The organism is Schaalia sp. lx-260, from assembly GCF_021083645.1.
Classification (GTDB): Bacteria; Actinomycetota; Actinomycetes; order Actinomycetales; family Actinomycetaceae; genus Pauljensenia.
Genome location: NZ_JAJNRQ010000005.1, coordinates 1 through 57,671, shown reverse-complemented (window position 1 = coordinate 57,671; position 57,671 = coordinate 1). Strand labels below are relative to the sequence as shown.

The 57,671-nt window shown below is 48.2% G+C and carries 47 protein-coding genes and 1 tRNA gene (1 of these 48 running past the window's edge); 42 read left to right on the top strand and 6 right to left on the bottom strand.

Features of this window, described 5'->3' with window-relative positions:
- From LRP57_RS07150 to LRP57_RS07130, 5 genes are all read left to right on the top strand, one after another.
- Positions 1 to 356: the 3' end of a DUF349 domain-containing protein gene (locus LRP57_RS07150; RefSeq protein WP_231205850.1), read on the top strand. Its footprint begins 1,003 nt before the window's first position; 356 of the gene's 1,359 nt are visible here — the last part of the coding sequence; the start codon falls outside the window, past its left edge; its stop codon occupies positions 354 to 356.
- Position 357: 1 nt separating this feature from the next.
- On the top strand, positions 358 to 1,092 hold the full coding sequence (locus LRP57_RS07145; protein ID WP_231205849.1) for an MBL fold metallo-hydrolase: 735 nt from the start codon (positions 358 to 360) through the stop codon (positions 1,090 to 1,092).
- A gap of 82 nt (positions 1,093 to 1,174) precedes the next feature.
- Positions 1,175 to 2,527 (top strand): histidine--tRNA ligase, encoded by a 1,353-nt coding sequence (hisS, locus tag LRP57_RS07140; RefSeq protein WP_231205848.1) that lies wholly within the window; start codon positions 1,175 to 1,177, stop codon positions 2,525 to 2,527.
- 132 nt (positions 2,528 to 2,659) lie between these two features.
- Positions 2,660 to 3,988, top strand: a complete 1,329-nt coding sequence (locus LRP57_RS07135; RefSeq protein WP_231205847.1) for an MFS transporter — start codon at positions 2,660 to 2,662, stop codon at positions 3,986 to 3,988.
- 335 nt (positions 3,989 to 4,323) lie between these two features.
- On the top strand, positions 4,324 to 6,450 hold the full coding sequence (locus LRP57_RS07130) for a DEAD/DEAH box helicase (protein WP_442984717.1): 2,127 nt from the start codon (positions 4,324 to 4,326) through the stop codon (positions 6,448 to 6,450).
- 123 nt (positions 6,451 to 6,573) lie between these two features.
- On the opposite strand, the gene LRP57_RS07125 is transcribed toward LRP57_RS07130, so the two are convergent.
- On the bottom strand, positions 6,574 to 8,064 hold the full coding sequence (locus tag LRP57_RS07125; protein WP_231205846.1) for an MFS transporter: 1,491 nt from the start codon (positions 8,062 to 8,064) through the stop codon (positions 6,574 to 6,576).
- A 259-nt stretch (positions 8,065 to 8,323) separates the two neighbouring features.
- On the opposite strand from LRP57_RS07125, the gene aspS reads away from it, so the two are divergent.
- The 17 genes from aspS to LRP57_RS07040 all read left to right on the top strand — a co-directional run bounded on the left by aspS (position 8,324) and on the right by LRP57_RS07040 (position 27,635).
- Positions 8,324 to 10,147 carry an aspartate--tRNA ligase gene (gene aspS / locus LRP57_RS07120; RefSeq protein WP_231205845.1) on the top strand — a complete coding sequence of 608 codons (1,824 nt, stop codon included), beginning with the start codon at positions 8,324 to 8,326 and terminating at the stop codon, positions 10,145 to 10,147.
- A gap of 306 nt (positions 10,148 to 10,453) precedes the next feature.
- Positions 10,454 to 11,071, top strand: a complete 618-nt coding sequence (locus tag LRP57_RS07115) for an L-threonylcarbamoyladenylate synthase (RefSeq protein ID WP_231205844.1) — start codon at positions 10,454 to 10,456, stop codon at positions 11,069 to 11,071.
- A gap of 428 nt (positions 11,072 to 11,499) precedes the next feature.
- On the top strand, positions 11,500 to 12,843 hold the full coding sequence (locus tag LRP57_RS07110; RefSeq protein ID WP_231205843.1) for a replication-associated recombination protein A: 1,344 nt from the start codon (positions 11,500 to 11,502) through the stop codon (positions 12,841 to 12,843).
- Between the two features lie 145 nt (positions 12,844 to 12,988).
- A complete protein-coding gene (gene rpsD, locus LRP57_RS07105) occupies positions 12,989 to 13,612 on the top strand; it encodes a 30S ribosomal protein S4 (protein WP_231205842.1) in 624 nt (207 codons plus the stop codon).
- 115 nt (positions 13,613 to 13,727) lie between these two features.
- The gene (alaS, locus tag LRP57_RS07100; protein ID WP_231205841.1) at positions 13,728 to 16,430 is read left to right on the top strand and encodes an alanine--tRNA ligase; all 2,703 of its coding nucleotides are present in this window, start codon (positions 13,728 to 13,730) and stop codon (positions 16,428 to 16,430) included.
- The gene (ruvX, locus tag LRP57_RS07095) at positions 16,430 to 16,921 is read left to right on the top strand and encodes a Holliday junction resolvase RuvX (RefSeq protein WP_231205840.1); all 492 of its coding nucleotides are present in this window, start codon (positions 16,430 to 16,432) and stop codon (positions 16,919 to 16,921) included. The genes alaS and ruvX overlap by 1 nt, the downstream gene beginning before the upstream one ends.
- Positions 16,918 to 18,168: an endolytic transglycosylase MltG gene (gene mltG, locus LRP57_RS07090; protein ID WP_231205839.1), complete on the top strand. Its 1,251-nt coding sequence runs from the start codon at positions 16,918 to 16,920 to the stop codon at positions 18,166 to 18,168. The genes ruvX and mltG overlap by 4 nt, the downstream gene beginning before the upstream one ends.
- The gene (locus LRP57_RS07085; RefSeq protein ID WP_231205889.1) at positions 18,168 to 19,019 is read left to right on the top strand and encodes a shikimate dehydrogenase; all 852 of its coding nucleotides are present in this window, start codon (positions 18,168 to 18,170) and stop codon (positions 19,017 to 19,019) included. The genes mltG and LRP57_RS07085 overlap by 1 nt, the downstream gene beginning before the upstream one ends.
- Positions 19,009 to 19,704, top strand: coding sequence for a prepilin peptidase (locus LRP57_RS07080; protein ID WP_231205838.1), 696 nt, complete (start codon positions 19,009 to 19,011; stop codon positions 19,702 to 19,704). Before LRP57_RS07085 ends, LRP57_RS07080 begins: the two co-directional genes overlap by 11 nt.
- Positions 19,705 to 19,812: 108 nt before the next feature.
- Positions 19,813 to 20,172: a phosphoribosyl-AMP cyclohydrolase gene (gene hisI, locus LRP57_RS07075; RefSeq protein ID WP_231205837.1), complete on the top strand. Its 360-nt coding sequence runs from the start codon at positions 19,813 to 19,815 to the stop codon at positions 20,170 to 20,172.
- Complete coding sequence (locus tag LRP57_RS07070) at positions 20,169 to 21,770, top strand: chorismate-binding protein (RefSeq protein WP_231205836.1); 1,602 nt, start codon at positions 20,169 to 20,171, stop codon at positions 21,768 to 21,770. The genes hisI and LRP57_RS07070 overlap by 4 nt, the downstream gene beginning before the upstream one ends.
- A 56-nt stretch (positions 21,771 to 21,826) precedes the next feature.
- Positions 21,827 to 22,678, top strand: coding sequence for an indole-3-glycerol phosphate synthase TrpC (trpC, locus tag LRP57_RS07065; protein ID WP_231205835.1), 852 nt, complete (start codon positions 21,827 to 21,829; stop codon positions 22,676 to 22,678).
- A complete protein-coding gene (trpB, locus tag LRP57_RS07060; protein ID WP_442984715.1) occupies positions 22,675 to 23,952 on the top strand; it encodes a tryptophan synthase subunit beta in 1,278 nt (425 codons plus the stop codon). The genes trpC and trpB overlap by 4 nt, the downstream gene beginning before the upstream one ends.
- A complete protein-coding gene (gene trpA / locus LRP57_RS07055; RefSeq protein WP_231205834.1) occupies positions 23,952 to 24,761 on the top strand; it encodes a tryptophan synthase subunit alpha in 810 nt (269 codons plus the stop codon). Before trpB ends, trpA begins: the two co-directional genes overlap by 1 nt.
- Positions 24,758 to 25,615, top strand: coding sequence for a prolipoprotein diacylglyceryl transferase (gene lgt, locus LRP57_RS07050; protein WP_231205833.1), 858 nt, complete (start codon positions 24,758 to 24,760; stop codon positions 25,613 to 25,615). The genes trpA and lgt overlap by 4 nt, the downstream gene beginning before the upstream one ends.
- Before the next feature lie 105 nt (positions 25,616 to 25,720).
- Entirely contained in the window at positions 25,721 to 27,169 is a 1,449-nt protein-coding gene (gene pyk, locus LRP57_RS07045) for a pyruvate kinase (RefSeq protein ID WP_231205832.1), read from the top strand.
- 259 nt (positions 27,170 to 27,428) lie between these two features.
- Positions 27,429 to 27,635: a hypothetical protein gene (locus tag LRP57_RS07040; protein WP_331274749.1), complete on the top strand. Its 207-nt coding sequence runs from the start codon at positions 27,429 to 27,431 to the stop codon at positions 27,633 to 27,635.
- Positions 27,636 to 27,752: 117 nt separating this feature from the next.
- Here LRP57_RS07040 and LRP57_RS07035 read toward each other — a convergent pair whose 3' ends face one another.
- On the bottom strand, positions 27,753 to 28,346 hold the full coding sequence (locus LRP57_RS07035; protein ID WP_231205831.1) for an ANTAR domain-containing response regulator: 594 nt from the start codon (positions 28,344 to 28,346) through the stop codon (positions 27,753 to 27,755).
- Positions 28,347 to 28,416: 70 nt separating this feature from the next.
- Between LRP57_RS07035 and LRP57_RS07030 the strand changes: the two genes are divergently transcribed.
- A tRNA-Leu gene (locus tag LRP57_RS07030) sits at positions 28,417 to 28,490 on the top strand.
- 196 nt (positions 28,491 to 28,686) lie between these two features.
- Here LRP57_RS07030 and LRP57_RS07025 read toward each other — a convergent pair.
- On the bottom strand, positions 28,687 to 29,172 hold the full coding sequence (locus LRP57_RS07025; protein WP_231205830.1) for a PaaI family thioesterase: 486 nt from the start codon (positions 29,170 to 29,172) through the stop codon (positions 28,687 to 28,689).
- Positions 29,173 to 29,191: 19 nt separating this feature from the next.
- Here LRP57_RS07025 and polA point away from each other — a divergent pair, with 19 nt between their 5' ends.
- Together polA and rpsA are read left to right on the top strand one after the other, a co-directional pair.
- Positions 29,192 to 31,936 carry a DNA polymerase I gene (gene polA / locus LRP57_RS07020; RefSeq protein ID WP_231205829.1) on the top strand — a complete coding sequence of 915 codons (2,745 nt, stop codon included), beginning with the start codon at positions 29,192 to 29,194 and terminating at the stop codon, positions 31,934 to 31,936.
- 201 nt (positions 31,937 to 32,137) lie between these two features.
- Positions 32,138 to 33,574, top strand: a complete 1,437-nt coding sequence (gene rpsA / locus LRP57_RS07015; RefSeq protein WP_231205886.1) for a 30S ribosomal protein S1 — start codon at positions 32,138 to 32,140, stop codon at positions 33,572 to 33,574.
- A gap of 73 nt (positions 33,575 to 33,647) precedes the next feature.
- On the opposite strand, the gene LRP57_RS07010 is transcribed toward rpsA, so the two are convergent.
- Complete coding sequence (locus LRP57_RS07010) at positions 33,648 to 34,817, bottom strand: ROK family transcriptional regulator (protein ID WP_231205828.1); 1,170 nt, start codon at positions 34,815 to 34,817, stop codon at positions 33,648 to 33,650.
- Between the two features lie 203 nt (positions 34,818 to 35,020).
- Between LRP57_RS07010 and LRP57_RS07005 the strand changes: the two genes are divergently transcribed.
- The 8 genes from LRP57_RS07005 to coaE all read left to right on the top strand — a co-directional run bounded on the left by LRP57_RS07005 (position 35,021) and on the right by coaE (position 43,348).
- Complete coding sequence (locus tag LRP57_RS07005) at positions 35,021 to 36,322, top strand: alpha-L-fucosidase (RefSeq protein WP_231205827.1); 1,302 nt, start codon at positions 35,021 to 35,023, stop codon at positions 36,320 to 36,322.
- 47 nt (positions 36,323 to 36,369) lie between these two features.
- Positions 36,370 to 37,659: an ABC transporter substrate-binding protein gene (locus LRP57_RS07000; protein WP_231205826.1), complete on the top strand. Its 1,290-nt coding sequence runs from the start codon at positions 36,370 to 36,372 to the stop codon at positions 37,657 to 37,659.
- A gap of 29 nt (positions 37,660 to 37,688) precedes the next feature.
- Entirely contained in the window at positions 37,689 to 38,597 is a 909-nt protein-coding gene (locus tag LRP57_RS06995) for a carbohydrate ABC transporter permease (RefSeq protein WP_231205825.1), read from the top strand.
- On the top strand, positions 38,587 to 39,522 hold the full coding sequence (locus tag LRP57_RS06990; RefSeq protein ID WP_231205824.1) for a carbohydrate ABC transporter permease: 936 nt from the start codon (positions 38,587 to 38,589) through the stop codon (positions 39,520 to 39,522). The genes LRP57_RS06995 and LRP57_RS06990 overlap by 11 nt, the downstream gene beginning before the upstream one ends.
- 80 nt (positions 39,523 to 39,602) lie before the next feature.
- Entirely contained in the window at positions 39,603 to 41,060 is a 1,458-nt protein-coding gene (locus tag LRP57_RS06985) for a M81 family metallopeptidase (RefSeq protein ID WP_231205823.1), read from the top strand.
- Positions 41,057 to 41,989, top strand: coding sequence for an ROK family protein (locus tag LRP57_RS06980; protein WP_231205822.1), 933 nt, complete (start codon positions 41,057 to 41,059; stop codon positions 41,987 to 41,989). The genes LRP57_RS06985 and LRP57_RS06980 overlap by 4 nt, the downstream gene beginning before the upstream one ends.
- Positions 41,964 to 42,662, top strand: a complete 699-nt coding sequence (locus LRP57_RS06975; protein ID WP_231205821.1) for a copper homeostasis protein CutC — start codon at positions 41,964 to 41,966, stop codon at positions 42,660 to 42,662. The genes LRP57_RS06980 and LRP57_RS06975 overlap by 26 nt, the downstream gene beginning before the upstream one ends.
- Positions 42,663 to 42,685: 23 nt before the next feature.
- The gene (coaE, locus tag LRP57_RS06970; RefSeq protein ID WP_231205820.1) at positions 42,686 to 43,348 is read left to right on the top strand and encodes a dephospho-CoA kinase; all 663 of its coding nucleotides are present in this window, start codon (positions 42,686 to 42,688) and stop codon (positions 43,346 to 43,348) included.
- Positions 43,349 to 43,416: 68 nt separating this feature from the next.
- Here the strand turns inward: coaE and ppgK are convergent, their stop codons facing one another.
- Complete coding sequence (ppgK, locus tag LRP57_RS06965; RefSeq protein WP_231205819.1) at positions 43,417 to 44,172, bottom strand: polyphosphate--glucose phosphotransferase; 756 nt, start codon at positions 44,170 to 44,172, stop codon at positions 43,417 to 43,419.
- Positions 44,173 to 44,424: 252 nt separating this feature from the next.
- On the bottom strand, positions 44,425 to 45,318 hold the full coding sequence (map, locus tag LRP57_RS06960) for a type I methionyl aminopeptidase (protein WP_442984716.1): 894 nt from the start codon (positions 45,316 to 45,318) through the stop codon (positions 44,425 to 44,427).
- 223 nt (positions 45,319 to 45,541) lie between these two features.
- Between map and panB the strand changes: the two genes are divergently transcribed.
- The 9 genes from panB (at position 45,542) to tyrS (ending at position 57,427) form a co-directional block, all read left to right on the top strand.
- Positions 45,542 to 46,369 carry a 3-methyl-2-oxobutanoate hydroxymethyltransferase gene (gene panB / locus LRP57_RS06955; protein WP_231205817.1) on the top strand — a complete coding sequence of 276 codons (828 nt, stop codon included), beginning with the start codon at positions 45,542 to 45,544 and terminating at the stop codon, positions 46,367 to 46,369.
- A 218-nt stretch (positions 46,370 to 46,587) separates the two neighbouring features.
- Entirely contained in the window at positions 46,588 to 47,673 is a 1,086-nt protein-coding gene (gene pheS / locus LRP57_RS06950; protein ID WP_231205816.1) for a phenylalanine--tRNA ligase subunit alpha, read from the top strand.
- 2 nt (positions 47,674 to 47,675) lie between these two features.
- Complete coding sequence (gene pheT, locus LRP57_RS06945) at positions 47,676 to 50,312, top strand: phenylalanine--tRNA ligase subunit beta (protein ID WP_231205815.1); 2,637 nt, start codon at positions 47,676 to 47,678, stop codon at positions 50,310 to 50,312.
- 102 nt (positions 50,313 to 50,414) lie between these two features.
- A complete protein-coding gene (locus LRP57_RS06940) occupies positions 50,415 to 50,912 on the top strand; it encodes a flavodoxin domain-containing protein (protein WP_231205814.1) in 498 nt (165 codons plus the stop codon).
- A 151-nt stretch (positions 50,913 to 51,063) separates the two neighbouring features.
- Entirely contained in the window at positions 51,064 to 51,576 is a 513-nt protein-coding gene (argR, locus tag LRP57_RS06935) for an arginine repressor (protein WP_231205813.1), read from the top strand.
- A 13-nt stretch (positions 51,577 to 51,589) separates the two neighbouring features.
- Positions 51,590 to 52,837: an argininosuccinate synthase gene (locus tag LRP57_RS06930; RefSeq protein WP_231205812.1), complete on the top strand. Its 1,248-nt coding sequence runs from the start codon at positions 51,590 to 51,592 to the stop codon at positions 52,835 to 52,837.
- Between the two features lie 157 nt (positions 52,838 to 52,994).
- On the top strand, positions 52,995 to 54,428 hold the full coding sequence (locus tag LRP57_RS06925; RefSeq protein WP_231205811.1) for an O-antigen ligase family protein: 1,434 nt from the start codon (positions 52,995 to 52,997) through the stop codon (positions 54,426 to 54,428).
- Between the two features lie 205 nt (positions 54,429 to 54,633).
- Positions 54,634 to 56,031, top strand: a complete 1,398-nt coding sequence (argH, locus tag LRP57_RS06920) for an argininosuccinate lyase (protein ID WP_231205885.1) — start codon at positions 54,634 to 54,636, stop codon at positions 56,029 to 56,031.
- A 133-nt stretch (positions 56,032 to 56,164) separates the two neighbouring features.
- Positions 56,165 to 57,427 carry a tyrosine--tRNA ligase gene (gene tyrS / locus LRP57_RS06915; RefSeq protein WP_231205810.1) on the top strand — a complete coding sequence of 421 codons (1,263 nt, stop codon included), beginning with the start codon at positions 56,165 to 56,167 and terminating at the stop codon, positions 57,425 to 57,427.
- The last annotated feature ends 244 nt before the right edge of the window (positions 57,428 to 57,671 follow it).

Sequence of the window (57,671 nt, the reverse complement as noted above, 5' to 3'; positions counted from 1 at the left end):
CACTACTACCTATCAATGATCTTGAAAAGACAAAAGAACAGCTTCGTCAAATTCAAGAACGGTGGGATAGTGTGGGCCGTGTTCCTGCAGCCGATCACTCACGTATTGACCATCGTTTACGTGCAGTCGAAGATGCTGTGCGCGCTGCTGAAGAACACGAATGGCGTCGAACAAATCCTGAAACACGTGCGCGTGCAGAAGGTATGCTCGGACAGCTAGAAGAACAAATTGCTCGTCTGGAAAAAGATTGCGAAGCCGCGCGCGTTGCAGGTAATTCCTCAAAAGAAAAAGAATTATCTGAAGCTTTAGCTACGAAGAAAGCGTGGCTTGACCAGATTCGTTCATCAATGGACTGACATGCGTCTGCATATCATCACTTCGCCGTACTATGCGGCAAACTCGTTGGTGATTATTCCGCAGCCATTAGAGGGAACAGCCCCTCATGCTGTTGTTGTGGACCCATCAGCAGGAATTCTTCCTCAACTGAAAGCCACACTGGAGCGTGAGGGTGCTGTTCTGGCGGCTGTTTTACTGACGCATGGGCATCCCGATCATGTGTGGGATTGTGCGCGTGTTGCTTCCTGGGGGCCCGCAGAAAAACAAGTTCCTGTATGGATTCCAGGGCCTGATCGTTATCGTCTGGTTGACCCGGCAGCATATGTGAACAATATGCCTGCGGGAATTGAATTAGATGAGTGGGCTTGTCCTGATGACCTGCGTGATTTCCCCGCAGGGTCATGTGAACTGATTCCAAGTTTATGGATGAAAATGTTACCTGCTCCAGGGCATACCGAAGGATCGGCACTATTCCTCGCGCACAGTGATCTGGACGTATATGCTGACGGGCAGCTCATAGCTTCCAGTGAATTGCCTATTCCGTGGGCTTTAAGCGGCGACGTGATTTTCTCGGGTTCTGTGGGTCGTACTGATTTACCTGGTGGTGACGAAACTCAGATGCGACATTCACTGCGTACAATTTCCCATGCTGTTGATCCTCGAACCCTTTTATTCCCCGGACATGGACCTGCAACAACCTTGCAAGCCGAAATTGACACGAACCCATATGTAACGCGCGCCCGACGTATCGGGTAAATATTTATTCGTCGTGCTTTTCTGTGTGTTGATATGCGCATTGGAATGGAAAAGCACCTGTATCCCGTGAAACAATAGGAAAATGGCACGTACTTCTCTTTCAGGTTTTCCCGAATGGCTCCCCGAAGGACGCATCGTTGAACAATACGTCCTCGATCACCTTCGCCGCGTTTTTGAACTACATGGTTTTGCGGGGATTGAAACTCGTGCCGTTGAAACCCTTGAGCAACTGGAAGCAAAAGGCGAAACCTCAAAAGAAATTTATGTTTTAGAGCGACTGCAAGCTCTGAAAGCTGCTGAAAACGGTGAACGGGTCTCCTCACGTGAGCGACGTATGGGATTGCACTTTGACTTGACAGTTCCTTTTGCTCGGTATGTCGTTGAAAATGCTAATGAATTAGATTTCCCTTTTAAGCGGTACCAAATTCAGAAAGTGTGGCGAGGCGAACGCCCTCAAGAAGGACGATTCCGTGAGTTCACGCAAGCAGATATAGATATCGTGGGACTAGGGGAGCTGCCTTTTCATTTTGAGGTGGAAGCGCCACTGATAATGGGTCAGGCGCTTTCTTCACTGCCAATTCCGCCTGTTCGCATGATGGTGAATAATCGTAAAATCGTTCAAGGCGTATGTGAATCTTTAGGCGTGACAGATATTGAAGCTGCCTTACGTGGCCTCGATAAATTAGACAAAATTGGTCCTGAAGGAGTGCGTGAGGAACTCGTCAAAGTTGGTATCACTTCCGAGCAGACTGATGTTTTATTGCGCATGGCTTCTATTACAGGAGAAGATCCTCAATCTGTACGTCAGCAAGTCAATGAATTGTGTCTTTCCAATGATTTACTTGACGAAGGTTTAACACAGCTGTGTGAACTACTGGAAATTGCTGGGCAGCGTTTACCTGGGGTCATTGAAGCGAATCTGAAAATTGCACGCGGTTTGGATTATTACACGGGTAGTGTTTATGAAACCGTTGTGGTTGGGCACGAAGATTTAGGTTCAATTTGTTCAGGCGGTCGCTACGATTCCTTGGCTAAAGATGGGAAACGCGTGTACCCGGGCGTGGGAATGTCAGTTGGAGTGTCGCGTTTAGTCTCGCGTATGCTGTCAGCTCCGATGGTCCGTGCAACACGTCGAGTGCCTACTGTTGTTCTTGTTGCAGTCAATGATGAAACTGATCGTTTCCGTAGTGACGCTATTGCATCTGGCTTGCGTGAACGAGGAATCAGCGCGGATGTTGCACCGCAGGCAGCAAAATTTGGTAAGCAAATTAAGTATGCTGATAAACGGGGGATACCATTTGTATGGTTCCCAGGTAACGACGGTGAACCTGATACGGTGAAAGATATTCGTACGGGCGAACAAAGTGCTGCTGACATTGAACAGTGGGAGCCGCAGCCTTGCGACCTCCACCCTCGCGTATTACCAGTGAACTGACAGGTGCGTGAGACAAACGGAGCATATGTATCTGCAGATATTTTGCGATGTAAAGCTCAAATCAGTGGGAAAAAGAGTGCATGTGAGGTCGGGCGTGCACTCCGCCAGCGGCATATATGAAAGGCGTAGCCAATGCCCGAAAAATCCCACACACGTTCATCTGGTCTTGCTATTCTCATACGCGCGAGCGGTCCATCTTTTCTCTTGAGCGCCGCTATCGGCCGTTTACCTGCAGCGATGATTCAACTGGGAATCTTACTGGTCGTAACAACAGCGGTACACAATTTAGGGTTAGCTGGAATGACCGTTGCAATGATCGGTATTGGTACAGCTTGCGGAGCTCCAATTATTGGGCGACTTGCGGATCAGAAAGGCCCTTTACGAGTCATATCGGCTGCTTTAATCATTCAACTTCTGGCTTTAATGCTTCTATGGTGTGCTATTGGCTGGCATATGTCAGATGTTCTTCTTTTATGTGCAGCCGCTCTTGTCGGCATGGCGAATCCGCAAATCGGTTCTATTGCTCGCGCATTATGGTCTGATCTTGCACATACACGCGCTGAAACGGTTGAGCATCCTCGTTTAATCCGCACAGCAATGGGATATGAAACAGCTATTGACGAGTTATCTTTCGTTTTTGGCCCCACAGTATCGGGCCTGCTTGTAACCTTATGCGGTCCGCTACACACAGTTGCCATCCTCGCAGTGATGACACTAATTGGTGAAGGTTTTTTCATTTTCTGGCTTGCAATCCATCGATCAATGTGGGCTCCTAATGGATACTCAACAAAACATGCGAATAAAACCACGGGAAATCCTCAATATGATTCGCAAAGTACCAGCATCACTTCCGCTGACCTTCCTGTAACCAATGGATTAAAAGCACCTATGCCATGGCTGCAACTTACCCCTTATTTTGCCAGCATCATATGCGTCGGCATGGTTTTCGGTAGCACACAAACAGCTTTGACAGCGATTCATACCGCACGTGATACACAGATTCTTACTGGACCTATCTACGGTGCTATGGGACTGACATCAGCATGTGCAGGTTTTTTAATTCCAGCCCTGGGAATACGCTCACGCACAAAATTTATTGCAGGAGGCCTCATAATCGCTCTGGGAGAGGCCTCTATAGCGTTCCTTCCTGCAGACAGCATTATCCTGTTGCTCATTTTATGTATCGGTATGGGAGTCGGTACAGTTCTTGTCAGCGCATATGCCAGTGTTGAACGCTTATCAACACGCGGGTGGGTCACAAGTGCAATGACTATAGGAGCAACGTGTGTGGTCCTTGGAGTATCTGCAGGAAGCGCCGCAACAGGATATATCGCCAAAACCTTATACCGTGCCCCCGCAATTGCATGCGCAGCAGGTCTTTTCATCGTGGCACTGCATATAACGCTAGCCCTCACATCACGACAAGGGAAAACACAGGAAAAAGACTTCCCGCATACGTGATAAGTCAACTTCATGCAGATAATTTTTCACCCGTAAAAACGGGAAAATATGAGCTATATCAATGACGGTGAGGCAATTCACCGCATTTTGTGACAGCTTTGCGGTAAGCAGAGGCTAGGCTTATATGGCGATGAGGCGCAGCCTTTTGTGATGGTATCTGGCAAAGCCAGTGTTGTTGTGCAAGAAGTGAAGGCCGCGCTGAAGGTCACCTATTGACCCGGTCTTGCTTTTGCTGGACTTCGAAAAAACACTGACACATACAGAGGATATTTGTGCCTACTACAGATCAAGATCTGGAACTATTCGACGAAAAAAATACTGTCGATATGGATGAAATGATGGAATCCGCTGACGAGGAACACCTCGAAAATACTGAATTCCACGAGTATGAAAATGACGATACAGTCATTGATGAAGAACTTTTCGATGAAGATGAGGACGAAAACGACCTCACAGAAGATGAAACACAAAATCAAGCAGGCCCTGCTTTTGCTGATCTCGGATTACCGGATGAACTCCTTTCAGCAATTACACGTATGGGATATGTGACCCCGACACCAATCCAGGCTGAAGCTATTCCAGCCCTTATGCGTATGCGCGATGTTGTTGGAATCGCGCAAACCGGTACGGGAAAAACTGCTGCCTTCGGTTTGCCTTTACTTTCAGTAGTAGACGCTGATGAGAAAGCTGTTCAAGCACTTGTCCTTGCGCCGACACGTGAACTTGCCATGCAATCAGCGCAAGCCATTGAATCCTTTGCTTCAATGACACGTGGTTTAGATATTGTTCCCGTGTACGGCGGATCTGCTTATGGGCCACAAATTGGCGCATTAAAACGCGGTGCGCAAGTTGTTGTGGGCACTCCGGGACGTGTCATTGATCTGATTGAAAAAGGTGCTTTAGACCTATCTTTCGTTCGTATGCTCGTGCTTGACGAAGCTGATGAAATGCTGCGCATGGGTTTTGCAGAAGATGTAGAAACCATCGCGGAATCTGTTCCCGACGAACGATTAACAGCCTTATTTTCCGCCACAATGCCCGCAGCTATTGAGCGAGTCGCACAGACGCACCTCAATAATCCTTTGCGTATCGCTGTGTCAGAAGAATCATCCACAGTGGACACCATTGAACAGACCTACGCGGTCGTTCCCTACAAACATAAGATCGGCGCATTGGCTCGTGTTCTTGCGACCCGCACACAGAATATGGCTCATGAAGACGCCGATGCTGCCATTGTATTTGTGCGTACTCGTATGGACGTAGAAGAAATCTCTTTAGAGCTTTCTGGACGCGGTTTCCGTGCAGCAGGGATTAGCGGCGATGTAGCGCAAACTGAGCGTGAACGCATGGTTGAACGATTAAAAAATGGTTCCCTTGACGTTCTTGTTGCCACCGATGTTGCTGCACGTGGCCTCGATGTGGAACGTATCGGACTCGTGGTGAACTTTGATGTGCCACGTGAACCTGAGGCCTATGTGCACCGTATTGGTCGTACAGGTCGAGCAGGGCGTGAAGGTCGTTCCCTGACATTTTTTACTCCGCGTGAGCACGGGCGTTTGCGTCGTATTGAACGGCTAACAGGGACCCCGATGCAAGAAGTGCAGATACCTTCGCCAGTGGCTGTATCAGAATTTCGTGCCCGCCGTATCCTCGATACCGTGAATACACGTATTGAACGTGGACGTTTAGATTTGTACTACTCCTTACTGAATGAAATACATGACGCTACTGAATTGGATGTCTCTGATATTGCAGCTGTTTTGTTAGCTCAAGCAGTAGGCGATGAAGGGCCAGAACCTCGTGTGCGTAAAGACCGTCGCGGTGATGGTCGTATTCGCCGTGAAGAAGAAGTAGATGAGGCCGGCGAATTTGTTGGAGCTGTTTTTGAAGTGGGACGCGATAAAGATCGTCCCCTTAAAGGTGGTAAAGATGGAGCACGCCGTCGCGGTGGCGCTCGTGCGCTATCTGGGACAGGGCGACGCTACCGTGTAGAAGTAGGCAAAAAAGACCGCGTAAAACCAGGCGCTATTGTGGGTGCTATTACAGGTGAAGGCGGTTTAGCAGGTTCCGATATCGGTAACATTGAAATCTACCCGACTTTCTCTTTGGTTGAGATTGCTGGCGACGTTTCATCATCCGCCTTGGGGCGAATCGCAAAAGCCCGTGTGTCAGGTCGTGCTTTACGTATCCGTGAGGATGAAGGTCCGCAATCTGCTCGTCATTTTGATACAGAACGTCATTCTTCACGAGGCGAACGTGGGCGCCGCGGTGAAAGTCGAGAGTACTCAGAGCGTGGTCGCCATGATAGGTCTGAGCGTGGGTACCGTGGTGAAAAAGGATCCAATTTTGATCGGCGTGATGGGCGCTACGACAGGTCTGAGCGGCGTGATCGCTTAGCGGGCGAGAAGTATTCATCTCGTGGAGATCGTCGTTTTGGTTCTTCGCGCGGTCGTTCACGCTGACAGATATACCTCTCTACCTTAAAAATCATCTCTCGCCTTTGTGAGGATGGGAACGGAAGTGTCGCTTCGCGTATCAGCGCTATGCGGCACTTTCGTGTTGAGGGTGAGGGTAGGGATACGCCGCTATGCGCGGTGGAGAGCAGAAACGGTATCTGCTCGGAAACGGTACGCTACGCATGTGGCACTGACACTGACAACGAACAGTAAAACGCATGCCGGTAAATACTCAGGTCCACCTACGGGAATATGGGTGCCCCATAGTGCCAGAATTAATGACGCAATTGCCATGAAAACGGCTGCGCCAGCAGAATCAGCAACTTGAAGCCATGATGAGACTTTTCCGTGTTTTTCAGGTGGAGTGACAGCAAGAGCAAGGACAGAAATAGTTGAATGCATCAGGCCAACACCTGCCCCTGCAAAAAGCCAACTCACTAGCGCTGGCCAGATTGGAGCGCCTGGCCACGCTAAAACAAGGAAAGGGATAACTCCGATACTGAGTAAAAGAGTACCGACGAAAGGTAAACGAGCACGCCAACGCGGGTTTCGGATACGTGACTGAATGGTGGATCCTGCTGCCCAGGAGACTGCGCCAATAGTAACAGCGATGGAAGCGGCATCAGCTGACCAAGCGTGAACATGCTGGAGCAAGAGCGGCAGGAAAGCTGTTGCCCCCATTTCAGCTCCCATAGCGAGCAGACGGGTCAAAATTAAAGAAGGAAGTCCTGAGCGTGCGCGACATGTGCCGCGGGGAAGCAAACGAGGGAGAACACCGATTGTGAGCGCTAAACCGAATACGGTAAGCAAGTAAGAAAGTAAACCAGAGGTGGCCCCCGAAAGTTGTAAGGCGAGAACACCTATCCCGCATCCACAAGACATGAGGGTGAGAGAAAAAAGCAGAGGGTTTTTCTGTTTTTCACCTGTGTTCAGGTGACGAAGAACCTGAATAAGAGGAAAAAGAGCGAGCAAACACAAGAAAGGAACTGCGCCAAATACAGGCCGCCATCCGATATGTCCTGTTACCCATCCGGCAATTCCTGGCCCGATAAGGGAAGGTAAAACCCAAGCTAAGGAAAAACCTGCAAATACGGTAGGTCGATGCACGTCCTGAACGAGAGCGCCGATAAGGACGTAAAGGGGGACAATAACGAAACCTCCACCGCAGCCCTGAATAATCCGCCCGATGACAAAAAGCAGAATATGCCCAGATAATGCGCATAAGGTAAGACCGAGGACGAATAAGCCCATACCGAGTATGAGAACAAAACGAGGACCACGAGAGTCACTCAGCGCGCCGGCGAGGACAGTTGCTGACAGCTGCGCAGCTAAAGCAGAACCTGTCGCAACAGAAAACCATGTGTGTGCTCCAAGCTCTTGAACAACTGTTGGCATAGCGGTGGTTGTTGCTAATGCTTCGAAAGCATTCAAAGTAATGAGGATGACAGAGCCAACGAGCAGCATGATTTCTAGGCGATTCCATGCAACTTTCTGTGTTTGATGCTCAGAAGTATGTATTTCTGTATTTTTGAGGTTTTTTTGCCTGTTTTCTGTTTGTGAGGAGTCATTGTGCCGAGGGTTTAATGGGCGCGCTGAATCATCATGTGAAGAAAAAGGCATGAGTTGATTGTTTCATTTACTGTAAAAAAATGCATATTCTGCTGAGAAACGTGAAAAAGATCCTCATGTGAAGGCGGACGGGTAAAAAGATTTCCTTGATGCTGTGCACAAAAAATGGAAGATACGTGCAGGCAAAGTAGAGGATAGGCGCATGTGAAAGTTCATAGATACTGTCCTCCTAGCGATATGAGCCTGAAGCAACGTAATATATGTGCTGCCGCCGCCTGTCTCGCGGATGGTAATGAAGAAAGGAAAAACTGTGCTACGTACACATGAGATCGGTTCACTTGGACTGGAATCTGTTGGACAGACCGTCACCCTTACTGGTTGGGTTGATCGTCGTCGCGATCACGGAGGAGTTGCTTTCGTTGATTTGCGTGATGCATCAGGTATTGTTCAAGTTGTTGTTCGTGATGAGTCAGTTGCACACGAATTGCGTACAGAATTTGTTCTGAAAGTAACTGGCGAAGTAATGGCCCGTCCTGAGGGAAATGAGAATACAAAAATCTCAACGGGTGCCATTGAAATCATGGGTGATGACATTGAAATCCTCAATACATGCGCACCGTTACCTTTCCAAATTTCTGCACATGCAGAAGATACGAATGTTGGTGAAGAAACACGTTTACGTTACCGCTATCTTGATTTGCGCCGTGAAAGCGCGCAGCGTGCCATACGTTTACGTTCACAGGTATCACGAGCTGCCCGAGATACTCTTTATGAGCATAAATTTATTGAAATTGAGACTCCTACACTGACTCGTTCTACTCCTGAAGGTGCTCGTGACTTTATTGTTCCTGCGCGACTATCTCCAGGTTCTTGGTACGCTTTGCCGCAGTCCCCGCAGTTGTTCAAACAAATGCTGATGGTGGCCGGTATGGAACGCTACTTCCAAATCGCCCGTTGTTATCGTGATGAGGATTTTCGTGCAGATCGTCAGCCGGAATTTACCCAGCTAGACATTGAAATGAGTTTCGTTGACCAAGATGATGTCATTGCTGTTGCTGAAGATGTCCTGAAGAATGTGTGGGCACTGATTGGTTATGATTTACCGACACCATTGCCGCGTATAACCTACGCAGAGGCTATGGAAAAATATGGCTCAGATAAACCTGATTTGCGTTTTGGTTATGAGCTTGTAGAACTGACCGAGTATTTCCGCGACACGTCTTTCCGTGTATTCCAAGCCCCATATGTCGGTGCAGTTGTCATGCCAGGAGGCGGCTCGCAGCCTCGTCGTACTTTCGATAAGTGGCAGGAATGGGCGAAAGCTCGTGGCGCTAAAGGACTGGCATATGTCACTGTGGCCGAAGATGGTACTCTTGGTGGTCCTGTTGCGAAGAACATTACAGAAAACGAACGTGAAGGTCTGGCAGCTGCGACAGGCGCGCAGCCAGGAGACTGTATTTTCTTTGCTGCGGGAGCACCTACACCTGCACGGGAACTTTTAGGTGCTGCTCGACTTGAAATCGGTAAGCGATGCCACCTGATTGACCCGGATGCTTGGGCTTTCACATGGGTTGTTGATGCACCGCTCTTTAAGCCCACAGGTGATGCTGAAGCCGAAGGTGATGTTGCCTTGGGACACTCTGCATGGACAGCAGTACACCATGCTTTCACATCACCGAAACCTGAATGGTTGGATACTTTCGATCAAGACCCCGGTAATGCCTTGGCTTACGCTTACGACATTGTGTGTAATGGCAATGAAATTGGTGGCGGTTCTATCCGTATCCATCGTCGTGATGTGCAAGAACGTGTCTTTGATGTGATGGGTATTGGAACTGAGGAAGCGCAAGAACAATTCGGCTTCCTTTTGAATGCTTTCAAGTATGGCGCACCGCCTCATGGTGGCATTGCTTTTGGTTGGGATCGTATTGTTTCCTTGCTGACAAAGTCAGATTCAATTCGTGATGTGATCGCATTCCCCAAGTCTGGTGGTGGCTATGACCCATTGACAGAGGCACCGGCCCCTATTACGCCTCAACAGCGTAAAGAAGCAGGTGTGGATGCAAAACCAAAGAAACGCGGTGAGGAAAGCGAAAAGAATCAGGAAAACTCACCTAACGAATCTGCCGAGTAACGGTGCAGATATATGACAGACACATTTTTCATCTGCCCGGCATCACGTAGCCGTAACAGATGAATATGGGAGGGTTTCACGGTTCTAGGCGTTCCCTTAGAATGTGGACGCTGTTACTCATATCTGTGTTTTAGGCTGTGAGGGCGTGATTTCGACAGTGGATCGGGGTCATGCCCTCAAGTCCTTCGTGGATGCGATTGCTGACGCGCCAGTGAAGGTGTTTTTGAACGCCCTTATTGATAGCTGAAACAGATATGTGTATGCGAAAAACAGACAAAACGAAGAGAGCTGAGGCACACTGGATATATGTCGTACGTTGAGATGCATCCAGTAAATCCTCAGACTCGTTTTATCTCTCAAACCGTGGAAATACTCAAAAATTCTGGGACAATCGCTTTACCCACAGATTCGGGATATGCGATTGCCTGTGCTTTGGGAAATAAAAGCGGTATGGATCTGATTCGTCAGATTCGTCGTCTTGACGATAAACATAATTTTTCACTTTTGTGTCATTCATTTGCTCAGATTGGTGAACTTGTCATCCTTGATAATTCTGAATTTCGAACAATTAAGGCATTAACACCAGGACCATATACTTTTATTGTTCGTGGCACTAAAGAAGTTCCTCGTATGACCCTCAATAAAAAGAAACACACAGTCGGGATACGTTTACCTGAGCATGTGATTACGCAAGAAATTCTTCGCGCATATGGGGCGCCACTGGTAAGCTCAACCCTCATTATGCCTGAAGAAACAGAGCCGCTGTGTGATGGCTATGAGGTGGAAGATCGTATTGGGCATCAGGTGGATCTTGTGATTTCTGCGCCTGTCGGAAGTAGCGAGCCGACAACAGTGGTGGATTTTACTTCGGGGAGCGTTGAAATTGTCCGTGTTGGTGCGGGAGATATTTCTTTATTTTCGTAAAAAGGAATCAGGTGTGGGAGGGAAGTATCTTTCTTGCATATGAGGTGTTTTACGTACTCGCTGCGCCCGTAGGGGAGGAATTTCACCTGATAGAGCATGTTCCCCCTCGGGAGAATACTCAGTGATGAAATCTACGACATTATTGTAAATTCACGTAACGAAAATCTTGGTCGAAAAGTAGCGTCTGATGTGGGTGTTCAGATCCAGGAGCCTCACATGGTTGCGTGAATGTGTTAGAAAAACATGCGAAATAGCTTTACTGATGGAGCGATGACGATACTTCAGTGGTGACACATTATTAAAGGTCTGCAACGCAGATAACGTAGATACTGCATAAATAGCATCAAGCAATATATGGTGAAGTGGCATGGGGATGTTCCATTGATAGATGGAAATAGTTTGTGAGTACAGCGCGAGTAGGAGATTAAGTGGATCTTTTTGAAAGCCAGGGAGTAAATGAATCTGGTATTCCTGCTTTTTCTTCGCAGGCTCCCTTAGCGGTGCGTATGCGGCCACGGACAGTAGATGAAGTTGAGGGGCAACAGCATCTTTTGGAACAAGGAGCACCTTTACGTCGCCTTTTACAACCTCAAGGAACAAGTAGTGCAGCGCTTTCATCCGTGATTTTGTGGGGTCCTCCAGGGACAGGAAAAACAACGCTTGCCTATTTGGTGGCCCGTGCAGGGCAACGTTTCTTTGTGGAGCTGTCGGCAGTCAGTGCAGGGGTTAAAGATATACGCGACGTAGTTGCTGCGGCGAAACGTCGTATCGCCGCGACAGGACAAGAAACTGTCCTTTTCGTTGATGAAGTACATCGTTTCTCTAAGTCACAACAGGATGCTTTACTGCCGTCGGTAGAAAACAGGTGGATAACACTCATCGCAGCTACAACGGAAAACCCCTCATTTTCCGTTATTTCACCTTTGCTTTCACGTTCTTTATTGCTCACACTCCACCCTTTAGGTGCGCATGATATTGAAGTGCTTTTAGAACGTGCTTTAGTTGATGAGCGTGGTTTGCAAGGAAAATGGTCTTTAACTGAAATGGCACGTGAAGCACTTATTCGTCTTTCAGGAGCTGATGGGCGTAAATCGCTGACTTTGTTGGAAGCTGCTGTCGCTGCTGCCAGTGAAATGGATGCAACAACAGTTGATGTGGAACATGTGGAAGCTGCAGCTAATCATGCGCTTGTACGGTGGGATAAAGACCAGCACTACGATGTGGCATCGGCTTTTATTAAATCAATGCGTGGTTCTGATGTGGATGCGGCTGTACATTATTTAGCGCGGATGATTGAAGCAGGGGAGGATCCGCGTTTTATTGCTCGACGCGTGATGATTTGTGCGGCAGAGGATGTGGGGATGGCGGCTCCCGAGGTTTTATCGCTGACTGTTGCTGCGGCTCAAGCGGTCGCTATGATCGGTATGCCGGAGGCTCGGATTTTACTTTCTGAGGCAGTTATTGCTGTTGCTACTGCACCTAAATCAAATGCCGCCTACCAAGCGATTGATCGTGCGCTCGCAGATATTCGTGAAGGAAAAGGCGGTCCAGTTCCTTTACATTTACGTGATGCCCATTACAGTGGTGCCCGTCAATTGGGTCATGGTCAAGAATACGTGTATGCGCATGATGCTCCTCATCACGTGGCGGCACAACAGTATTTACCTGATGACCTCTTAGGGCGCAGGTATTACGAACCTACAGCAAATGGTAATGAGGCAATGCTCACTAAGCGTGTGCAGATGCTGAGAGACTTACTTGATATGCGTTAGACTACTCGGGTTGCAATGTACATAGTGTCGCTATGTGTGTTGCCTTCCCTGGGGCCGTAGCCGAAAGAGAAATCTGGGAGTTGGCTCCGTGCCAGTGGCACAAGGCTGCTGACATGACATAAGGAACAGGAAAGGTGCCATTACTATGGCTAATCAGCGTTCTCGCAAGCAAGTGCGTGAATCCCGCGCTCTGGGTATTGCTCTTACTCCGAAGGCCGTTCGCTATTTTGAAAAGCGTCCCTACGGTCCCGGTGAACATGGTCGTAGCCGCCGTCGTCAAGAATCCGATTACGCGGTTCGTCTGAAGGAAAAGCAGCGTCTGCGCGCTCAGTATGGTATTCGTGAAGCTCAGATGCGTCATCTTTTCGAAGAAGCACGTCGTACCACTGGTCTGACCGGTGAAAACCTTGTTGAGCTGCTTGAAATGCGTTTGGATGCACTGGTATTGCGCTCTGGCTTTGCACGCACCATTCAGCAAGCTCGTCAGGTCGTTGTTCACCGTCACATCCTTGTTGATGGCAAGATCGTTGACCGTCCTTCTTTCCGCGTAAAGCCAGGTCAGGTCATTCAGGTAAAGCCGAAGTCACAAACCACGGTTCCTTTTGAGATTGCTGCTCAAGGTATCCACCGTGATGTTTTGCCTGCTGTTCCTGAATATCTGAATGTGGAACTTGAACGCCTCAAAGCAGTTCTCGTTCGCCGTCCCAAGCGTGCTGAAGTTCCGGTCACCTGTGATGTGCAGATGGTCGTCGAACACTACTCACGCTGACATATCACGTGTAGCCCCGGGAGTCTATGGCTTCCGGGGTTTCGTCCTTACAGTTTTCCTTACACAGGCCCTTTCACCTATTCACAGGCCTTTTATCCAACTACGATGAGGACTTATGCGCACCTCTGAAATTCGCAGCCGCTGGCTGGACTACTTTGCTTCCAAAGATCATCACATTGCTCCGTCGGTTCCGTTGATTTCGCCTGACCCGTCAATTCTTTTCACAATTGCCGGTATGGTGCCTTTTATTCCCTACATTGTGGGAACTGAGCCAGCGCCATGGCCGCGGGCTGCCTCTGTTCAAAAATGTATTCGCACGAATGACATTGATAACGTAGGTAAAACTACGCGCCACGGCACGTTCTTCCAGATGAATGGCAATTTTTCTTTCGGCGATTATTTCAAAGAAGGTGCCATTGATTTCGCGTGGGAGCTTTTAACTGGCAGTGTGGATGAGGGGCGCTACGGACTTGACGGGGATCGTTTTTGGGTAACGATCTGGGACCAAGATGACGTGTCCTACGATCACCTTACCCGCGTGATCGGTATGGATCCGCACCATATTGTGCGCCTCCCTCGTCATGATATCTTCTGGGATACAGGACAGCCTGGTCCTGCTGGTCCATGCGCAGAATGGCACTACGATCGTGGTCCTGCTTATGGTCCAGAGGCCGTTGGTGGAACCGTTGACCCAGGTGGCGACCGTTACCTTGAAGTGTGGAACCTCGTATTCGATCAGTTCTTACGTGGTGAAGGCCAAGGTAAAGACTACCCGTTGCTGGGTGAACTGGAATCGAAAGCAATCGATACAGGTGCAGGTTTGGAACGTTTGTCTTTTGTTCTTCAAGACAAACCGAATATGTACGAAATTGATGAAGTTTTCCCCGTGATTGTGGCGGCGCAAGAAATGACAGGGAAAACCTACGGGCGTGGAGCTGCTGGCCCACAAGCTGGCGCCGCATACGAAGATGATGTACGGATGCGTGTAGTTGCTGACCATGTGCGTTCCGCTTTAATGCTGATTAGTGATGGTGTGCGTCCAGGTAATGATGGGCGTGGCTATGTTCTGCGTCGTCTTATTCGTCGTGCGGTACGGTCTATGCGTCTGCTTGGCATAGATGAAGCAACTTTGCCGACCCTGCTGACAGCTTCAAAAGAAGCAATGAAAGCCTCGTATCCTGAACTGGAAACACAATGGCAGACAATTCAAGATGTAGCATACGCTGAAGAAGATGCTTTCCGCCGGACTTTAAGCGCAGGAACAACGATCCTTGATACGGCTGTGAGTCAAGCGAAAGCTGCTGGCTCAACTGTACTGTCAGGCGATAGCGCTTTCTCTTTGCATGATACATACGGTTTCCCCATTGACTTGACTCTTGAAATGGCTGCGGAGCAAGGGCTCAGCGTTGATGAAGAGGGTTTCCGTAGCCTCATGCAGGAACAGAAAGAACGTGCTCGTGCTGATGCTCGCGCTAAAAAGAGTGGTCACACAGATGTGCGAGTGTTCCATGATATTGAAAAAGCTATGGGCGGCGGATCGCAGTTCCTTGGCTACACGGAAACAGCCGCGTCAGCGCGTGTGGAAGCTGTTCTTGTTGAGGGAGTGCCGACATCTGCTGTGGAAGCACCGGCAGAAGTTGAAATAGTTTTGGATCGCACACCTTTCTGGGCAGAAATGGGTGGTCAGCTTGCCGACCAAGGGACAATTCGCTTAGAAAACGGCGCGGTCATTGAAGTGCATGATGTACAAGCCCCCCTCAAAGGCTTATCAGTTCACCGTGGTACTGTCACCGAGGGAACTGTGGTGCAGGGGATGAATGCGTGGGCTGAAATTGATACTGAACGTCGTATGGCTATTGCTCGGGCGCATACTGCGACACATATGGTGCACAAGGCATTGCATGAGGTAGTTTCTGCAGATGCGAATCAGGCAGGTTCAGAAAATTCACCCTCACGCTTGCGTTTTGACTTCCGTCATTCTGCCGCACTGACGTCTTCACAGATGTCGGATATTGAGTCCTTACTTAATGAAAAACTTACTGAAAATATGCTGGTGACAGATGAAGTCATGCCTATTGAACAGGCGCGTGCTATGGGTGCGATGGCATTATTTGGTGAAAAATACGGTTCTCATGTTCGTGTGGTTTCTATCGGCGGTGACTGGTCAAAGGAATTATGTGCAGGTACGCACGTGTCTGCCACCGGTCTTATTGGCCGTGTTGCCGTGGTAGGTGAAGGTTCCATCGGTTCAGGTGTGCGTCGTATTGATGCTTTAGTTGCTGATGGCGCATATAAGTACCAAGCGAAAGAACATGCCTTAGTTTCCCAGATCAGCAGCATTTTAGGTGGGAAAGCTGAAGATTTACCGGCTCGTGTGGAATCTTTGGTTGCGAAACTGCGTGAGGCAGAAAAAGAACTGGATCGTGTACGCACCGCACAGGCTTTAGCTCGGGGTGCTGAATTGGCAGCGAGCGCGGTTTCTTTAGGGCAGGTGAATTTTGTTCGAGCGACCGTTGGTGAAATGCCTTCGGCTGATGTGTTACGTAGTCTGGCGCTAGACGTACGTGACCGTTTAGGGGAACAGCGTGCAGCTGTTGTGATTCTTATTGGTATTGTGTCGGGCAAACCATCTGTGATTGCAGTGACAAATACGCTTGCCCGTGATCGTGCACTGAAAGCTGGTTCGCTTGTGCGCCTTGCTTCTAAGATTCTTGGCGGCGGCGGCGGTGGTCGTGATGATATCGCTCAAGGTGGGGGACAGGATATCTCCGCTATTGATACTGCGTTATCAGCTGTGGAAGCGGAGTTGTTAGCGTAGTGGCTTTTCGACGAGGAACACGTCTAGGGGTTGATGTGGGGACAGTCCGTATTGGGCTGGCCCGCACAGACCCTGAAGCTATCATGACTTTTCCTCTGGAAACATTGCATAGAGTTGATGATGGAAGTGAATTTGAGCGCCTGATTTCCCTCGTTGAAGAATACGATGTTATGGAAATTATTGTGGGACTTCCTCGGCATTTAGCAGGTGGTGAAGGGATTTCAGCTAAAGGTGCACGCCGTTACGCGCGGCGCATTAAAAAAAGTCTCCCTCATATTCGTGTTGCTTTTGTTGATGAACGTCTCACATCACATCAGGCTCATCAGCGTTTACGTGCGGCTGGTCGTTGTGAACGTAGCCACCGTGAAATAGTCGATCAAGTTGCGGCACAAATTATTCTTGAACACGCACTTGAAATAGAACGTATGAGTGGAAATCCACCCGGTGACGTACTTGAAAGTCCCGAACAGAAGGGAAAAGGAACCCCGTGACTGATAACGAACCTTTACGTAGGCCGCCAATGCGTTCTCGTCGAGATATGAGTCCAGCAGAACGAGGATATACCTCTGAATCTTCTGTGCCTACTCCTATGAGCGCTCCTCCTGTGAGTATTGAAACGACAGGTATGCGTTCTCGTCGTCTTGAACATGAACGCCGTCGGGCACGTAGGCGTCGCCGTAATCGTCGTATCAGGTCTTTCATTGTGCTTGTATGTGTTTTAGCTCTTATCGGTGTGGCTTTGAACTATGCGTGGTATGCGCTTACAAACGATGCCCAAAAATTAACAGTTGCTGATGATTACCCTGGTCCAGGAACGGGAAGCGTCGAAGTTGTCGTTGAATCCGGTGAAACAGGTACAGATATCGGAAATAAACTCGTCCAAGCCGATGTGGTGAAATCTCTTGCTGCTTTTATTCGGGCATGGGAATCAAATAAAGCAGCGTCTTCTATTAGGCCGGGAACTTACACATTGAAGCAAAAGATGAATGCTTCTCAAGCGGTTGCTGACTTATTAGATAGTGCGAATCGTACAGATAACACAGTGACTGTAAATTCTGGTGAAACTCTGAAACAAATTGTTGATCGTTTTACTTCAGTGAGTAAATTCTCCGTTGAGGAAGTAAATGCAGCTTTACAAGATACAGCCGCTTTGGGCTTGCCTGTTGAAGCAAAAGGAAATGTTGAAGGATGGTTAGCACCAGGAGCATATGAGCTGGCAACAAGTGATACTCCTGCCACGATTTTCGCAAAGATGATTTCTGCAACCATTACACAGCTAGATTCTTTATCTGTCCCGCCTGCTGACAGAGAAACTGTTCTTATCAAGGCATCTATTCTTGAAAGAGAAGTGAATCTAAAAGAATACATGTCAAAAGTGGCACGTGTGATTGAAAACCGCCTGAATAATCCAGAAGCCGAAACTCGCGGGAGACTGCAGATGGATTCAACTGTGCTGTACGGTGTCGGAAAGACCGGTGGTGTTCCCACCTCTGAGGACCTCAATAATGACAATCCGTACAATACGTATTTGCATGCAGGATTGCCTCCGACTCCAATTTCCCAACCATCATTAACAACGATAAAAGCTGTTTTGTCACCGGCTGCAGGTAACTGGCTTTACTTTACGACTGTGAATCTTGAAACCGGGGAAACGCTTTTTGCTGAAACCTTGGCTGAACAGAATCAAAACGTCGATATATTCAAAGAATACTGCCGTACACACCGCGGTAAATGCTGATGCCGTGGGCTGCTGTTATTGGCTCGCCTATTGAGCACAGTTTGTCGCCGGTGCTTCATCGTGCTGCTTGGGAACATACTCCTATCGGCTCACAAGGATGGGACTACCGGCGTATCGAATGTGATGCTCAGGGGCTTGCTTCGCTGATTACTGGATTAGATGAACACTGCCGTGGATTGTCTGTGACAATGCCGTGTAAGCAGGCGATTATTCCATTCTTGGATGTCATTGATCCGCTTGCTCAGGCCGTTGGTTCTGTGAATACGCTGATTCCTTCAGGCGGTGTTTTGACCGGTTTTAATACAGATGTTTTTGGTATTGAAAGAGCATTGCACAGCGTGATCCCAGTGGGAACGCATCCTCGAACAGCAGTTATTTTAGGCTCTGGTGCAACAGCATGTTCTGCTTTAGCGGCAGTGGGCACTATGGGAATACGCGATATTTATGTGGTGGCGCGGCGTTTTGCAGGCCCCAATTCTGTAGTTGTTGCCGCTTCACGTTTAGGTATCACTATTCATCAGATCTTATGGAATGATGATCTTCAGGTGATTCGAGCCCTTTCAATGGCCGATATCGTTGTATCAACTGTCCCCGCGCATGTATGCGATTCATTAGCTCCTCATCTGGCAGACACGCATGGGCGCATACTTTTAGATGTGGTGTACGCGCCAATGACAACTGATCTTGTGGCTGCATGGCGGCATGGGGGTGGCCTGATTGCTCATGGTCTGGATATGCTGATATTCCAAGCGATTCAGCAAGTACGCCTAATGACTGGCTATGACGTTCACTATGAAGTGATGCGCCACGCTCTTGAACGTCACCGAGAAGCAGCCACACATGCTGAATGACATTCGTGATTTCATTGCTTCCCACGTGGAGACTCCGCTTGTGTCGGGTTTTATGACGTGGGTGCTGATTGCCGCATGGATGTGGTTCAAAGGCTGGAAAGTGCAACGTCGTTATTTTATTGCTTCGCTTTTAACACCTCTCCGACGAATTCCTCTTTGGTGGATGTGTGCAATCATTGGTGCTGTGATGGTGGTTGCCGCTGAGCAAAGACCTGCTTCGCCTGCTTTGGTTGCAGTCGCCATGGTGGGGGTCGTGTCATCAGTTGTTGATGCTCGAACTCATCAGCTCCCTGATACCTACACCGCAGTGATGGCATGTGGTGTGATCTCAGGTATTTTTTTAGCTGGCCTCACTGCGGCTCAACCATTTGTTTTACTGGGGAAAGTGATGACAGGAGCACTTTTGTGGTTGGTGCCATTGTGGTGTGCTTCCCGTATTCCTCATGGTATGGGTAAAGGTGATGTGAAACTTGCTCCAGTTTTGGGTGCGATGCTGGGTATCCTTGGAATACAAGCAGCTTTAACAGCCTTAATTTTGTCCTTTGTTGCAGCAGGCTTGGCGGCTCTCACTCATATAGTCACAGGTCAAGCGGGAACGGATACGCGGATTCCTATGGGACCGTGGCTTATAGGTTCTGCACTGTTATCCTATCTTCTGTGGGGTGTTATTCCCGATTGGTTGTAGGCGCGTATCACATAAGATTTTCTTTTACGTGTCTTTGACCGAGGGGACCTGCGCCAGATCGTGCGGACACATTGCCCCATAGACGCTGCGAAGTGACAGGATAGGACCGTGACTTTAGATGCAAGTGTGGCTTCTCGCCTCAAACGAAATGAAGATGGTCTTGTTGCTGCGATTATTCAGCATGACGATACGAAAAAAGTTTTGATGCTGGGGTGGATGGATGACGAGGCTCTCTCTCGTACATTAACCGAGGGCAGGGTCACGTTTTGGTCACGCTCCCGCCAGGAGTATTGGCGTAAAGGTGATACATCAGGTCATTATCAATGGGTGAAATCTGTTGAGATTGATTGTGATGGTGATGCTCTTTTGATTGCTGTCGATCAGGTAGGAGCAGCCTGCCATACAGGAAAAACGTCATGTTTTGATGAGGGTGGACCCTTGCAATGTATTTCACGGGAGAACAGATGAGCCAGAAAAATCATGAGTCAGTGACTGTACAGTGGGGACAAACATGGCCTTCCCGCGAGGAATTTCACGAGCTTGCAACGCAGCGACGCGTGATTCCTGTGGTACGTCGTTTCCTTGCGGATGAGTTAAGTGCTGTCGGGGTTTATCGTCAGCTCGCTGCTCACCGTGAGGGAACTTTTATCCTTGAATCTGCTGAACATGATGGCGCGTGGGGACGCTGGTCTTTTATTGGTGCCGGTAGTGGATCGTCCATTATTGCTGAGGGTGGGCGTGCTCGCTGGACGGGGACTGTGCCAGCGGGCGCTGTGCCTGAAGGGACTTTTCTTGAGGTTGTTCATTCAGCTTTACGCACCTTAAAAGCTGAACAGATACCGGGTTTGCCGCCTCTCACTGGAGCATTAGTTGGTGCTCTTGGATGGGGAATTATTCCCGAGTGGGAACCGACATTAGTTCCTGTTGCTCCTTGTGAGCGGCAAGTTCCTGACGCAGTACTGTGTCTTGCAACGGAGGTTGTTGCTCTGGATCATCATGATGGTTCTGTATGGCTTATCGCAAATGCGTGGAATTTGAACGGTTCTGATGAGGGAGCAGATGAAGCTTATACGCAGGCTGTGGAACGTCTCGATACGATGTGTCGTGACCTGACTACTCCTTTAACACCAGCTGTTTTTGCTTTACCTGTGAATGGGAATGAAGAAAATATCCCAGTGGTGGCACATCGCACAAGTCAGGTGGATTTTGAATCAACAGTGATTGCAGCAAAAGAAGCGATTCGTGAAGGTGAAGTATTCCAGCTTGTTTTGTCTCAGCGAGCAGATGTACACACTGATGTTGATGGTGTGAATGTGTACAGGGTTTTACGCACGGTGAATCCGTCGCCGTATATGTATTATCTTCGTTTACCGGATGGGCGCGGTGATTCTTTTGAAGTTGTGGGGTCTTCACCGGAAACTCTGATGAAAACTCGCAAAGGGCGTGTGTGGACTTATCCGATTGCTGGTTCTCGTCCTCGTGGGGCTACTTTTAGTGAAGATCAGAAGTTAGCAGAAGAACTTTTACATGATCCGAAAGAACTTTCAGAACATGTCATGCTTGTGGACTTAGCGCGTAATGACTTATCTAAGGTGTGTGATCCTGCGACAGTTGAAGTTGAAACGTTGATGGAAATTAAACGTTTTTCGCATATTCAACATATTTCCTCAACTGTCACAGGGTGTTTGCGCTCGGATGTGGATGCTTTGGATGCTTTGGTGGCTACTTTTCCTGCGGGGACTTTATCAGGTGCGCCTAAACCACGTGCGATACGTTTGATTGACATGCTGGAACCGGCTGCTCGCGGTGTCTATGGGGGAGTGGTGGGCTACTTTGATTTAAGTGGGGAAGCTGATCTTGCGATTGCAATTCGGACTGCTCATCTTTATCAGGGAGTTGCTTCCGTACAGGCAGGTGCCGGTATTGTGGCAGATTCTGTTCCTGAAACGGAGTATCAGGAAACACGGAATAAGGCTGCGGCTGCTGTGAGTGCTGTGATGACTGCTTCACGTATGCATCCTGTGTCATATGAAAATGTTGGACGCTCAGATGACGGTCGTCACTGAAAGAAGTCAGAACGCAGCGATACCATGCACACGAGGCCACGAGAGGAGGCTCAGCAATGACTGTTCTTGATGACATCATCGTTGGAGTTTTGGAAGATCTGAAAGAACGCGAGTCTCGTGTCCCTATGGACGTTATTAAGGAACGTGCTCAGCGTGCGCCGGATGCGCGTGATGCTTTGGCGGCTTTCCACGCTCGTCCGGGTGCTGTTTCTTTGATTGCAGAGGTGAAACGTTCCTCACCGTCCAAAGGCGAGTTAGCTGATATTCCTGATCCTGCTGCTCTTGCAGCGTTGTATGAACAAGGTGGGGCTACTGCCATTTCTGTGTTAACAGAGCAACGGCGTTTTCGTGGGTCTTTAGCAGATCTGGACGCGGTACGTGCCCGAGTGGATATTCCTATTTTACGAAAAGACTTTATTGTGACCCCGTATCAAGTGCATGAAGCACGTGCGCATGGGGCTGATATTGTCCTTCTCATTGTCGCTGCCCTTGAACAGCCCGCGTTGGTGTCTTTGCTGGATCGTGTACATTCGCTTGGAATGGTTGCTCTGGTAGAAACTCATTCACGTTTAGAGGCTTTACGTGCTTTAGATGCAGGGGCGCGTGTTATTGGTGTGAATGCGCGTAATTTAAAGACTTTAGAGGTTGATCGTGACACTGTTGAACAGGTCATTGATGTGATTCCTCAGGATGTGATTGCGGTGGCTGAATCGGGTGTTCGCGGGACGAAAGATCTTTTAGAGTACGCGAATGTGGGTGCTGATGCGGTGCTTGTTGGTGAAGCACTTGTTAAGTCCGGTAATCCTTTGGAAAGTGTCGCTGATATGGTGAGCGCGGGACAACATCCTGCGTTACGTGCGGATAGGAAAGCACGGATTCGTGCTGCGCGACAGGAGAACCTGAAATGAGTATGGCATTGAATCCTTATTTTGGTCGTTTCGGCGGTCGTTTTGTTGCCGAGTCATTAATGGGGCCGCTAGAAGAAATCGAAGCCGCGTGGAGGCGAGTGTGGGCTGATCCTGCTTTTCGTGGGCGTTTAGATGCTTTGCTACGTGATTATGCGGGTCGTCCTTCGTTATTGACAGAAATTCCGCGTTTTGCTGAGGATTTGGGTGGCGTCCGAGTCTTTATTAAACGTGAAGATCTCAATCACACGGGTTCTCATAAGATTAATAATGTTTTGGGTCAAGCTTTGTTGACAAAAGAGCTTGGCAAAACTCGTGTGATTGCTGAAACTGGTGCCGGTCAGCATGGAGTTGCTACGGCAACAGCTGCTGCGCTTTTGGGTTTGGATTGCACAATATATATGGGGCGTGAGGATACGCAGAGGCAAGCGTTGAACGTGGCTCGAATGCAGATGCTGGGTGCAGAGGTTGTTGCGGTGACGCAGGGATCGCAGACATTAAAAGATGCGATTAATGAGGCTTTCCGCGACTGGGTTACTCATGTGGAAAATACGAACTATATTTTTGGGACTGCTGCCGGCCCTCATCCTTTCCCGACAATTGTGCGTGATATTCAGCGTGTGATTAGTGATGAAGCACGTGCGCAAATCTTGGAATGTACAGGTCGTCTTCCTGATGTGGTATGCGCTTGTGTGGGTGGTGGCTCTAATGCGATAGGGAGTTTTGCTGCTTTTATTGATGATGAAGGTGTGGAACTTCTTGGTTGTGAGGCTGCTGGTGATGGTGTAGAAACTGGTCGTCATGCTGCTTCTATTACGGCTGATGAAGTGGGTGTACTTCATGGGGCGCGCACGTATGTTTTACAGGAACGCGATGGGCAAACAAAGGCTTCTCATTCGATTTCAGCGGGTTTAGATTATCCGGGGGTTGGGCCTGAACATGCGTGGCTGGCTTCAACGGGACGTGCGCAGTATATTCCGGTGACTGATGAGGCAGCTATGGATGCTTTCTTGCGTTTGTGTCGTACAGAAGGCATTATTCCAGCTATTGAATCTTCTCATGCTTTAGCAGGTGTACGTCAGTGGGCGATGCAACGTAGGCACGATGCTCCGTGGTCTGCCGGTCAGGAGCCTATTGCTGTGGTGACTTTGTCTGGTCGTGGTGATAAAGATGTGGATACTGCTTCGTCCTGGTTTGGCCTGGGTCAGGCTGATGAACGGGTAATTGATCCTGCTCAGCAAAGCAACGAAAGTCGCAATGAGGAAAGAGGCGCTTAATGGGAACACAGCTATTGAGCGGGACAGCTATTGATGCTGCCGTGGAACGCGCAGATGCTGCTTTGATTGGCTATATTCCTGTGGGTTTCCCAACGGTTGATCTTTCAATTTGCGCGGGGAAAGTCCTTGCAGATTGTGGTTTTGATGTGATCGAGTTGGGTTTTCCTTATTCTGATCCGGCTATGGATGGTCCTGTAATCCAGCATGCGACTTCTGTTGCTTTGGAACGTGGTACGCATTTAGAAGATCTTTTTCATGCTGTTGATGAGCTTACGTCTTACGGGATTGCTACTTTGTCGATGACTTACTGGAATCCTGTGGAATGGTATGGGGTGGAACGTTTTGCTGCGGATTTTGCTGCAGCAGGTGGAGCTGGTCTTATCACGCCTGATTTACCTCCCGAAGAAGGCGCTGAATGGGAAGCTGCGTCAGATCTTCATGGTTTAGAGCGGGTGTATTTGACGGCTCCGTCCTCTCCGCAGCATCGCTTGCGTTTAATCGCTGAGCATTCCCGAGGGTGGGTTTATGCTGCTTCATCTATGGGGGTAACAGGGGAGCGTTCCAGTGTGGGACTGCAGGTACAACCTTTGGTGGAGCGTACTCGTCAGGCAGGGGCTCAGCGTGTATGTGTGGGCTTAGGAGTTTCTTCAGCTATGCAGGCGCGTGAGATTGGCACATATGCTGATGGGGTGATTGTAGGGTCTGCTCTTGTGAGGGCGTTATGTGAAGTGGATCAGGGGCGTGCTTTACGTCACTTGAAAGATGTGGCTTCTGATTTGGCTTCTGGTGTGCGAGGAGCGCGTCGATGATTCCTACATATATTCCTTCGCCTGCGTATGGTGTGCTGTGGTTGGGACCTGTTCCTTTACGTGCTTACGGTATTCTCATTGCCTGCGGCATGATTTTTGCAGTGTGGTGGTCTTCTCGGCGGTATGCACGACGGGGAGGAGATCCTGATGTGCTCTTTGACGCAGCTTTATGGGCAATCCCGTGTGGCATTGTTGGTGCACGTTTGTATCATGTGATTACTTCGCCAGAGAACTATTTTGGTTCTCAAGGGAGCCTTGTGCGTATTCTCTACATTTGGGAAGGCGGGTTAGGTATTTGGGGCGGTGTGATTTTTGGTGCGGCTGGCGCATGGTTTGCTTTGAGGCGTTCAGGTGCCCGTTTAGGTCCGGTTGCTGATTCGATTGCGCCTGCTTTGTTGGTTGCTCAGGCAATTGGTCGTTGGGGAAATTGGTTTAATCAGGAACTTTTTGGTGCGCCGACGACTGTTCCGTGGGGTTTGCGCATTGATGCTCAGCATATGCCTGCTGGTTATGCGGTGGATACGCTTTTTCATCCGACTTTTTTGTATGAAAGCCTGTGGAACCTTGCTGCTGCGGGGGTTGTGATTGTGCTTGAGAGGCGTTTATGTGATCGTCTTCAAGGTGGTCAGGTATTTGGTATGTATTTAATTGCCTACCCATTAGGACGTATGTGGGTGGAGTATTTGCGTATAGATCCTGCACATGTTTTTTGGGGTTTACGCCTCAATATTTGGGCTTCACTTTGTGGGCTTGTCATTGGTGTTCTTGCCATTGTGCTGGCTGGTCGTCATGCGGCTGATCGTTTAGTTCATGCGGAAGAATTGCCTGTGAAGCCAGTCGAAGGTGATAAATAAGATAGCCGTTGCCGTGGGCTGCATGAGGTCTGTTGAATTCATGTGAATCATCCGTGGCGGCATGGAATGAAGCGGAAGAAGCAGTATCCCCTGTAGAATGGTTTTATGCGCCGAGCAAAGATCGTATGCACCATTGGCCCAGCCACCGCTTCTTCTGAACAGATTCAAGCACTCGTTGACGCGGGGATGGATGTTGCCCGTATTAATCGTTCTCATGGTAGCCCTGAGGAACACGAAGCCACGATTGAACGTGTTCGTCGAGCTTCTGCGACATCAGGTCGTGCAGTTGCCATTCTGGTTGATTTGCAGGGACCTAAGATTCGTTTAGAGTGTTTTGAGCAGGGGCCTCAGCTTCTTGAAGTGGGTGATACTTTCACTATCACTACACGGGATGTTCCGGGGACGAAAGAGCTGGTAGGAACAACTTTCAAGGGTTTGCCTGGTGACTGTGCGCCCGGTGATCGTTTGCTTATTGATGATGGGAATGTGGCTGTTCGTGTTGTTGAAGTTAATGACACGGATGTAGTGACCCGCGTTGAGGTTGGCGGCATGGTGTCGGACCATAAGGGTTTGAATCTGCCGGGTGTTGCGGTTTCTGTTCCTGCTTTATCTGAGAAAGACCGTGAAGATCTGCGATGGGCATTGAAGATCGGTGCAGATTTTATTGCTTTGTCTTTTGTTCGTAATGCCCGTGATATTGAAGATGTGCACGCGATTATGGATGAGGCGGGTCGCCGTGTTCCTGTGATTGCGAAGATCGAAAAGCCTCAGGCCGTGGACTCTTTGCCAGAAATCGTTGATGCTTTTGATGGCATCATGGTGGCACGCGGCGATTTGGGTGTGGAAATGCCTTTAGAAGAGGTGCCGTTGGTTCAGAAACGTGCTATTGAATTGGCGCGTCTGGCAGCTAAACCTGTGATTGTGGCGACGCAGGTGATGGATTCGATGATTAAGAATCCTCGTCCAACACGTGCTGAGGCTTCGGATTGCGCGAATGCGATTCTTGATGGCGCGGATGCGGTTATGCTTTCAGGGGAGACGTCTGTAGGTGCGTATCCTATTGAGGCTCTGCGAACGATGGCTCGTATTATTGAGTCAACTGAGGAGTTGGGCGGTGAACGTATTGCACGTTTAGGTGCTTTCGCTGTGGATCGTCCGGCGGTGATTTGTCAGGCTGCTGCTTCTTTAGCTGAACGTTTAGATGCGCGTTATGTGGTGACTTTTACTCAGACTGGTTCTTCTGCTCGTCGTATGTCACGATTGCGTACACCAATTCCGATGCTTGCTTTTACTCCTTTGGAATCGACACGTCGTGCTTTGGCGTTGACTTGGGGTGTTCAAACGTATCGTGTGCCTGAGGTTCGTCATACTGACGATATGGTGTGGCAGGTAGATCAGGTTGTTCAGTCAAGTCAGCTTGCTGATTTTGGTGATGAGCTGGTCATTATTGCCGGTATGCCGCCGGGGACTGCTGGTTCTTCTAATTCTATTCGTGTACACAAGGTGGGCGATGAATTGGATTACACGATTGGCGGGGGTGTGAACGCTTTATAAGGCGTGGTGCTTTTGCTGATGTGGGGTGGGTCTGGATGTAGACCTACCCCGTTTAATGTGATATGCATGATAAAAAAGTTTTATACGTGCTTTTTCGTGTAGAATCGTATCTTCAGTTCTTTTTGACTGAATATAGCGCACGGCACCATGGTGGCGCTGTGTCGCGGAAATAGTTCGCCTAATTAGAGGCTGCCTGCACACCCCATGTGCATACCTCGGCGAAGATGAAGAGAGAAAAATGGTAATGAAAATGAATATCATGACAACCGTGTCTGTTCACGATCGACTATCGCATCGACAGGCTCATAATCTGCCGGTTGAAGTTCTGTCAGAGGCGGTTCGCCCCTGGTTTGGTCAGTGGCAAGAATCTGTGCATGTGCGTCATGCAATTGAAGATTTACGTTATGAAGAAACTCGTGAGGCTGCAGCCCGTTTTCTGGGGCTTGAATTGATTGCAGTGGCCTAGTGCCTATTCACATGATGCAAAGCATAATGTGTGTGCCCGCAACTTTTGTTGCGGGCACACACATATGTATGAAGTAAAGGTGTAGCTCATATGAGCATATACGTACGCGGGAGGCGTTTAGTGATCTTCAACCTGCTGGATTACCGCGTCAGCAACTTCACGCATTGATAAGCGACGATCCATTGAGGTTTTTTGGATCCAGCGGAATGCCTCAGGCTCTGTCATCCCCATATTCTTTTGTAGGAGTCCCTTGGCGCGGTCAACACGCTTACGCACCTCGAAACGATCTTGAAGATCAGCAATTTCTTCCTCAAGAGATTCAATTTCTTGATGGCGTGAAATAGCGATTTCAACAGCAGGGATCAGATCAGCTGGGCTGAATGGTTTAACCACATAAGCCATGGCTCCCGCGTCGCGTGCGCGTTCGACGAGTTCTGTTTGACTGAAAGCTGTCAGCATAACGATTGCGCAGGAAAGCTCTGAAAGAATTTTTTCTGCAGCTGTGATGCCGTCCATTTTTGGCATTTTGACATCCATCACACATAGATCAGGTTCATGCTCTAGTGCAAGCTGGAGTGCCTCTTCGCCATCGGACGCCTCAGCAACTACCTCAAATCCTGCTGCGGTAAGGGTTTCAACGATGTCGAGGCGGATTAAGCCTTCGTCTTCGGCGACGAGAACCCTACGTGATTCTGTCTGTTGAGTAGTCATCTTTTCCTGTCCTCGGTTTGTCGACTCACTGCATTTTATTCTATTCTTGTTTCTGACGCTTTTGAGCGTTGCCCCGATAGCCCAATTGGCAGAGGCGGTCGGCTCAAACCCGGCTTGTTGTGAGTTCGAATCTCACTCGGGGTACCGTAGGTACTTTTTTGCAGTGCATGAGCAGTGTTGCTCCATTGATTTTATCCTGATTTTTCCGGTAGTTTTACCTTTTGCTTTCAGAGATCAATGTGAAATATTTACTAAACTGGTTGGGAAGTTTCCTCGGAAGATCCGGATTGTTACCATGAGGTAGTTCATAGGGAACTTACGAAAAGTCCATATAATGAGACTATTGGCCGCCTATTTTCTTGTCAGCGTGAATACGTCGTTCCAATAGTCGATTTGTTACCCTCCCCGTCGCAATAAGGTGACCTGTATCGTCATGAACATCAACAATATGAACGGTTTGTGACTTTCCTAAATGCACTGCCCGTGCGGTGGCTGTGACCATTCCATGAGTAGTTACACGCAAGTGTGAGACTGAAATCTCAATTCCTACGGCATAGCCTTGATCTGCCCCATATACGGCTCGTGCATGTATTTGCGCAGCAAAAGAAGCCGCTGATTCGACTAAAGCAGCCGTGCCTCCACCATGCAAAATTCCAGCACTTTGACGATTTCCTTCCACGGGCATTGTGATAATCGTGCATAAAGCACTGTGTTCTAATACCTCCATTGACATGCGTTCCATCAAAGATCCAGGCCAATGTGCGCCAACGAAACCTCCCTCACGAGATGGATCCGGCTGTGTGTTCAAAGTGTTCTTTTGCTCCATGCCCTCTAGGGTGTCATGTGTGAACAACACTTTGCTCGTTATAGATGGTCATTCAATGGCATTTCGTGCCTTCTATGCACTTCCTGCTGAAAATTTCCGAGCTGACTCAGGACAACATACGAACGCGGTTTACGGATTTTTCTCCATGCTGGTTCGTTTACTTGAAAGTCGTCAACCTACGCATATTGCTGTGGCCTTTGACGTATCCCGTCATAGTTTCCGAACAGAGGAATACCCACAGTACAAAGGAACACGAGAATCCACCCCTGAAGAATTCAAAGGGCAAGTTGAAATTATTCAACAGGTGCTCGCAGCTATGGGCATGACCGCTTTAACAAAAGAAGGCTATGAAGCAGACGATATTCTTGCCACCCTCGCTTCACGTGCAGCTGCAAAAGAAATGCGAGTGTATCTTGTATCAGGCGACCGTGATACCTTCCAGACAATTAACGAGCATGTGACAGTACTTTATCCTGGGGCTAGCCCAGGAGAATTACAAGAAATGACACCGCAGGCTGTCGAAAAAAAGTACGGTGTACCACCTTATCGCTACCCAGAAATTGCAGCAATCGTCGGTGAAACATCCGATAATCTGCCCGGAGTACCTGGGGTAGGACCAAAAACCGCAGCGCAGTGGATTAACGCATATGACGGGCTCGATAATCTCCTCGCGCGTATGGAATCTGTCAGCGGCAAACGCGGTGAAGCCTTACGGGAACATGCTGATGATGTGCGCCGTAATCGCAAACTTAACCACTTACTTACAGATTTAGATATCGGTGTTGACATAGACGATTTACGTGTAGGCGCAGCCGATTCTTCAGCCTTACAGTCTCTTTTTGACATGCTTCGCATAGGGGGGCTGCGTAAACGTATATATGCTGCTTTGAATATGTTGCCTCGTGATGCTGAGGAACTTCACGCAAACAACGCTCTGTCATTAGATGAGCCTGTTCGCAGCCAAGAGGCCTCAGATATATTCGATGATCTCACAATCACTGTGCTGCATGCGGGTATGGAAACTACCCCTGTGAAAAAGTGGTTGATGTCAGCGCGTGAACAGGTTCTGTCCTTGTGGGTCAGCGGAATAAAAGAGCCAGCACGTGGTCGAGCTGACCGACTTGTTTTAGCCTACGCAAATCATGTGCTCATCCTTGAATATCCAGCTGATATTGATAAAGACGTATGGGAAGCGCTCAATGACACAATTAATGCAGCCCCTCAGCTGATCGTCTCAGACTGGAAAGGAACATGGCACGCCCTCCATAGCATCGGCATGGATTTACGTAGTGACGTATTCGATACGGGGCTTGCTGCCTATATTGTGCGGCCACAACAACGAAGCTACACAGCGGTTGATGTCATTGAACGCGCATTGGGTGTGACGATTGAGGTCCCGGAAAGTCCTGAAGACGCGCTTTTCAGTATGGCTTCATCTCCTGAAGAACCTTCTGAACATCAGTTAAGTGATGCTCGTATCTGCTTGGCATTACTGAAAGTATGGACGGTTCTTGAAAAAGAACTGAAAGACACTCAATCAACGGACTTGCTGTATTCCATGGAACAGCCCTTGTCTGTTGTACTTGCACATATGGAGAATTTAGGTATTCGTGCTGATAGTGCTGAATTGGATTCTCAGTCACGTATGCTTAAAAATGAAGAAGAACGCGCACGTGATGCGGCCTTTGCGGTGATCGGACATGAAGTGAATTTGTCCAGTCCGAAACAGCTTCAAGAAGTACTTTTTGAAGAACTGGGACTACCAAAAACGAAACGAACAAAACGCGGGTACACAACCAATGCGGAAGCCCTTCAGGATCTGCTTGCGCGGACAGGAAATGAATTCCTCAGGCATCTTTTAGCTCACAGGGACCGTATTAAGCTGCGCCAGATGGTTGATACATTACGTGCAACTGTTGATGATGACTCACGTATTCACACATCTTTTTCGCAAGTTGTTGCGGCTACTGGCCGCTTAGCTTCTTCAGAACCTAATTTGCAAAATATTCCTGTCCGTAGCGCAGATGGTATGCGTATTCGTGATGCCTTTATCGCTGGTGAAGGTTTTGATGCGCTGATGAGTGTTGATTACAGCCAAATTGAAATGCGAATTATGGCTCACTTATCTGAAGATGCGGGCCTTATTGAAGCATTTAATTCAGGTGAGGATCTTCATCGCACAATGGCGGCTATGGTTTTCGGTGTGTCGCTGCAAGAAGTCACTTCTGAACAGCGTTCACGGATTAAAGCAACTTCTTATGGTTTGGCTTATGGTCTTTCTTCCTATGGTTTATCCGCTCAGCTGCATATTTCGGTTCCTGAAGCATCAGAGCTCAAGGATAAATATTTTGAGCGTTTTGGGGGGGTTCGAGATTATCTTGCGTGCGTTGTTGAACGCGCACGTCAAGATGGGTGGACACAAACAATGTTTGGACGTCGCCGCTATTTACCTGATCTGATGTCGCAACAGCGTCAGCGTCGTGAAATGGCTGAACGTGCGGCTCTCAACGCGCCAATCCAAGGTAGTGCTGCTGACATTATTAAGATTGCGATGATCGAGGTAGAACGGAAACTAGCTGAAAAACACTTGCGCTCGCGTATGCTTTTGCAGATTCATGACGAATTATTACTTGAAATCGTTGCTGAGGAACGAGCAGAAGTTGAAGCATTAGTGCGGGAAGCTATGGCTTCACCCGTTCAGATGTCTGTTCCACTTGAAGTGGCCGTTGGGGTAGGGAAAACGTGGCGTAGCGCTGCTCATTAATGAGGGGGAGTGGGCGTGTGTGCTGCTGTGCACTTAGCTATGTGAAATGTGACAGGTCTACCAGTGCCGGAATATCACATTTTCCCTTCTCCCTGCTAGGATAATGAAGGCGCATTGGGCGACTACTTCTTTATGAGGTTTTTGTGTGATGCGTCGGACATGTCCGCTTACTATCCATTCCGTTTCGGAGAACACAACTACATGACCACCAATACACCGCAGGTTGCGGTCAACGACATCGGTTCCACAGAGGACCTGCTCGCCGCTATTGACGAGACCATCAAATATTTCAACGATGGTGACATCGTCGAAGGCACTGTCGTCAAGGTTGACCACGATGAGGTCCTCCTCGACATTGGCTACAAGACTGAGGGCGTTATCCTCTCTCGCGAGCTTTCGATCAAGCATGACGTTAATCCTGATGACGTTGTTGCAGTCGGCGATCACATTGAGGCTCTTGTTCTTCAGAAAGAAGACAAAGAAGGTCGCCTGCTCCTGTCGAAGAAGCGTGCACAGTACGAGCGCGCATGGGGCCAGATCGAAAAAGTCAAGGAAGAAGAAGGTGTTGTTACCGGCACCGTTATCGAGGTTGTTAAGGGCGGCCTGATTATTGACATCGGTCTGCGTGGCTTCTTGCCTGCTTCCTTGGTTGAAATGCGTCGCGTACGCGATTTGCAGCCCTACATTGGCCGTGAGCTTGAAGCGAAAATCATTGAGCTCGATAAGAACCGCAACAATGTTGTCCTCTCACGCCGCGCATGGCTTGAGCAGACCCAGTCTGAGGTTCGCACGAACTTCCTGCATACCTTGGGTAAGGGCCAGGTTCGTAAGGGTAATGTGTCCTCCATCGTTAACTTCGGTGCTTTCGTTGACTTGGGTGGCGTTGACGGCCTCGTTCATGTTTCTGAACTCTCATGGAAGCATATTGATCACCCCTCAGAAGTTGTTGAGGTTGGTCAGGAAGTTACCGTCGAGGTTCTCGATGTTGACATGGATCGTGAACGTGTCTCTTTGTCTTTGAAGGCGACTCAAGAAGATCCATGGCAAACATTTGCACGTACACATGCTATCGGTCAGGTTGTGCCCGGTAAGGTCACCAAGCTTGTTCCATTCGGTGCTTTCGTGCGCGTAGAAGATGGCATTGAGGGTCTGGTTCACATTTCTGAGCTTGCTCAGCGTCATGTGGAACTGCCTGACCAGGTTGTGAAGGTCGGTGATGACGTATTCGTTAAGGTCATCGACATTGATCTGGAACGTCGCCGTATTTCTTTGTCTCTCAAGCAAGCGAATGAGGGTGTTGACCCTGTTGCTGATGACTTTGATCCGTCTTTGTACGGCATGGCTGCTGAGTACGATGAAGAAGGTAACTACAAGTACCCCGAGGGCTTCGATCCTGAGACTCAGGAATGGATGGAAGGCTTCGAGGCTCAGCGCGAGGCATGGGAAACTCAGTACGCTGAAGCCCAAGCTCGTTGGGAAGCTCATAAGGCTCAGGTAGTGCGCGCGCAGGAAGAAGATTCTGAGGCTGCGGTTTCTGTTGAAGAACAGGCATCCTACTCTACTCCTGTTGATAACAGCGGTACTTTGGCTTCAGATGAGGCTCTTGCTGCTTTGCGTGAGAAGCTTACTTCTAACTGATACTGGTGGATTGCGTATGATAATGCGCTAATCCGTGGTTTTTGGGGCTCGACTACGATCGTAGTCGAGCCCTTCAGTATGTCAGATGAGAGCTGAGGTAGGGTGTGTGGTTGAACATTGTGCAGGCGAGTGCTGCTGCGCCACGGATGCCGGCATCAAAACCGGAAGTGCTGCGATCAATCATGAGGTTTTTGGTTACGAGCGGGTGACAGCCTCCGTATAAACATGAACGTACAGCGGCGACAAAGACATCTACTCGTGAAAGTTTTCCTGCAAGAAAGATGCCTTCAGGATTAAAGAAAGAAGCGAGGCTGCATACTGCGTTACCGAGGTGCTCACCTGCTTCACGTAGAAGGTGGGTGGCTAGTGGCTCGCTATCTTGCGCTGCTTGTATGAGTGAATCTGCTTGGGAATTTTTACCACCCATCTGGTGCCATTTTTCACCTAAAGCTTCTGCTGTGACCACTGTTTCTAAACAGCCATAGTTTCCGCAGAGGCAAAGCGTATTTCCGTATTCTTCGTGGCGCACATGGGAAATATCGCCTGCGGCCCCTGTTCCGCCACGATAGATACGTCCATCAACGACGATTCCAACTCCAAGGGCGCTTCCTGCTTTGACTGTGAAAGAGTGGTGTAGCTGAGTATGAGAGGTGTGTTCGCCCAATGCGATGATATTTGCGTCATTTTCAATGAAGGTGGGAACGCTGAAACATTCTGATAGCCATGAGGCCAGTGGGAAACCATTCCATTGGGGGATTCGTGAAGCTGAGTGTACGCAGCCGCCTGAGTGGTCGATAGGTGCCGGTAGGCCGATAACAATGCCGGCGAGTTTTTCTTGATTATGTGTTTGTGTCAGTATTTCTGTGAAAAGTTGAACGAGTCTGGGCAGTGTTGATTCGGGGCCGGATCGTAGGGGAAGTGACTCAGTTCTTTTTTCTTGAAGATTTCCGTTGGTACCTGCCAGACCATAACGTGTATGTGTTGTTCCAAGATCAGCAACAAGATAAATATGAGTGTCGTTTTTGATACGTAGTCGGCGTCCTTTGCGTCCGCCGGTTGAGGGGACTTCACCGGCTTCTTCAAGATCTCCTTTGTGGATGAGTTCTTCTACATAGAGTGAAATTGTTGAAGGCGCTAAGGAAAGTAAGCGTGCGAGATCTGCGCGAGTATGTGCTTTTCCTTCAGCAACGAATGTCATGATGGCATCGTGAATAGGTGCATACGTGCGCGAAGATTGTCTCATATGTGCTTTCTCTTTCTTTGATTTAGAGATCTTTATTCGATATTTTCGCATAAAAATGCGGCAAAATATCACATTTTAGTGACGAAACTAAGAGTTTTATCGCATATTTGCCGTATTTTGGCCCAATCAATTATGATCTACTTCATCGAAATATTTAGACAAAGATGCCTTACTTAGTTCGATTTATCGAAGGAGACATTATCGTGCTTGCTCACCCTGCTACGCGCAAAGAATCCCATACACAGTGGTTCGATCATTCGCGTGTGGGTTTATTCGTCCATTTTGGCTTGTACTCGGTTGCAGGACGTCATGAATGGGTGATGACTCGTGAAAAACAAACTATCGCAGACTATGAGCGTTATGCAGAATTTTTTGATCCAGATCTCTTTGATGCGAAAGACATTGCACGTCGCGCCAAAAAAGCTGGAATGTCGTATGCCGTTTTAACGACGAAACATCATGACGGTTTTTGTCTTTTTGATACGCAACAAACCGACTATAACTCCACAAAATGGCAGGGACGTGATTTTGTTGCCGAATGGTGTGAAGCGCTGCGTGAAGCAGGACTAAAAGTTGGACTGTACCACTCGTTGCTGGACTGGCATCACGAAGATTTTACAATCGATTTCCATCACCCACGGCGTGATGACCCTAACGCTCGTGAACTCAATAAGACAAAAGACATGAGCCGTTACCGCGCTTACTTACACGAGCAAGTCCGTGAGCTGCTGACCCAATACGGGAAAATCGACTATCTGTTTTTTGATTTCTCTTACCCATGGGAAATGAATAATTGGATGGGGAAAGGGAAAGAAGACTGGGGATCTGAAGAACTCGAAAAAATGTGCCGTAGCCTCCAACCGGAAATTATTATCAATGACCGTTTGGATATACCGAGCGATCTGGTAACCCCTGAACAATATCAACCCAGCGGGCCAATGATGATTGATAATGCTCCAGTACGTTGGGAAGCCTGCCAAACATTAAATGGATCATGGGGATACGATCGTGATAACCGGGACTTCAAATCTTTTGACATGATCGTTCAAATGCTGGTGGATACAGTATCGAAAAACGGCAATTTGTTACTCAACATTGGTCCTGATGGGCGAGGCGCAATTACAGATCATGATGCACATATCCTCGACGAACTTGCAGAATGGATGAAACTCCATCAGCATTCCATCATCGGCGCGGGTGCCTCACAATACACTGCTCCGCAACACACGATATATACCCAACGGGATGATCGTTTATATGTACATGTACTGTCATGGCCTTTTGGTCATCTTCATCTTCCAGATTTGGCAGGAAAAGTACGTTTTGCTCGTCTGCTATGCGATGGGTCAGAAATTGCTATGGAAGTTCTCGATCCAGAAAAACAAGCTCTTACAACGGAAGTCGGCGGTCAACCTGCGGGAACATTGACTTTGAACCTGCCGGTGCAACCACCGCATACACCACTACCAGTTATCGAATTATTTCTTGAAGAAAATGTCCGATAAGAATGATATTCATCGCTGAATATCAACTACACAAGAAGGAAATAAATATGTCACGACGGGTCAGAGGAATAAGTTTCGTTGCAGCAACTGCATGTGCTGCTATGTTACTCACTTCATGTGCTGGAGGGGGAAGCGGATCCTCTAATGGCAATGCCTCAGCACAAACTGACAAAGTCTCCATCACATGGGATATGTGGGGAGGTGACGAGAAATCCGAAAAATGGGTGAAAGATACTGCTGAGATTGCGCGTAAACAAAACCCTGATATCGAGATTAAAACTCAAACGGCTTCCTGGGGTGATTACTTCACAAAGCTGACAGCAAATGCATCTTCTGGAAATCTGGCCTGTGTTACCTCAATGAATGGTCAGCGTTTGAATACTTTCTACCAGACCCTGTCACCTTTAAGTGAAGATGATCTGCGTACAGCGGGCATCAATCCTGCAGATTTTACGCAGGGTGCTCTTGATATTCTGAGCTATGATGGCAAACTGTACGGAATCCCCTATGACGTAGCAGCCATGTTGGTGTACTACAACAAGGATATGTTCGCTGAAACAGGAACTCCTGAGCCACGCGCACAATGGAATTTTGACGATTTCTTGGCTGCAGCAAAGTCAACCACAACAGATGCCCATAAGGGATTTGGCGTAGGTATGGGTGAATTCCAGTGGATGGCCTTACCGATTGCTAAATCAGGTGTTCAGCCCGTAACAAAGCAAAACAAGCTGGATCTGACGAACCCTGATTTCCTTGAGGCTGCGCAGTGGTACGCCAAACTTGTCACCGAAGAAAAAGTAGCTGATCCTGTTCCTTCAGCAAGTGAACTTGGATGGGGTGAAGAACAATACCAAGCAGGAAATGTCGCTATGGCCGTTGACGGGACATGGAATGCAAAAGGATACTTCACCAATGAAGCAGGTTTTAAAGCCGGTGCGCAACGTTTACCACAAGGAAAGAACGGTTCTTACGCTTTGGTGCTTGGATCCGGTTTCGGTATTGCAGCTAACTGCCAGGGCGCTGAACGTGAAGCGGCACTGAAAGTACTGGGATCACTGCTGTCGAAGGATGCACAAGATCTCTTAGCATCTTCCGGTCGTTCATACCCAGCACGTACTGAATCACAGCCACTCTACTTTGAAGCATTGCCTGAAGAAATCCGTGGTGAAGTAAAGACTGCATTTGAAGCTGTTTTCACGGGGCTTACAGGTCAAAATTCAGCATCAACATGGCAGCAAGTGAATGAGTACTTCACTCCTAATCTTGTGTCGGTCTACACCGGTGCCATGAATATCAGTGACATGTTGGCCTCTGCGCAGAGCCAGTTCGGTAACTGATCGTTATTTTTCAAGGAAACTCAATGCAAATGTCAACTGCTCCACAACGTCGGCGAAGCAGGATGGCCAAAATTGAAAGTCGCCAAGCGCTGGGGTTTGTTACCCCAGCCTTGGTAGGCTTGTGTCTTTTTACCATTGTGCCAGTATGTCTTTCAATCGTGATGAGTTTGTATAACTGGCCCGCTTTTGGTGAACGGTCATTTATAGCTTTCAATAACTACAAGCGATTACTTATAGAAAATCCTGATTTTCTGCCTGCGGTTCGTAATTCTGTGATTTTTACGGTCTTATATGTACCTGCAAATATTATAGTTTCTCTTGCATTGGCCTTTATTGTTGGGCCACGTATTCGTGGACGCAATGCTTTCCGCGTATTGTTTTTTATTCCAGTGGTCACACCGATGGTGGCAAATGTCCTTGTATGGAAAATGCTTTTGCAACCGCAGGGTTTGTTCAATGGGATAGCGAAAACATGGTTTGGTTTTGAGCTTCCTTCTTTTCTTGCACACCCACAATGGGCGATGGTCATGATCGTTGTGATGAGTGTGTGGCAAGGGGCTGGATACAATATGCTGATCTTTTCTGCGGCGATTGAACAATTGCCTGAGCAAGTTATTGAAGCAGCCCGTATTGATGGTGCTCATGGAAAAGTCATGTTGTTCAAAGTTATTTTGCCAATGATGTCACCTGCAATATTCTTTGCCAGCGTTATGACTGTTATTAGCTCGCTTCAAGTTTTTGTGCAGCCTCAAATGCTCACAGGAGGTGGGCCTGGAAATTCAACAATGCCAATAGTGATGTTTATTTACACAACAGGCTTTAAGTTCCAACAATTGGGTATGGCTGCCGCTGCTGCCTGGATACTTTTCTTCCTTGTCATTTTGGTGACGGCATTCCAATTTAAGGCCCAAAAGAGGTGGGTACATTATGAAGTCTGAAAATAAAGATGTAATGGCTCCTCATAATGGTATTTCTCAGGTGCCATCCCGCCATAAAACAAAAGATTCTTTATCGAATGTGGGATTACTTGGTGGTGAGCCATCGAGAATTAAAGATATTCTTTCCCACATAGTTGTATGCATTGCAGCTTTCTTTTTTGCAGCACCTTTGATTTACGCTTTCTTTTCCTCACTTAAACATAAAGATGAAGTGTATTCTGTTCCGCCTTCTCTTTTTGGAAAAGAACTTCGATGGAGCAACTATGTTGATGTATTTACATATGCTCCTTTTGTAAGGTACATTCTTAATTCATTCCTCGTCGCACTTTTAGGAACAGTGATTGTAATTATTGTTTCCTCAACTGCCGGATACGCTTTCTCACGTTTGCGCTGGAGGGGGCGAGATACCGCTTTTCTATTGTTCCTCGGGACAATGATGATTCCGGTTGAGGTTCTTGTGATCCCCATGTTTATTCTGATGCAAAAATTCGGATGGGTGAACACATATCAGGCCCTTATTTTCCCCTTTGCTTTCGGAGCTTTCGGTACTTTCCTTATGCGACAATTTATGAGGGGAATTCCTTTTGAACTAGAAGAAGCAGCACGGGTGGACGGAGCTGGTCCACTGAGAACTTTTATTCAAGTAATTCTTCCTCTCACAAAATCTGCTATTGCAGTATTGGCAGTTTTTACTTTTATGGGTTTTTGGAATTCATACTTATGGCCGCTCATCGTCACCGTTGACTATGCGAATTTAGGAACTTTGCCTATTGGTCTTGCCTCTTTTTCAACACAAGAGGGTACTCGAATTGATTTGCAAATAGCGGCTTCAATTGTGTCAATGGTTCCGACAACCATTCTTGTAATCGCACTGCAAAAACACCTGATTAAAGGTATTGCCATGTCAGGTATGGGAGGTCGTTAATTGAGAAATATTTATAAGCTACGCGTATTTAATATACGTGTTCATGTAACAAAATAATTTATTTTTTAGCTGAGGAAAGTATGTGTAACATTCCGCGCATTGCCATATGCGGTATCCATATTGAATCATCCACATTTACCCCCTACATATCGAGTGCCGATGATTTCATAGTCACTCGCGGCGAAACACTGATAAACCGATACTCATGGCGTAATGATCCGTGGGCTCGGCAAGTGGAATGGATTCCGATTTTGCACGCACGCGCCTTACCCGGCGGTGTTGTACAACGGGAGGCTTACGAGTCATGGAAAGAAGAAATCATCGCAGGGCTGCGCGAAATAGGGCAGATCGAAGGGCTTTTCTTTGACATTCATGGTGCCATGAGTGTGGAAGGTATGGATGATGCCGAAGGTGATCTCATTACAGCTATTCGAGAGGTTATCGGTAGCACGGTGGTGGTTTCTGCATCAATGGACTTACATGGAAATGTGTCTGATGTCCTTTTTGATTCTTGCGATTTAATGACATGCTACAGGAAAGCTCCGCATGAGGATGCTCTTGAATCACGTGAAAGAGCTGCACATAACCTTGTGAATTGTGTTGTAGCAGGAGGGAAGAAACCCGCAAAGGCACTCGTTCATGTTCCAGTTCTTTTGCCGGGAGAAAAAACATCAACACGTATGGAGCCTGCGCGCAGCCTGTACGACATGATGTACGAGGCAGAGGCCCTTCCTGGTGTAACAGATGGAGGGATTTGGATTGGTTTTGCATGGGCTGACCAGCCGCGCTGTAAAGGCGCTGTTGTTATCTACGGTGACGACGCAACAGTAGTGAAAGAACAAGCTGAACGAATAGGACGTGCTTTCTGGGACGCGCGTGACGAGTTTTGCTTCGTTGCTCCTGTGGGAAGTATGCAGGAATGTTTAGAGTGGGCTTTGACCGCCAAGCGGCCTACTTTTATCTCAGATTCAGGAGATAACCCCGGAGCAGGGGGCGCCAATGACGTAACGGCGGCTTTATCAGCTTTATGCGCATGGGAACCTGTTCAAAACCACACTCTGCGTGTCATTCATGCCTCAATTGTGGACCCTGAAGCTGTCGCTATCTGTTGGGAAAAAGGCGTAGGGGAACAGGTTGATATCCACGTGGGCGGTCATATTGATCGGCGTGAACCAGGACCTCAAGCTATCAACGGAATTGTTGAAGCTTTAGTTGATGATCCAGATGGCGGGCATACAGCAGCAGTTCGCACAGGAGGCTTAACGGTAATTATTACGAGCCGACGAAATCAATACACGACACATCAGCAATTTGCTCGCTTAAATCTGGATGTACGGCACGTAGATGTTGTTGTTGTCAAAATGGGATACCTTGAACCGGATCTCTACAATGCGCAACGTGATTGGCGTATGGCCCTGACACCAGGAGGAGTAGACCAAGATCTTGTGCGTTTAGGACACCAAAAAATTGAGCGACCAATGGTACCTTTCGACCAAGGTTTTGAAACGCCTATTCATGCGAGGCTCGTATCGCAATGAATAACGCATATATGGGGATAGACATTGGCGGCACATCAATAAAGTGGATGATTGTTACTGCCGAAGGCAATGTACTTTCCCGAGGCCAAGAGGCCACATGCGCAGCATCGGTAACACAACAGGTCATAAATGTTGCTTTATCTGTGTTAAAGCAACATCCGCAGATCTGTTCGATTGGTGTGATCTGCCCGGGTATTATCGATGAGAAACAGGGGGAAGTTATTTATGCGGCTAACCTGAACCTCAGACACACCCGTTTAACTGAATTACTGAGTACAGCAACAGGTCTGCCCGCTTGTCTTGGTCATGATGGGCGTAGCACTGGTTTTGCAGAAGCGGTAATGGGTGCAGGGAAAAACACGAATTCTTTCGTGATGATCCCGATTGGAACAGGGATTTCTGCGGCACTGTATATCGCACAGTCAATGTGGGAAGGACACACATTTTCCGCAGGTGAAATAGGACATACCCCAGTCATACCCAATGGTGAGCAATGTAATTGCGGTCAAAAAGGATGCCTTGAAGTGTATGCATCAGCAAGGGGGATTGCTCGCCGCTACCACCAAAAAACCACACATGATATCGGCGTGCGTGAAATTCAGAATCGCTTAGGTCAAGATCCTATCGCTGATGATGTGTGGATGACAGCAGTGGACGCCTTAGCTCTTTCCTTAACGCATCTTACCCTTATTTTCGATCCGCAAACCTTCATTATTGGAGGGGGGCTTTCTCAAGCGGGCGAAGACCTTTTTACACCATTACGTACACGACTTTCTGAAATGCTTTCTTGGCGTGAATCACCGTATATTTGTGCCGCACGTATGGGCGCTATGGCGGGAATGTGGGGTGCCGTTGCTTTGGCATGCAAACTCACAGGATCAACAGCATATAAGGAGTGGGGACATGACTCTGATCGAAATATGTGTTGAAGATACCGCGGGTGTACGTATCGCACGTGATGCGGGTGCTGATCGCGTTGAACTATGCAGCCGATTAGACATTGGCGGTCTGACTCCTTCAAAAGAAATAATTATGGCTTCACTGCCTGTGGCGCCCCCAAGCGGGATACAGATTATGGTGCGCTCACGTGGAGGTGATTTCGTATATTCAAAAGACGAAATCAAAGAAATCATTGACGAAATAGGGAAGATCCGTTCTTTCACACAGGGATCTGCTGTTTCCTGTGGTTTTGTTGTAGGGGCTTTGCGTGAGGATGGGCATATAGATCATGAAGCGGTGCAGAGTTTTCGTGAAGCCGCAGGTGAGTGTCCTTTGACCTTTCATCGTGCTTTTGACTGCATTCCTTCATTAACAGAAGGACTAGAAACCCTTATTGATGCTGGATATCAGCATGTTTTAACAACAGGAGGACACCCAAGCAATGCGGATGTGAATGCTTTACGTGCTCTTGTAGAACAAGCTGATAATCGTCTGCACATCATAGCTTCTGGTGGTTTACGTGCTCACAATGTTGTTGATGTCATGCGCCAAACGGGAACGCCTCAGGTGCATATGCGTGCTCCCCATCCGTTAGGTGGCACTGATGCAACCGAGACACGTCGCATTGTGTCATGTATTCGTGCTTTTAATGCGCGTATATAAAAGCAGCATGTATAAATATGCTTATGCAGAATCTACGCGTTGGGCAAGCACAGGCAACTCTTATCCGACCGTGGGAACAACCTGCGACACGTGCTTTGCGTGTAGGGTTGTCTGGAGGGATTGGCTCAGGTAAATCAACTGTTGCACAAGTTTTGAAAGCCCAAGGCGCGCTACTTGCAGACGCTGACCGTATTGCGCGAGAAATCGTATTCCCAGGAAGTGAAGCTTTGGCTGCGATAACTGAAGCTTTTGGTGAGGGAATACTCAATGAAGATTCTTCACTGAATCGTGCAGCTCTAGCTCAGCAGGTTTTTCGATGCTCATCTGCTCGCCGCACGCTTGAAAATATTACGCATCCTTTGATTGCTGCTCGGGCAGAAGAAATTCTTTCCACTGCGCCACATGACGGTTGTGCTGTGTACGATGTGCCATTACTCGTTGAAAAACAGATGCAGCATCTTTTTGATGTGGTTCTTATTGTCGATGCGCCTGAAAACATTCGTATCGCTCGTTTAATTAAACGTTCCATGACTATGCATGAGGCAAAACAACGGATAAAAACACAAGCATCGCGACAAGAACGTCAGAGTGTTGCTCATATATGGATTGATAATAACGGGAGCAAAACAGAACTCGAACTTCTTGTTGAACAGGTAAAAAAACAATGGTTGCAACCGCAGAAGTGAAAAGGCCTCGAATAAGGCTATAAAAAGCGTGTATTCGAGGCGCTATTCTCTTTTTGAAAGTGAGTGAGTTAGCGAGCTGCCTGTGTAGCCGCCCAGTGAGCCGCACCGACAATACCAGCAGTATTAAGTAAGAGTGCTGGCACCATGGGGGTTTTCAAATCAAGTAAAGGCATGAATTTTTCGTGGTTTTGAGAAACACCGCCACCAACAACGAAAAGATCGGGTGAGAACAGCATTTCAACGTGTGAATAGTAGCGCTGTAAGCGATCCGCCCATTGTTGCCAATCCAATCCTTGCAGTGTCTTTTGGCCAGCGGATGCGCGTTTTTCAGCGTCATAACCATCAATTTCAAGGTGACCGAGTTCAGAATTGGGCACTAAAACACCATCGAGAATAATGGCTGATCCGATACCTGTTCCCTGAGTTGTCACAATGACGACCCCAGGAATACCGCGTGCTGCCCCGTAAACAGCTTCAGCTAAACCAGCGGCATCTGCGTCATTGAGAGGAAAAACAGGACGACCCAGATGACGCATCATGAGTTCATTGACGTCAATACCAACCCAAGAATCATCGAGATTCGCCATGAAACGAATGACTCCGTTGATAACGGGAGCAGGGAAAGCAATACCTACGGGAATCTCTGGCCCAACATTGAGGCCTTCAAGCAATTGGCGACATACATGCGCGATCGCGTCAGGAGTTGCTGGTCGAGGCGTTTCAATACGGATGTGATCAGTTGAGAACTCGCCCGTATCTAAATCAACAAGAGCTGCTTTTACACCAGAGCCGCCAATGTCAATGCCACACGCTAACCGTGCCATGTGTTCTCCTTGAAAAGTGTTATATCTGAGCAGCTACAAGCCTAACGGACATGGAGGCATATCCGCTTCATCAGCCCTGCATATGCTGTTATGGGACGGGCAACATCCTCGAATGTTATGTGAAAATCTGTGAGTAAAGATCGTCATAAAAACTTATGTCTACGATCGTCGTAAGTATTCACTTATCGTTGTGTAAATATTTGTTGAATACAGTATCAACGTATGGAGTGAGCAAAGAACAGCTCCGGGGACCTACGCCTCGTGAGGCAAAGTTAAAATCCGAGCACCATCTTCGGTGACAACAACAGTGTGTTCAAATTGAGCACTCCTACTGCGGTCACGAGTCACGACTGTCCAATCATCATCCCATTGTTCCCAATCAATAGATCCCAAGGTCAACATTGGTTCCACGGTAAAAACCATGCCAACTTCCATGACCTCATTATGCGCGGGAGCTGCATCGTAATGAGGAACAATAAGTCCCGAATGAAAAGCCTCCCCAACTCCATGACCCGTGTAATCGCGCACAACACCGTAGTTGAAACGCTTAGCATACGATTCAATGACACGGCCAATCACATTAATTTCTCGTCCAGGACGAATAGCTTTAATACCGCGTGCAAGAGCCTCACGAGTACGCTCAATAAGCAAATGCGATTCTTCGTCTACTTGTCCGACCTCAAACATTGCACATGTATCACCATGTACACCATCCACATATGCTGTGATATCCACATTGATAATGTCACCCTCTTCAAGAGGACGATCATCGGGAATACCATGACAAATCACCTCATTGATCGAGGTACATAATGACTTGGGAAATCCCATATATCCCAGACAAGAAGGATAAGCCCCGTTGTCAATAAGGAACTCATGACCTATACGATCAAGTTCATCAGTGGTGATGCCAGGAGTAATAGCTGATCCGACTTCTACGAGAGCTTGGGCTGCTAAAGCACCAGCAACGGCTATGCGTTCAATAGTTTCCGTATCTTTAATATCCGAGGCGGTGACTACTTCAGGGCCATCGTGGAACATATATTCAGGGCGCGCAATATGTTCTGGGACATGGCGTATAGGGGATACTTTTCCTGCGGTGAGATTACCTAGGGGAGCACGACACGGACGATCAGCAGTAGACATCATATGTCCAGAATACGTTTCTTCGTCTTGCCTGTCTTATTCACATGAAACAAAGTGAAGTGTTTGATACGTGTTCGTATTTTTATGCTTACGGCGTGCTGCCTACAAGGAGCATGGGACCTAGCTTTCCTATGGTTGAGGAAAATATTGTGGCGTACCCTGTTAGCACACAGGAAAAGCAGTGCGTGTGCCGCTGACCTACGTAATGAATGGAGAGAGAGCTATGTCCCACCACGAAATGCCATCGAATACAACGTGCAGTCGTTTCCGTATTCAGCATTTTGCTCAGGCAAAAGAAAAGGGCCAGCCCATCACCATGTTGACGGCATATGACGCATTGATCGCGCCAATTCTTGAAGACGCGGGTATTGATGTGCTTCTTGTAGGGGATTCCCTTGGGAACACGGTCCTTGGGTACGATTCGACCCTACCTGTCACCCTTGAAGATATGGAACGAGCAACGGGAGCTGTTGCGCGTTCTACTCGACATGTCATGGTGGTGGCTGATATGCCTTTTGGTACGTATGAAGCAGATGCATTCACTGCATACACACATGCTGTGCGTTTAATGAAAGCGGGCGCTCATGCTGTCAAACTGGAAGGCGGGGCTGCCCGCACGCAGGCAGTACAGACCCTCGTTCAGGGAGGCATTCCTGTTATCGGTCATTTAGGGTACACTCCGCAATCCGAAAACACGCTCGGAGGGCCTCGTATGCAGGGACGTGGAGATACTGGACGCATTTTGCGTGAAGACGCGCACGCCCTTCAAGAAGCAGGTGCTTGTGCGATTGTTTTAGAAATGGTGCCGGCTGATCTCGCACGACAGATCACAGAAGAACTACGTATTCCCACAATCGGTATTGGTGCAGGCCCGCATACTGATGGGCAGGTGCTGGTGTGGTCAGATATGGCAGGTATGGGATCGTGGGCTCCTTCTTTCGTGAAACGTTTCGGTGAAATCGGGGAGTCTTTGCGTCTAGCTGCTTCTGCGTATGTGTCGGCTGTTCGTGAAGGTTCTTTTCCTGCTCAGGGGCACTATAAAGAACAGTAGAGCGAATTCTGGGGATGAACTATTTTGGGCGTGTGCTGTCATAGTTGTGCTGTACGTGTGTGCAGAGGCGAAGTCAGTGGCGCTTGTTAGTATGAATCAGGGGTATGTGCTATTTCGTCGAATGAACCATATGCGCTGAAAAATGTTATTCGCACTATGATGGCGTGGGCGCGTCATGAAAGTGACGGTACGAAAAACAATGACCGAGGAAGCAGGAAATGGACCAGACTTCTCCTAACCTCAATCCGCTTGATAAAGATGCAGTAGATGCAGTTGTAACTCAAGGATTAGCAGATATCACTCAAAGTGCAGATTTGGTGCAACTCAAAGAGGTGCGTGCAGCACTTTTTGGGGATAATGCGGCTCTTGTTATAGCTAATCGCACTATTGGTTCTTTAGATCCCAGTGACCGAGGTCTTGCTGGACGTCTTTTAGGGGGAGCACGCAAAGTTCTGAATGAAGCTTTGAAAGCTCGTGAAGAAATTTTGCAGGCAGAACATGAAGCACGTGTCCTTGTAGAAGAAGCCGTTGATGTTACAGTTACAACAGATCGTTACCCTGTGGGAGCACGTCACCCATTAGAAACATTGATGGAAGACATAGCGGATTTCTTTACTGCTATGGGGTGGGGGATTGCTGAAGGCCCTGAAATTGAACATGAGTGGTTTAACTTTGATTCGTTAAACTTCGACATCGATCATCCTGCGCGGCAAATGCAGGATACCTTTTATGTTGATGGTGCAACGATTGGTGGTAAGCAACCTGAGGACGGGCATCTTGTGATGCGTACTCATACCTCCCCAGTCCAATCTCGTGCCATGCTTTCACGGGGGGTCCCACTGTACGTGGCCTGTCCGGGGAAAGTATTCCGTTCAGATGCTTTAGATGCAACCCATACACCTGTTTTCCATCAAATTGAAGGTTTAGCTGTCGACCGAGGCTTGACGATGGCTCACCTTAAAGGGGTGCTAGACCATTTTGCTCGTGCAATGTTTGGCCCTGAGGCGAAAACACGTTTACGGCCAAGCTTTTTCCCATTCACAGAACCCAGTGCCGAAATGGATCTGTGGTTCCCTCAGAAAAAGGGGGGTGCCGGTTGGATTGAATGGGGTGGCTGCGGCATGGTCAACCCGAATGTTCTTCAAGCAAATGGCATTGACCCGCAAGAATACACAGGTTTTGCTTTCGGTATGGGACTGGAGCGCACATTGATGTTGCGTCACGGTATCGCAGATATGCATGACATTGTTGAAGGAGATGTGCGTTTCTCCCAGCAGTTCGGACTTTACGGAAAGGGTCACTGATTATGCCTATGGTTCCCCTGAGCTGGTTAGCTGACCACGTTGATGTGCCATCAGATATACGTGCTGAGGCGCTGGCAGAAGCTCTTGTTAAAGTTGGTTTAGAAGAAGAAACCATTCACCCGGCAAAAGTCATCGGCCCTCTGGTTGTCGGGCGCGTCCTTTCTTTGGTTAAAGAAACCGCCTCTAACGGTAAAACCGTGAACTATTGTCGTGTGGATGTGGGTGTCCATAATGATCCTCCGGGGACAGGGAAAGAGCCCTGTGATTTTCCCAGCCGCGGCATTATTTGTGGCGCGCATAATTTCGTTGAAGGTGATCGCGTTGTTGTGTCTTTGCCGGGAGCTGTACTTCCAGGTGATTTCGCAATCGCTGCGCGTAAGACATACGGGCATATCTCTGATGGCATGATCTGTTCGGCCCGTGAGCTTGGCTTAGGGAATGAGCATGATGGAATCATTGTGCTTGATCGGGAGTATCCGGATCGTCAGATCCCTGCTGTCGGTGAAGATCTGATTTCTTTCCTTGGTTTGGGCGAAGAAGTCCTTGAAATTAATGTGACACCGGATCGTGGCTATTGTTTTTCGATGCGAGGTGTGGCCCGTGAGTTTTCTCATGCAACTGGTCATGCTTTCCGTGATCCTGGCTTGAGCGGGGTTTTGGTAAGCGGAGTTCCTGAGGCAACTGAAGATGGTTTCCCTGTGCTGGTTGAGGATCGAGCTCCTATTAAGGGAAATGTGGGCTGTGATCGTTTTGTCACACGCATTGTCCGCGGGATTAATCCTTCAGCTCCGACACCACGTTGGATGGTGGAACGCTTAGAAGCAGCGGGTATGCGTTCGCTGTCTTTAGCGGTGGATATCACGAATTACATCATGCTTGATTTAGGTCAGCCTATGCATGCCTACGATCTTGATGATCTTCAAGGGCCAGTGGTTGTGCGTCGTGCGCGTTCTGGTGAATCTTTGGTGACATTAGACGAGGTTGAGCGTCATTTGCATGAGGAGGATCTGTTAATTACAGATTCGCCTGAAGCAGCAGGTTCACGCATTATTGGTCTTGCAGGGGTAATGGGTGGCCGTTACTCAGAAGTAGAGGCAACAACAACAAATATTTTGCTGGAGGCTGCGCATTTTGATGCAGTTTCGGTTGCTCGTACTTCACGGCGCCATCGTGTAGTTTCGGAGGCATCCAAGCGTTTTGAGCGTGGCGTAGATCCGCTTTTGCCTGCTGTCGCTGCACAGCGTGCAGTTGATTTACTGGTGGAATATGGCGGCGGTAGTGCTGATCGTGCTGTGTCAGATTTTAATGCTCTGCCTGAACCGTTGGTGATTTCTTTCCCTTATACGGAAGCAGAGCGTCTGACAGGTGTTGCTTATACGCCTGAGCGTATTCGAGACTTGTGCGAAATGATTGGTTGCACAGTCAAAGAAACAGAGGGCGCTTTTGATGTGACTGTTCCATCATGGAGGCCTGATCTGGTAGGACCTGCTCATTTGGTTGAAGAAATTGCGCGTTTGGATGGCTATGATGCTATTCCGTCGATTTTACCGAAGGCTCCTTCCGGTCATGGCTTAACTGAGGCTCAGAAGGCTCGTCGTATGGTGGCTCATACATTAGCTGAAGCGGGTCTGGTTGAAGTTAAGTCTTATCCGTTTGTTTCTGATTCATTTGATCGTCAGCGGATTAAAGACAATGACGAGCGTCGTCGTGCTTTGCGGTTACGTAATCCGCTTGCGGATGATGCGCCGTGGTTACGTACTTCCATTATTGATACGTTACTTGAGAGTGCGGGTCGTAATATTTCGCGTGGTATGGATGGGGTGGCCGTATACGAGATAGGAATGGTTGCTCGTCCTGCCGGTTGTGTGCCTGCTCCTTTGATGGAGGCCTCTACTCGTCCTTCTGATGCGCATATCAATGCTTTATATGCGGGGACTCCGGCTCAACCATGGCATGTGGGAATAGTGTGTGCAGGAAAAACTGGTTCGCCATTAGGAGGCCAACGCGTCGTTGACTGGAATGATGCTGTTGATATGGTGCGTCGAGTAGCTTCGGTTCTGGGTGTGCGTGTTGAAGTGTGTCGTGCATGGCTGTGTGAGCCTGTGACTTTTAAGGGTGCTCCTATGCCGCAGGCTGCGACTGACCCAGAAGATGTGGCTCCGTGGCATCCCGGCCGTGTGGCACGTGTTTTTGTGCGCCGTGGACGTGACTTGGTTGATGTGGCCTATGCTGGCGAGCTGCATCCTGGTGTCTGTGAGGCTTTTGGTTTGCCTAAGCGCTCTATTGCTGTAGAGCTGGATATGGATGCTTTAATTGCTTCACGTGCGGATGGGCCTATTCAGGTCAAGCCTGTGTCGACGTATCCGGTGGCGAAAGAGGATTTTGCTTTCGTGTTGCCGGTGGATGTTCCGGCTTCTCGGGTGGAACAGGCGGTACGTCAGGGTGCAGGCGCTTTAGCTGAGGATGTGACTCTTTTTGATATTTATGAGGGTGAATCGGTAGGAAGCGGTTATCGTTCCCTTGCTTTTGCTGTGCGTTTGCGTGGGGATCATACGCTTTCTGCTCAGGAAATTTCTTCTGTTCGTGAGGCGATTGTGCAGCGTGTGACGAAACAGTTGGGTGGGCGTTTGCGCAGTTAAGGGGCATATGCTGACTGGCCGATGGTGTAAAGAAGATCTTAAATTTTACTTTTAGGGTGTTCTTAATACACCATCGGCCTTTCTTTCTGTCACACTTGTTTTATGCGTATCCTTGTGACTGCTTCTTCAAAACATGGTGCAACTGCTGAAATAGCCGATGCTATTGCTGGTCATCTTGCTGAACATGGCTATGATGTGTTGCGTAAAAACCCGCAGGATGTTACCTCACTTGATGGTGTGGATGCGGTGGTCTGTGGTTCTGCTGTATACATGATGACGTGGATGGAGCAGGCTCATGATTTTATGGATCGTTTTGCTTCAGAGCTTGAGGGTATTCCTGTGTGGGCTTTTTCTGTGGGAATGAACGGCGTTCCTGCGCATGTTCCTCAAGATCCTTCTCGTATTGGGCCTGTGCTGACAAAAGTAAAGGCGATTGAGCATAGGGTCTTTCCTGGGCGGTATATTCCTTCTTTACTGAATTTGCGTGAGCGTACGATCGTTCGTTTAGCCGGTGCAGTGGAAGGTGATTTCCGTGACTGGGATGTGATTGAGGAATGGTCACGGACTATTGCTGAGACTTTGAGTGATGTCTCTCAGTAGAAAACTACGAAAACCCTAAAATAAATTCGCATAGACATACGTGTAAATGTATATTTATGCGTATGTCGATGTTTTGTCTCGCTGCATATGCGCACAAAGAATACTTTCAGCGTAAAACTATGCTGCTTCGTATCACAAGAGGGACGACACGATGACTGAATCCACAGCGCCTCGTACAAAAGCGGCGCGTCAAGAAGCTATACGCAGCATTTTGGCTTCCTATAAGGTGACCTCTCAAGAAGACTTGCGTTCGCAGCTTGCAGCTAATGGCATTGAAGTGACACAAACAACTTTGTCACGAGATCTCATTGATATGCATGCTGCAAAGGTTCGCTCTGCTGATGGCGCATTGGTGTACACCGTTCCTGATGCCGACGGATTACCAACACATGAGGGCGAGGCAGGTCGTGAACGCCTTGCCCGTTGGTGCCAGTCCCTTCTTACCAGTTTGATACGAGTAAATAATCAACTTGTTTTGCGTACTCCTGTAGGGGCAGCGCAACTTTTAGGGTCTGCTATAGATTCGGTGCGTATGAGTGAAGTTGCGGGTACTTTAGCCGGTGATGACACTGTGCTTGTGATATGTCGCTGTGATGAAGCCGCGGTAAAAATTGAAGCAATTTTGCTTGAAATGACTCAATCCTCGTCTCTGACAGAGAAATGAAAGGAAAAAACCTATGACACAGGCAAAGGACCGTGTAGTTCTTGCATACTCAGGTGGTTTAGATACCTCAGTAGCAATTGGGTGGATTGAAGAACGTACCGGTATGGAAGTTGTTGCCGTGGCTGTGGATGTTGGTCAAGGTGGTGAAGACCTTGAGGTGATTCGCCAGCGTGCTTTGGATTGCGGTGCGGTTGAAGCATATGTTGCAGATGCGAAAGATGAGTTTGCAGCGGATTTCTGTATGCCAGCTTTGCAAGCAAATGGCTTGTATGAAGGTGTGTATCCTTTAGTTTCAGCTCTGTCGCGTCCTTTGATTTCGAAGCACCTTGTTCAAGCGGCACGTCAATTTGGCGCGAATACTGTGGCACATGGGTGCACGGGTAAGGGAAATGATCAGGTACGTTTTGAGGTTTCTATTACCTCATATGCTCCTGATCTTAAATGTTTAGCACCGGTGCGTGATCTTGCTCTGACTCGTGATGTGGCGATTGACTACGCAAATTCACATAATCTCCCAATTGAAACTACTCGTCACAATCCGTTCTCTATTGACCAGAATGTGTGGGGGCGTGCAATTGAAACAGGTTTTCTTGAAGATATTTGGAATGCGCCCACGAAAGATGTCTACACGTATACCGATGATCCGACATACGCTCCTGTTCCTGATGAAGTAGTGATTAGTTTCCGTGAGGGTATTCCTGTTGCTATTGATGGGCGTGCTGTGAGCCCATTGGAAGCTATCCAGGAGCTCAATCGACGTGCGGGTGCTCAGGGAATTGGGCGTATTGACCTCGTTGAAGATCGTTTAGTTGGTATTAAATCACGTGAAATTTATGAGGCTCCTGGTGCGATGGCTTTGATTGCTGCGCACCAAGAGTTAGAGCATGTCACTATTGAGCGTGAACTTGCTCGCTATAAGCGTCGTGTCGATCAGCGTTGGAGTGAATTGGTATACGACGGTTTGTGGTTCTCGCCGTTGAAGCGTTCTTTGGATGTCTTTATCCGCGATACGCAGCAATATGTTACCGGTGATATTCGTATGGTCCTGCACGCAGGTCGCGCTACGGTTAATGGACGTCGTTCAGAGTCCTCACTCTATGACTTCAACCTCGCGACTTATGAGACAGGTGATACCTTCGATCAGTCGTATTCGAAAGGTTTCATTGAAATCTTTGGTATGACTTCACGCCTTGCAACAGCACGAGATGTGCGTTTTGGTAGGGGCCCTGAGTTGGGTGAGGGACTGCTCTCAGAGAAATGAAATCAGATTGTGACCGGGAATTGGGATTTTTTTCGTGATTCTCGGTCACTACTGCAATAGGCTTACAAAAGTGTGAAGGCACGGCAGCCCCACTGAGGGCTTGTGCGCTCTTGCGGGCATAAATCAGTATTTCCCTGAGGGAAGGGTATCCGCAGATATGTTTCAACGCTTGTCTGCCTCTTTGCGTCGCATACGACAGACCTGTGCGTTATATGTTGAACCAGTGTGCTTAGCACTTGTTGACATACGCGACACCATGGTGGAACGCCATACTGAACGTGCAGAAAAACTGTTGCCAGTATGCGCTGTGTGGGCTTTTTTCTTGACTTTTGGTGGTCAGGGAATACGTAACCTTGTTGGGTGGTTCGCTTTTGCCGCAATTGCTGCGCTTTCTCTTCTAATTCTTGCGGCTCTTTTTGTGACGGCTGGTCGCCAACTGTCTTTACGGCGCTTACCTATGCTTCCGTGCGCATTTGTTGCGCTCTGTTGCCTTTCTGTTGTGTGGTCGCACTTTCCGTTAGAAACAGTGGCAGCGTCAATGCTGTCGGTTGCAACGACGGTGACGGGTATTTTTTTGGCGGTTGCTTTCCCTTTACGTGAGCTACTGTCGTATCTGATTTCTGCGTTGAAATGGATTTTAGGGACTAGCCTAGCTCTTGAACTCTTTGTTGAAGTTTTTGTTGGTCACAGAATTGCGCCAGTATATATGTGGTCATGGGAACATATTCCTGAAATGTATTACTGGGTAAACTCCTTACTTTTTGAGGGCGGCCCCATACAAGGAATAGTGGGGAACCGTAATCCCTTAGCCTTCATTGCTTTGCTTTGCCTCATAGGTGTGGTACTAACGTGGCTTGATACCCGTACCCATACTCTAGGCACGGTGGTGTGGAGCAGTATTTGTTTATTGGTTCTCGCGCTGACACGTTCTGCGACGGTGTTGCTGGCTTTGCTCGCATGTCTGGCGGTCGGAGTGGGTGCCTTAATCCTGCGTCGAGTAGATGTGAAGTATCGTTTCCGCGCACTCGTATTTTTACTTGTGTGCGCGATGCTTATTGCTATAGGTTCATTATTTTTTCACGATCACATCAGTGAATTTGTGGCGCGTAGCCCTGATATGAGTGGACGCGGCGTGATTTGGGAGCGTCTCTTACGTCTGTGGGCTTTACATCCTTTTGTTGGTTGGGGATGGGTTATGTATTGGCCACCATGGATTCCGATGTTCAAAAATCTGGTTGTACGTGCCGATGGAACCCCGACAATGTCGGCTCATAATTCTTATATTGAAGCACTTTTTCAAACGGGTATTTTAGGAGCGGTTATTGTGATCGCGGCCGTCGTAATTGTTGCTTTCCGTATTTTTTACTGCGCTTATGTGAACTTAGATAAGTCGTTATATTTCCTTCTTCCCGCCGTGCTTATGGTGGCATTGATTGTTCAGTCTTTTACAGAATCGCGTTTGCTTTCAGAGGGAAACTGGGTTCTTTTCGTTGCTTTTGCGACATGGCTTGTGGTGCGAGTGCGTTCTGATAATGCTGATGTGAGTGTGAGGAAAAAATCGGTGGATTTTTCTGTGCCGATGCCTGCCTAGATATTGCTTTTCATTTATTTCTTCTGTTTGTTGTCTCTTTCTTATCAGTGACTCATACGTACCTACTCTTGAGTGGGTGTTCGCATAATTTGTGGGTCGTATTTTCACGCACGAGAAAATCTCTATCGAAGAATGGACAGAAGTTGGTAAATTCCTCAGAAAACGGCATGATCGTCTGGTGGAATCGACACATAACAATGCTTCAATGAGCCTATGGGGTGGCCGTTTCAGTGGTGCGCCTGCCGATGCTTTAGCAGCCCTTTCTGTTTCTACTCATTTTGATTGGCGTTTAGCGCAGTGTGATATCCGAGGCTCACATGCTCATGCAGATGCTTTATTTGCTGCAGGTTTGCTCGATAATGATGAAATTCGGCGTATGCATGAGGCTTTAGATTCTTTAGCGGAAGATGTTGCTTCAGGAGCTTTCCTTCCAACTCAAGAAGACGAGGATGTGCATACAGCTCTTGAACGCGGCTTACTTGAACGTGCAGGCTCCCATCTTGGAGGTAAATTACGAGCAGGTCGTTCTCGCAACGATCAGATTGCTACGTTGATACGTATGTATTTGCGTGAACAGGCTCGTTTTATTGCAGGTCTTATTCTGAATGTGGTCGATGAGCTGCATATGCAAGCAATATCGGTAGGTTCGGCAATCATGCCGGGGCGTACGCATATGCAACATGCTCAACCGGTTCTTGTGGCACATCATTTGGCTGCGCACGCATGGCCTCTTGTACGTGACGTGGAACGTTTAGTTGATTGGGATAAACGAGCAGCAATTTCCCCTTACGGCTCCGGCGCTTTAGCGGGGAACACTCTCGGAATGGATCCGCGTGCTGTGGCTCATCAGTTAGGTTTTGCTGATTCTGTGGCAAATTCTATTGATGGTACGGCTTCTCGGGACGTTGTTGCAGAGTTCGCGTTCATTATGGCAATGGTGGGGGTTGACATATCGCGTCTTTGCGAAGAAATTATTATTTGGAACACGAAAGAGTTCAATTATGTGACATTGGATGATTCTTTCTCTACAGGATCATCGATTATGCCTCAAAAGAAGAATCCTGATGTTGCTGAACTTGGACGCGGGAAAGCAGGGCGTTTAATTGGTGATTTAACGGCTTTGCTGACAGTTCTTAAAGGAATACCTTTAGCATATGATCGTGATTTGCAGGAGGATAAAGAACCTGTTTTCGATCAAATTGATACATTGACTATTATTTTGCCGGCCATTTCAGGAATGATTGCTACGATGCGGCTGAATACAGATCGTATGGCAGAGCTCGCACCGCAAGGTTTTTCTTTGGCAACGGATATAGCAGAGTGGCTAGTACGTAAGGGCGTTCCATTTCGTCAGGCGCATGAGATCTCCGGTATGTGTGTAAGGATTGCTGAAAATCGTGGGGTCGAGCTTGCTGATCTCACTGATGAAGAATTAGCGTGCGCCTCACCTGAATTAACAGCTGATGTGCGTGAAGTTCTCACTATCGAAGGCTCAGTTTCGGCTCGAGTTGGACGTGGCGGTACAGCGCCTCAGCGTGTTGCACAGCAGTGTGAGCAATTACGTGCGCAGGCGGATGCTTTACGTGAGTGGACGCGCGCGTAATATGGGGTGCTACGCAGTGTGTGCCCTGTAGAGGAGCATTTCACTTGTGCGGAACGCGGCGAATGTTATTTCATCTGTGCTTTACACTTAAAGTGACTGTATACAGTAGAAAATGAATTGTGAGGGTATTACTGTGACCGACATCCTGGACGAACTTCAGTGGCGTGGGCTTATTGCTCAGCACACTGATTTGGACGCTTTACGTGAACACCTGTCGCAGGGGCCGGTAACGTTTTATTGTGGTTTTGATCCAACCGCTCCTTCATTGCATCATGGGCATCTTGTGCAAGTGATTGTTATGCGACATCTGCAGCTTGCGGGGCATCGTCCTTTGGCTTTGGTAGGCGGAGCAACCGGACAGATTGGTGATCCACGGCAGTCTGGTGAGCGTCAATTAAATCCAACGGAAGTTGTGGCTGGTTGGGCGCAGCGTTTGAAGGATCAAATTTCCCGATTCTTAGATTTTGAGGGTCCTGCTGCTGCGGTGATGGTGAATAACCTTGACTGGACCGAGCAGATGTCTGCTATTGATTTGCTTCGAGGCGTAGGAAAACATTTCCGTATCGGTACGATGCTGGCTAAAGATATTGTGGCGCGTCGTTTGTCCTCTGATGAAGGTATTTCGTACACGGAGTTTTCTTATCAGGTTTTACAGGCAAATGATTTCTTGGAGTTATTCCGTCGTCATGGATGCACTTTAGAGACGGGCGGGAATGACCAGTGGGGCAACATGATTGGTGGGGTTGACCTGATACGTAAGGTTGAAGGTACTTCCACGCATGTGATGACCACACCAATTATTACGAAATCTGATGGTACGAAGTTTGGAAAGTCAGAGGGTGGGGCAATCTGGTTGGATCCGGACATGATGAGTCCGTACGCTTTCTACCAGTTCTGGCTTCAAGTGGCTGATGATGATGTCATTCGTTTCCTGAAGATTTTCACTTTCGCAACACGTGAGCGTATTGAAGAACTTGCAGTTGAGGTGGCTGAACGCCCTCATATGCGTGTGGCGCAAAAAGAATTGGCTGCTCTGGTTACTCAGATGGTGCATGGGAAAGAACAACTTGATCGTGTGCTTGCTGCAACTGAAGCTTTGTGGGGTGGTGGTGATTTACGGGCTCTTGATGAATCCACATTGCGTTCGGCTACGGTAGATCTGCCTCGTGCTGAGTTAAAGCTGGGTGAGGGGAATGTTATCGATGCTCTTGTGGCGGCAGGACTGGAAAAGGGGCGTTCTGCTGCTCGGCGTACGGTGGCTTCTGGTGGCGCTTATCTAAATAATGTCAAGGTGACAGATGCTGAGGCACCTATTACTCATGATGATGTGTTAGCTGGTTCTATTGTTTTAGTGCGTAAAGGTCGTCGAAATCTTTGCGTTGTTGAACTCGTGTGATCTTCTGACCTCATAACTTATGTGAAGGCAAGTAATTCTTGTGAATTACTTGCCTTTGCTTTGTATCAAAATATTATTTTCGCTTTGCTTCGTGTTTGTGTGTTTGGTGTCATAGTGTTTTGGTTTGACGTGTGTGTGGTGGGGTGGGTATTGTTTTTGTTTGTCGCCTGATGGGGTTTGCCGGTTGTGGTGGGTTTTGTTGGGTGGTGTGCCTGGCCTTGGTGCTGCGGGGTTTTTCTTGTGG

Coding starts and splice junctions, on each gene's coding strand:
- trpC (WP_231205835.1), top strand. CDS start 21,827: ATGACTGTTCTTGATGACATCATCGTTGGAGTTTTGGAAGATCTGAAA.
- hisS (WP_231205848.1), top strand. CDS start 1,175: ATGGCACGTACTTCTCTTTCAGGTTTTCCCGAATGGCTCCCCGAAGGA.
- LRP57_RS07010 (WP_231205828.1), bottom strand. CDS start 34,817: ATGAGACAATCTTCGCGCACGTATGCACCTATTCACGATGCCATCATG.
- LRP57_RS07130 (WP_442984717.1), top strand. CDS start 4,324: ATGATGGAATCCGCTGACGAGGAACACCTCGAAAATACTGAATTCCAC.
- LRP57_RS07025 (WP_231205830.1), bottom strand. CDS start 29,172: ATGGAGCAAAAGAACACTTTGAACACACAGCCGGATCCATCTCGTGAG.
- map (WP_442984716.1), bottom strand. CDS start 45,318: ATGTCTACTGCTGATCGTCCGTGTCGTGCTCCCCTAGGTAATCTCACC.
- LRP57_RS07085 (WP_231205889.1), top strand. CDS start 18,168: ATGCCGTGGGCTGCTGTTATTGGCTCGCCTATTGAGCACAGTTTGTCG.
- LRP57_RS06940 (WP_231205814.1), top strand. CDS start 50,415: ATGCGTATCCTTGTGACTGCTTCTTCAAAACATGGTGCAACTGCTGAA.
- pheS (WP_231205816.1), top strand. CDS start 46,588: ATGGACCAGACTTCTCCTAACCTCAATCCGCTTGATAAAGATGCAGTA.
- LRP57_RS07000 (WP_231205826.1), top strand. CDS start 36,370: ATGTCACGACGGGTCAGAGGAATAAGTTTCGTTGCAGCAACTGCATGT.
- LRP57_RS07115 (WP_231205844.1), top strand. CDS start 10,454: ATGTCGTACGTTGAGATGCATCCAGTAAATCCTCAGACTCGTTTTATC.
- LRP57_RS07145 (WP_231205849.1), top strand. CDS start 358: ATGCGTCTGCATATCATCACTTCGCCGTACTATGCGGCAAACTCGTTG.
- LRP57_RS06995 (WP_231205825.1), top strand. CDS start 37,689: ATGTCAACTGCTCCACAACGTCGGCGAAGCAGGATGGCCAAAATTGAA.
- coaE (WP_231205820.1), top strand. CDS start 42,686: ATGCAGAATCTACGCGTTGGGCAAGCACAGGCAACTCTTATCCGACCG.
- LRP57_RS06975 (WP_231205821.1), top strand. CDS start 41,964: ATGACTCTGATCGAAATATGTGTTGAAGATACCGCGGGTGTACGTATC.
- argR (WP_231205813.1), top strand. CDS start 51,064: ATGACTGAATCCACAGCGCCTCGTACAAAAGCGGCGCGTCAAGAAGCT.
- ppgK (WP_231205819.1), bottom strand. CDS start 44,172: ATGGCACGGTTAGCGTGTGGCATTGACATTGGCGGCTCTGGTGTAAAA.
- LRP57_RS06980 (WP_231205822.1), top strand. CDS start 41,057: ATGAATAACGCATATATGGGGATAGACATTGGCGGCACATCAATAAAG.
- LRP57_RS06990 (WP_231205824.1), top strand. CDS start 38,587: ATGAAGTCTGAAAATAAAGATGTAATGGCTCCTCATAATGGTATTTCT.
- LRP57_RS06930 (WP_231205812.1), top strand. CDS start 51,590: ATGACACAGGCAAAGGACCGTGTAGTTCTTGCATACTCAGGTGGTTTA.
- LRP57_RS07070 (WP_231205836.1), top strand. CDS start 20,169: ATGAGCCAGAAAAATCATGAGTCAGTGACTGTACAGTGGGGACAAACA.
- LRP57_RS07040 (WP_331274749.1), top strand. CDS start 27,429: ATGACAACCGTGTCTGTTCACGATCGACTATCGCATCGACAGGCTCAT.
- trpA (WP_231205834.1), top strand. CDS start 23,952: ATGGGAACACAGCTATTGAGCGGGACAGCTATTGATGCTGCCGTGGAA.
- pheT (WP_231205815.1), top strand. CDS start 47,676: ATGCCTATGGTTCCCCTGAGCTGGTTAGCTGACCACGTTGATGTGCCA.
- alaS (WP_231205841.1), top strand. CDS start 13,728: ATGCGCACCTCTGAAATTCGCAGCCGCTGGCTGGACTACTTTGCTTCC.
- rpsA (WP_231205886.1), top strand. CDS start 32,138: ATGACCACCAATACACCGCAGGTTGCGGTCAACGACATCGGTTCCACA.
- pyk (WP_231205832.1), top strand. CDS start 25,721: ATGCGCCGAGCAAAGATCGTATGCACCATTGGCCCAGCCACCGCTTCT.
- lgt (WP_231205833.1), top strand. CDS start 24,758: ATGATTCCTACATATATTCCTTCGCCTGCGTATGGTGTGCTGTGGTTG.
- LRP57_RS07125 (WP_231205846.1), bottom strand. CDS start 8,064: ATGCCTTTTTCTTCACATGATGATTCAGCGCGCCCATTAAACCCTCGG.
- LRP57_RS06985 (WP_231205823.1), top strand. CDS start 39,603: ATGTGTAACATTCCGCGCATTGCCATATGCGGTATCCATATTGAATCA.
- rpsD (WP_231205842.1), top strand. CDS start 12,989: ATGGCTAATCAGCGTTCTCGCAAGCAAGTGCGTGAATCCCGCGCTCTG.
- LRP57_RS06925 (WP_231205811.1), top strand. CDS start 52,995: ATGTTTCAACGCTTGTCTGCCTCTTTGCGTCGCATACGACAGACCTGT.
- trpB (WP_442984715.1), top strand. CDS start 22,675: ATGAGTATGGCATTGAATCCTTATTTTGGTCGTTTCGGCGGTCGTTTT.
- LRP57_RS07080 (WP_231205838.1), top strand. CDS start 19,009: ATGCTGAATGACATTCGTGATTTCATTGCTTCCCACGTGGAGACTCCG.
- LRP57_RS07135 (WP_231205847.1), top strand. CDS start 2,660: ATGCCCGAAAAATCCCACACACGTTCATCTGGTCTTGCTATTCTCATA.
- LRP57_RS07035 (WP_231205831.1), bottom strand. CDS start 28,346: ATGACTACTCAACAGACAGAATCACGTAGGGTTCTCGTCGCCGAAGAC.
- panB (WP_231205817.1), top strand. CDS start 45,542: ATGTCCCACCACGAAATGCCATCGAATACAACGTGCAGTCGTTTCCGT.
- argH (WP_231205885.1), top strand. CDS start 54,634: ATGAGCCTATGGGGTGGCCGTTTCAGTGGTGCGCCTGCCGATGCTTTA.